Genomic DNA, 57,373 nt, shown 5'->3' with positions numbered 1-57,373 from the left:
GAGCTGTAGTGCGATAGGAGCGGCGGAATGCGACGAATGATGCGGAGCCGGAGGTTCGCGGGCCTCGCGGCAGGCATGTCGGCCGTGCTCGCCCTGAGTGCGTGCAGCGACGGCGGCGGTAGCGGCGCCGAGGGCGACGACGACACCATCACCGTCCGCGGGTGCAACCCGTCGTTCCCGCTGACGCCGGCGGCGACCAGCTCGAACTGCGGGCTGAACATCCTCAACAACGTGACGGCCCGGCTGGTGCACTACTCCAGCAACGGCGAGGCGCGCACGGACCTCGCGGAGTCGATCAGCACCGACGACGCCAAGACCTGGACGGTGCGCATCCGCGAGAACGCCGAGTTCTCCGACGGCACCCCGGTGACCGCCGCGAGCTTCGTCGACGCGTGGAACTACGCCGCGTACGGGCCGAACAACTCCCCCAACGCGAACCTGTTCTCGCCGATCGTCGGCTACGAGTCGGTCCACCCGCTCGACCCGGACGGCGAGGAGGGCCTCGGCCAGGCGCCGCCGCCCAGCTCGACGCAGCTGTCCGGCCTGACGATCGCCGACGACCGCACGTTCACGATCACGCTGCGCGATGCGGACGCCACGTTCCCGCAGCGTCTCGGCCTGGTCGCCTTCGCGCCGCTGCCCGCGTCGTTCTTCGAGGACAACGGCCAGGAGTTCTCCGAGGAGCCGATCGGCGCCGGCCCCTACGTGATCAAGGAGTGGGAGCCGGGCGAGCGGATCAAGCTCCAGGCCTGGGACGACTACAGCGGTCCGTCCCGCGCGAAGGTCAAGAACGTGATCTTCAAGATGTACGACAACGACGAGGCCGCCTACAACGACGTCGTCGCGAACAACCTCGACGTCACCGACGTCATCCCGGCCGGCGCCCGTGAGGACGAGCGCTACCAGGACGACCTCGACGACCGTTGGGTCGCGAGCCCGTACGGCCAGATCCAGGTGCTCCGCTTCCCGGACGAGGACGAGGACCGCACGTACCGCTCCGAGCGGCTCAAGCGCGCGATCTCGATGGCGATCGACCGCACCGAGCTCGTGAAGCTGGCTCCGGGTCGCGCGCTCGTCCCGGCCACCGGCTGGACCCCGCCCGGCGTCGCCGGCTACGAGGAGAACCGCTGCGGCCGGACGTGCCTCTACGACCGGGACGACGCCCGCGACGAGCGCAACCGTGCGGGTGGCTACAACGGCACGATCAAGATCACCTACGACGCCGAGACCCCGACCGTCTCGAACCCGTCGATGTGGACCGAGGTCTGCCGCCAGATCACCCGGGCGCTCAACGAGCCGTGCGAGGTCGTCCCGGCGTCGGCGAAGCGGTTCCAGGACCTCATGACCGACGAGGAGACCGAGGACCTGCTGGTCATCGACAAGACGATGGCCTACCCGTCGATCGACGACTTCCTGGTCCCGATGTACTCCCGCAACGGCGTGTCGAACTGGTCCGACTTCCGCTACACCCGGTTCAACGACGAGCTCAGCCGGGCGGCGTCGCGACCGAACCTGGACGAGGCCTTCGACACCTACGCGCGGGCCGAGGCCCTGCTGGTGAACGACATGCCGTCGGTCCCGCTCTGGTACACGAACTCGCTCGCCGGGTTCTCGGACCGGGTCACCGGGGTCAAGCTCGACATCTTCGGTCTCTACGACCTGACGTCGATCGGCGTGACGCGCTGACCAGCGGAAACTGATCGACCCCGAGGTGGGCTGCGCCGAGTGGCGCAGCCCACCTTGTCGTTCCCGGGGGCCTCGAGCAATTATTTGGGCGTCAAAATATTCACCCGGTGAGACCTACGCCCAGGGGTCATGCGCGGCAGCGTCGAAGTCGTTCCCCCGCTCGCGGATCCTGCGCAGCAGCGCAGTGAGCGCGACAGCGGTCTCTCGGTCGACCCCGGGCAACGCGAAGTCCGCGGCGTTCAGCGCCGCGGTCGCCTTCTCGACCAGATCACGTCCGTCCGGTGTGATGGAGGCGAGCACACGGCGCCGGTCCTCCGGCGCCGAGCGGCGGCGCACCATGCCGGCGCGTTCGAGCTTGTCGACGGTGTTGGTCACCGACGCCGGGTGCACCATGAGGCGTTCACCGATCTTCCCCATGGGCAGTTCACCCTCACGGGTGAACGCCAGCAGGCGGAGCGCCTCGAACGAGGCGAAGGTCAGCCCGAACGGCTTGAGCGTCCGGTCGATCTCCCCGAGCAACAACTGCTGAACCCGCATCACCGAGGTCACGGCCGCCATCTGGTCGGCGTGCTCCGGCCAGCGCATCTGCCACTGCCGATGCGCCTCGGCGATGGGGTCGAAGTCCAACGGCACGCGAACAACCTAATTGCCCCCCGTCTGAGCACCAGTCAGAGCACCAGTCAGGAGCGCCCCCGATGACGGAACTTCACGTCCCGGCCAACCCGGTCCGGTTCGTCACTGCGGCCAGCCTGTTCGACGGACACGACGCGTCGATCAACATCATGCGGCGGATCCTCCAGGCCCAGGGCGCCGAGGTGATCCACCTCGGGCACAACCGCTCCGTCGACGAGGTCGTGACCGCCGCGATCCAGGAGGACGTCCAGGGCGTCGCGGTCAGCTCGTACCAGGGCGGCCACATCGAGTACTTCAGCTACCTGAAGGAACTCCTCGCCGAGCGCGGTGCCGGCCACGTGCAGGTCTTCGGCGGCGGCGGAGGCGTCATCGTCGCCGAGGAGATCGCGTTGCTGCGCGAGCGAGGCGTCACGATCTTCTCCCCGGAGGACGGCCAGAAGCTCGGCCTCGCCGGGATGATCAACACGATGATCGCGACCTGCGACGTCGACCTGGCCGCCACTCCCCCGGCCAGCACGGACGCGCTGCTCGCGGGTGAGACCGCGACGCTGGCCCGGACGATCACCGCGATCGAGGCCGGCAAGCTGCCGGCGGACCTCGCCTCGGCGATCGAGTCCGCGGCGTCGGCCCGCAGCGTCCCGGTCCTCGGCATCACCGGCACCGGCGGCTCCGGCAAGTCCTCCCTCACCGACGAGCTCGTCCACCGACTGCGGCTCGACCAGCAGGACAAGCTGCGGATCGCCGTCATCGCCGTCGACCCGACGCGGCGCAAGGGCGGCGGTGCGCTGCTCGGTGACCGCATCCGCATGAACGGCCTGCACGGTTACAACCGGGACGGAGGCGCCGGCCAGGGCAACGTCTACTTCCGCTCCCTCGCCACCCGCGGCGGCGGTGCCGAGGTGCCGAGCTGCCTCACCGAGGTGATTCAGGCGTGCAAGGCCGCAGGCTACGACCTGGTCATCGTCGAGACCCCTGGCATCGGCCAGGGCGACGACGCGATCGTCCCCTACGTCGACCTCTCGCTGTACGTGATGACGCCGGAGTTCGGCGCCGCGTCACAGTTGGAGAAGATCGGCATGCTCGACTTCGCCGACGTCGTCGCGATCAACAAGTTCGAGCGCCGCGGCGCCGAGGACGCGCTGCGCGACGTCGCCCGGCAGATCGCGCGCAATCAGGGCCTCATGTCCTCGGACTGGCAGAACATGCCGGTGTTCGGCACGAGCGCCGCGCGCTTCAACGACGACGGCGTCACCGCGCTCTACCAGCACCTCAAGGGCCTGCTCGGTGAGCGCGGTCTGCCGCTGGAGCCGGGCACGCTGCCCACGGTCGAGGTCAAGGCGTCGAGCCACCTCAAGACGATCATCCCGCCGAACCGGGTGCGGTACCTGGCCGAGATCGCCGAGACCGTGCGCGGCTACCACGAGCAGACCCGCAAGGAGGTCGAGCTCGCGCGGCGGCGTCAGCAGCTGCGGTCGACCAAGGACCTGGTCGCGACGCGCAACGGTGACACCGGCGTGCTCGAGGTGCTCCTCGACGAGACCGAGGCGGAGCTCAGCGAGGACAGCAAGGCGCTGCTCGCGTCCTGGCCGGCGACGGTCGAGGCGTACAGCGGCGAGGAGCACGTCGTGAAGATCCGCGACAAGGAGATCAAGAACCGCCTGTTCCGCGAGTCCCTGTCGGGGACGAGAATCCCGCGTGTCGCGCTCCCCCGCTACGGCGACGAGGGCGAGCTGCTCCGCTTCCTGCGCAGCGAGAACCTGCCCGGCGAGTTCCCGTACACGGCCGGCGTCTTCCCCTTCAAGCGCGAGGGCGAGGACCCCGCGCGCATGTTCGCCGGTGAGGGCGACCCGTTCCGCACGAACCGCCGCTTCCACCTGCTGAGCAAGGGTCAGCCGGCCACCCGCCTGTCGACGGCGTTCGACTCGGTCACGCTCTACGGCCGCGACCCCGACCTCCGCCCCGACATCTACGGCAAGGTCGGCACGTCCGGCGTCTCGATCGCGACGCTCGACGACATGAAGGCGCTCTACGACGGCTTCGACCTGACCGCGCCGAACACGTCGGTGTCGATGACGATCAACGGCCCGGCGCCGACGATCCTCGCGTTCTTCCTCAACACCGCGATCGACCGTGAGCTGGAGAAGAAGGCCGCCGAGCTCGGTCGCGAGCTGACCGAGGACGAGGCCGCCGAGGTCCGCGCGTGGACGCTGTCGACCGTCCGCGGCACGGTGCAAGCCGACATCCTCAAGGAGGACCAGGGCCAGAACACCTGCCTGTTCTCCACGGAGTTCTCGCTCAAGATGATGGGCGACATCCAGGAGTACTTCATCCAGAACAAGGTCCGGAACTTCTACTCGGTCTCGATCTCCGGGTACCACATCGCCGAGGCCGGGGCGAACCCGATCAGCCAGCTCGCGTTCACGCTCTCCAACGGCTTCACCTACGTCGAAAGCTACCTCGCGCGCGGCATGGACGTCGACGACTTCGCGCCGAACCTGTCGTTCTTCTTCTCCAACGGCATGGACCCCGAGTACTCGGTGATCGGCCGGGTCGCCCGCCGCATCTGGGCGGTCGCGATGAAGGAGAAGTACGGCGCGAACGAGCGCTCGCAGAAGCTGAAGTACCACGTGCAGACCTCGGGCCGTTCCCTGCACGCGCAGGAGATGGACTTCAACGACATCCGCACGACGCTGCAGGCACTCATCGCCCTCTACGACAACTGCAACAGCCTGCACACCAACGCCTACGACGAGGCCGTCACGACCCCGTCGCCGGAGTCGGTGCGCCGGGCGCTGGCGATCCAGTTGATCATCAACCAGGAGTGGGGTCTGGCGAAGAACGAGAACCCGCTGCAGGGGTCGTTCATCATCGACGAGCTCACCGACCTGGTCGAGGAGGCCGTGCTCCGCGAGTTCGAGCGCATCTCCGAGCGGGGCGGCGTGCTGGGCGCGATGGAGACCGGCTACCAGCGTGGGCGGATCCAGGACGAGTCGATGCTCTACGAGCAGCGCAAGCACGACGGCTCGCTGCCGATCGTCGGCGTCAACACGTTCCTCCCGCCGGACGGGGAGCGGGCGCCGGTCAAGCTGGAGCTCGCCCGCGGGACCGAGGAGGAGAAGCAGTCCCAGCTTCACCGGGTCCGCGACTTCCAGGCCCGCAACGCCGAGGCGGCTCAGGTCGCCATTCGGCGACTGCAGGAAGCGGCGATCGCGGGGGAGAATGTCTTCGCCGTGCTCATGGATGCCGCTCGTGTTTGTTCTCTGGGCCAGATCACGGAAGCATTCTTCGAGGTCGGCGGCCAGTACCGGCGCAACGTCTGACGGCGCGCGCCTGAATCGAAGGAGTAGGGATGGCGGAGATCCAGCGGGTCGGCGTCGTGGGTTGCGGGCTGATGGGCTCCGGCATCGCGGAGGTCTGCGCTCGCGCGGGCCTGAACGTCACGGTCACCGAGGTCAGCGCCGAGGCGCTGGCGGCCGGGCGCAAGCGCGTCGAGTCGTCGCTGAGCCGCGCGCTGCAGCGCGGGAAGCTCGACGAGGCCACCCACGCGGCGACGCTGGAGAAGCTCTCGTTCACCACCGACATCGGTGAGTTCGCGGACGTGGACCTCTCCATCGAGGCCGTCGCGGAGAACGAGCAGATCAAGCTCGACATCTTCAAGACGCTCGACAAGGTGATCACCTCGCCGGACGCGATCCTCGCGTCGAACACGTCGTCGATCCCGATCATGAAGCTCGGGATGGCGACCTCGCGGCCCGACAAGGTCGTCGGCATCCACTTCTTCAACCCGGTGCCCGTGCTCAAGCTGGTCGAGCTGGTCACCTCGCTGCTCACCTCGCCGGAGACCGCGGAGCGCTCGTCCGCGTTCGCCTCCGGGGTGCTCGGCAAGCACGTCATCCGCTCACAGGACCGCGCCGGCTTCATCGTCAACGCCCTGCTGGTCCCGTACATCCTCTCGGCGATCCGGATGATGGACTCCGGTTTCGCCTCGGCCGACGACATCGACAACGGGATGGTGCTCGGCTGCGCCCACCCGATGGGCCCGCTCGCCTTGGCGGACCTGATCGGTCTCGACACGATCAAGGCGATCGCCGACTCCATGTACGAGGAGTTCAAGGAGCCGCTGTACTTCGCCCCGCCGCTGCTCCTGCGCATGGTGGACGCGGGCCTGCTCGGCAAGAAGAGCGGGCGCGGGTTCCACGACTACCACTGAGCACTGATCCCCCAGTTCTCACCGCACTGCCCATCAATTTCCGCCCCGACTACACACAAGGGACGTCCCCAGCATGGCCGGTTATCAAGGCAACTCCGACTTCGACGCCTGCACGCTGCCGAAGGACTACGAGGACCTGCGCCAGTCGGTGCGGTCGCTCGCCGAGGAGCAGATCGCTCCGCACGCGCACGACGTCGACGAGCAGGGTCGCTTCCCGAAGGAGGCCCTGGACGCCCTGCGCCAGGCCGGCTTCGACGCGCCGCACGTCCCCGAGGAGTACGGCGGCCAGGGCGCCGACGCGCTGGCGACGGTGATCATCGTCGAGGAGGTCGCGCGGGTCTGCATGTCCTCGTCGCTGATCCCCGGCGTGAACAAGCTCGGCTCGCTGCCGCTGATCCTCTCCGGCTCCGAGGAGCTGAAGAGCAAGTACCTGACGAAGCTCGCGAACGGCGAGGGGATGTTCTCCTACTGCCTGTCCGAGCCGGAGGCGGGCTCCGACGCCGGCGGCATGAAGACCCGCGCGGTCGCCGACGGCGACCACTGGGTCCTCAACGGCACCAAGTGCTGGATCACCAACGCCGGCGAGTCCGAGTTCTACACGGTCTTCGCGGTCACCGACCCGGAGAAGCGCACGCGCGGCGGCATCAGCGCCTTCGTCGTCGAGAAGAACGACTCCGGGGTCTCCTTCGGCGCCCCCGAGCGCAAGCTCGGCATCAAGGGCTCCCCGACCCGCACCGTCAACTTCGACAACGTGCGCATCCCCGCCGACCGGATGATCGGCGAGGTCGGCACCGGCTTCACCACCGCGATGCGGACGCTGGACCACACCCGCATCACGATCGGCGCCCAGGCCCTCGGTGTCGCGCAGGGTGCGCTCGACTTCGCCGTCGAGTACATGAAGGAGCGCAAGCAGTTCGGCAAGGCCATCGCCGAGTTCCAGGGCCTGCAGTTCATGGTCGCGGACATGGCGATGCAGATCGAGGCCGCGCGTCAGCTGGTCTACGCCGCCGCGGCGAAGTCCGAGCGCGAGGACAAGGACCTGACGTACTTCGGCGCCGCGGCCAAGGCCTACGCCTCCGACGTCGCCATGAAGGTCACGACCGACGCCGTCCAGCTGCTCGGCGGCTACGGCTACGTGAAGGACTACCCGGTCGAGCGGATGATGCGCGACGCCAAGATCACGCAGATCTACGAGGGCACCAACCAGGTCCAGCGCATCGTCATCGCGCGGTCCCTGCTCAAGTAGGTCCGCAGCGCTCAAGATCATTGAGGATCGACCCAGCGCAACCGCGAGGCCCCCACGGTCACGGACCGTGGGGGCTCGTGTGTTTTTCACGTGCCGTTCGCACGACCTTTGGGTTCCGCTTGGGGTTGGGCTTGCTCGGCGCGGGTTACACACATGGGGCGGAATGTTCCTCATGTTCCGTTTGCCCACCTGCCGACAACCACCATCGGAGACACCTCGATGGCGAACGGGTCGCCGGACCCCGACGCGGCCAGGTCCTCGGACGCCGACCTCGATCGGCTCCGGCACCTGGCCTATGTCGCGTTGCCCCCCGCCCTGGGGCGGACCCGCCGAGCCCGGGTCGCCGACGACCTCGCGCGGCGCAATCTCGCCGACGGGGCGCGCTGGTCCGTCGCGCGTGACCGTCTGATCCCCGAGGTCCTGCGGGTCAGTCCGCACCCGAGCGGAGTCGGTGCGCTCGCGGCCCGCGTGGGTCGCGGCGGGCCCGAGTCACCGGCCGAGGCCGCCCTCGCCGCGATGACGCCCGCGACGCGCGCCGCGTACGTGCTGACGCGACTGGAGGGCGTGGACGCCGAACGCGCGGAGGCGCTGCTGCGCCAGGCCGGCGTCGCCGACCCGCGGACGGCCGTCAGCATGGCCGAACGCGCGGACCTGACGCCGGCGGACGTGCGCGCCGTCGTCGTCCCCGTCGTGACGTCCTCGCGGCGGCCGCGCATCATCGCGGCCGCGGCGGCCGTGCTGGTCGTCGGCGTCGCCGCCCCGGTGATCGCGGTGACCACCGGCGGCGGCAGCACCGACACCCCCGAGCAGGTCTCGAACACCACGCCGGTGCAGCAGCAGCCCGACGCGGACGCGATCGCGAAGGCGGTCCAGCTGGACCGGGACCTGCGCCGCATCCTCGACCGGCTCGACGACGAACTGGCGCGCCCGGATCAGAACAAGGCGGAGATTCAACGGCTGCGCACCCTGCGCGCGGCCGTGATTGCGGAGCAGAAGCGACTGGGTGGGAGCACACCATGAGACGGCCGGTACCTCGACATCTGCGCGCCGCCCTCCCCGTGGCGGTCGCCGCCGCACTGCTGGTGTCCGCGTGCGGCGGAGGCGGGAAGTCGCAGGACGTCGCCGAGGCCGCCCCGGTCGGCGACACCCTCTCGAACCCGCAGGACTCCACCGACAGCACGGCCGCGCTGGTCAAGGCGGTCGCGGACTACCTCGACGCGCAGGCCGAGAAGCGTGGCAAGGGCAGCCCGGAGGACGCCGCGACCAAGGCGCTGGCCGAGGCCGTCGCGAAGGCTCAGGCCGACGACCCGCTGCCGGCCGCCCCGGTCGCGGCCGGAAAGGCACCGGTCAAGCAGTCCAAGCAGCAGGTCGAGTCGCTGCGCGCGGCGAACAGCTACGAGGGCGCGACGTCGGCGAAGGCGAACGCCCGGATCGCGGCGCAGAAGAACGGCGTCACCGACGTCGGCGTCACGCAGGACGCGATCAAGATGGGCACGGTGACCATGCACGGCATGGCCCTGGGCAACGTGCTCGCGACCCCGCTCGTCAACGGCGTCAAGGCGACGTTCGCGTCGATCAACGACCGCGGCGGCGTGCTCGGCCGGCGGCTCTCGCTCGTCGACTGCGACGACGGTCCCGGTGAGGTCTCACGCTCGAAGGCCTGCATCAAGAAGCTCGTGCAGCAGGACAAGGTCTTCGCGTTCCTCGGCTACTCGAGCTGGGCGTCCGCCTCCGTGCACTCGGACCTCTCGACCTACCGCATCCCGGCCATCGGCACCTGGGCGTACTCCCAGACCGAGTGGCAGGACTCGTACATGTTCCCCACGCACATGTCGATGATTCACGAGGCGATGGCGAACGCCCACTGGGTGAAGAACGTCATCAAGCCCAAGACGTACGGCCTCGTCTGCCTCGCGAGCCCGGAGATGCAGCTGGCCTGCCAGCAGGTGCAGAAGATCCTCGACGAGTCCGGGGCGAACCTGGTTCGCAAGCTGGACGTCGCGATCTCCGAGACGTCGATGTCAGCGCAGATCCTCTCGATGCGCGCGGCGAACCCGGACCACATCGTCCACTACGTCATCAACCCGGCCACGATGGTGAAGTTCATGGTCGAGGCCGCGCAGCAGGGTTACTACCCGTCGAAGGGCATCTCGGGGAACCACCTCGCGGCCGAGGTGCTCGGCTCGCTGTTCGGACAGCACCCGGTCGGCCGGTACTGGACGAACACGACCTACAAGCTGTGGGGCCCGGAGTTCATGGCGACCATGAACAAGTACGCCCGCGGCAACAAGGGCCTGAACCACCACATCGTGCAGTCCAGCTACGTCGGCGCGCTGGTGTTCGAGAAGGCGGCCAAGGCCGTCGGCCCCAACCTGACCCGCGAGCGGCTGATGGCTCAGCTCGGCAACGGCGACGTCTACGCCGCCGACGCGACGCTGGACCAGCGCTTCTCGTGGGCCCCGTCCGAGCGGTACGGCCAGAACTGGAACAACGAGTACGGCCAGGGCCGCGAGTACATGTACAAGTACACCTCCACCAACACCGTCTCGAACCCGGACGGCACCCCGTCCGGTTTCGAACCCGACCCCGACCAGTTCGTGATCTACACGAACAAGTAGGGGCGGCCCGTAGGCGTTGCCACTGTTCTGAGGACCCGTCAGCCAGACGGTCGCCGACGGCAGAGGCAGCGGGGTTGGTGGGTGAACACCGCGCGAAGGCCCGGTTCCGGCGGACCGGGCCTTCGTCGTGTCAGGCCGAAGCGCGTCGCCGGCGCGTGACCGTCATCGTCCCCGCTCCGAGGAGCACGAGCCCCGCTCCGAGTGCGAGCAGCTCCACCCCGACGCTCGCCCCGGTCCCGGGGAGGCCCACTCCCCCGACTTCACCGGGACCCCGCGGCCCCGCCGGGCCCGGCTCCGTCGGCCGGGGGTCCGATCCCCCCGAACCCGGCACCTCCACCGGCGGCCGGTCGACTCCCCCGACCTCCGCGGCCGTCGCCGTCCCCGCGTACCGCAGGGTCACCACCGCCCCCTGACAGCCGTCCTGGTTGTCGGTCGTGTTCAACATCGTGAACCGCGGCAGGTCGGCCGACGCGACGCCGAGATTGGAGAGCCTGGTCGACGAACCCGGCGCCAGCACAACGCCCGACACCGACGACAGCTGGACGATCTCGAAGTCCGCCGCCGAGCAGGGCCCGCTCGCACCACTCGCCGGGGTGACCGACTCGAGGGAGATCGTGAGGTCCTGCAGCGTCAGGTCGACGGCGTTCGGGTTGCTGAGCTCCAGGTCGATGACACCGGAGGCGCCCGGGTAGAACCCGTCGGCCGGAGAACCGGCGATGCCGAACGGCTGCAGGGCCACCGGGGCGTCGACGGCGGTCGCGGTGCCCGCGGAGGTGACGGCGAGCACCGCCCCGGCGGCCAACGTCGTCAGCGGACGGCGGACACTGCCGGCCATCACTGCTCCTCCGCCTCGGGCGAGGCCTCCGGCTCCGGCCCGTCGGCCGGGTCGGTCGGTTCGCTCGCCGGGGGCTCCGCCGGTGTGACGTCGTCCTCGACCTTGGCCCCGGGTGAGGTCGTCGGCGGCGTCTCGGCCGCGGGCTCCGGCGTCGGGACCGGCGTCGGGACCGGCACCGGGCTGGGCGCCGGGTCGGGCGTCGGCTCGGGTGTCCCCGGCGGTGCCGGGGACGGCGTCGGCGACGGGGTCGTAGCGGTGTCGTCGGCGGGCGTGGGCTCCGCGGCCGGCTGCGGGTCGGGCGAGGTCGGCTCGCCCTCGTCCGAGCCCTCCGCACGGTCCAGCTTGAGGGTGCGGACGGTCTCGTTGCCGGCGGCGTCGGTCTGGGTGACCTTCACCGTCGTCAGGCCCTTCCTCAGCGTGATGCGAGTGCGGAAGTTCCCGGCGGCGTCAACGGCCGGACTCTCGTCGTCGACCACCGCGTCGTTGTTCGCCTTGATGCGCACCCGCGGCTTGTCGCCGGCGGCTGTGCCGATGACCCCCCGCAACTCGCGTCGCTTGCCCGCCCCGGCCGAGGTCACCTGCAGGTCCGGACCGGTGCGGTCGACGACGACCGCGGTCGGCTTCGAGGTGAGGCTGCTGATGCCGTCGCGGACGGCGGCGGCCACGACCGAGTGGGTGCCCTCGTCGAGATCGACCGGCGCGAGGTACCTGCCCTTGGCGTCGACCTCGTCGCGCCCGATCTCGGCGCCGTCGGCGAAGAGGACGACGGTACTGCCCGGGTCGGCGGTACCGGCCATCCGCATCTCGTCGGCGTTGGTGACCGAGTCACCGTCGACGCCGGAGTCAGCGGCGAGGACCAGGACCGGGGCGCTCGGAACGCCGAGGCTGAGGATGGGGTTGACGGTCGGACCGCCGACCTCGGCGCCGACCCCGCCGAACTCCGGGAGCAGGCCGACGGACAGGCCCTCGCTGAAGATCGACTGCAGGACCGAGGTGTACGCGGGGTTCCGCGACACCCACTGGTGTCGGACCGCCACGACTCGATAGGCGCCCAGGATGTTGGGGATGAGACTCGTGGGCCCGTTGCAACTGGTGGCCGGCGGCAGGATCTCGCAGACGGTCGACCCGTCCGCCCGGGTCACCCGGTACTTCAGCGGCGCCGGGCCGGCAGTCGGTGCCTGGGCGGTGAAGTGCAGGTGACCGGAGACCGGGAGCCCGAAGAGCTTGACGGTCACGACCGCGGACACCGCTGCTCGCGGTGTGCCCATGGCAGCCGCCTTCGCCGAGACGGACGAACTGGTCGAGGTGGCGGTCCAGTAGGCCCACGCGGGGGCACCCGTTCCGAGCAGAGCGAGTCCGACCACGCCCGTGGACATCAGCGCCGAGCGGCGCGCGAGCGGCCGGCGCATCACTGCACCGCCGTCACGGTGACGGGAAACGTGAACGTTCCACCCTGGCAGGCGTTCTGCGCGTTCACGCCCATGACCACAGCGTTTGCGAGCACGACGGACGGCACGTCGGCGGCGAGCACGACCGGCAGCGCGGTGAAGTTGAAGGTGATGTCGGGGTGGGTGCAGCCCGGCGCGTTGGTCACCGTCGTCGAACCGGGACCAGGGGTGATGGCCTGGATCGTCAGTGCGCTGGTGTGAGGAACCGTCAGCAGGAGATCGAACGCCGCTCCTGGGTACACCCCTGTAGCGGTGCCGGTCGCGGTGAACGACGTCGCCGTCGCCAGGGTCGTGGATCCGGAGATCGTGCCCCCGGCGCTGAAGTACGCCCAGGCCGGCGCAGCCCCGACCGCGACGGAACCGGCCATCGCGACGACCGCGAGCCGTCGGGCGTTCCGGACCGGACGCGGCGCGTTGCGCCGCCCCCAGATCCCGGACCGCAGTCCGCTTGCCATGACATCCCCCTCGACGTGACGTGAAGCAACGGCGCCCGGTGGGGCGGAGCGCGCGCCCCGCCCCACCGGTGCGAATCAGGCCGTCCGGGCCGTCAGCTCGACGCTGACGATGATGTTCTTGCCCTGGCAGGCGTTCTGGTCGTCGGCGGAGTTGACCATCGTGAGGAACGTCCCGGTCGGACCCGAGATCGTGATCGTGTCGTTCGCCTGGACCAGGAAGGGCAGCATCCCGGTCGGCAGCGGGCTGAGGGTGAACCACGGCCCCGATCCACCGTCCATCGCGGCCTGGCAGGCCGCGTCGTCGGACGAGAACACCGGCGTACCGAAGCTCGTGACCTCCACGTCGAAGCCGTTGGTGTTCGCGACCGAGACACCGACGACCTCGACCGAGCCGCCCGGGTAGAGGCCGTTCTCGATGGTGAACGTGGCGGGGCCGAGGCCGGCCATCGTGGAGAGCTGGGTGCTGCCGGTGGCGGTCCCGCTGCTGCTCCAGTAACCGAACGCGGCCCCGGCGCCGAGGGCGACGACCGCGGCGGAAGCGGCGACGGCGGTGATCTTCTTCTTGGTGATGCGCATGTCAGGTTCCCCCCAGAGGGACGAGTGATGGGTGAGTGGCTCGTTCTGACGTGGGATCAGTTCGCTCGGCAGCCGGCCACGAGTCGAAAGCATGCGGCCGGGCCGAACGTGCTCGCAGGGAATTCCCACGGAATCGGTGACGCTGCGTCACCAATTGAGCGTTCCCCAAGATCGGGAACTGGTGAACGACGGGAACCAGAAGCGCGCGGCGCGCGTCTCACTTCGCCCTCCGCGCCGGGAGGCGGCGTGTCGACCCGCGAAACGCGGGCTTCACGACAGGGTCTTACAAAGACCGCTTCACGATCTTGTCGAGGAAAGCTGGCCGTCCGGTTCGAGCGTGTTGCGCGGAACGCGTCGACATCGTCCGGTATGTCCGCGTGAGAAACGCACGGCCCTGACGACCCATCAGGTGACGGGTGGTGAGGTTGTTATCGGGATCGAGCGTCTCAGCGCTCGTCGAGGAAGTTCTCGATCACCGGTGCGAGTTCGGCGGCCTCGGTCAGCAGCGCGAGGTGGCCGCCCCGGTAGATGTGCAGCCGGCCGTGCGGCAGGGCCGCGGACATCAGACGGGCGTTCGCCGTCGGGATGATCGGGTCGTCGTCGCCGGCCAGCACGAGCGTGGGCTGGCGCACCATACGCAGGGCGGGCAGGCTCGCCCAGCCGGTGCCGGCGCCGAGCTGGTACAGGTAGCTGCGCACCGGCGTCGCGCTCGGAGCACTGTGGAGCATGTCGACGGTGCCGGCCGGGTCCTGGCGGGCGGAGCCGCCGTAGAGCTCACCGGCGATGCGCTTCGCGTAGGCCGGGTTGCGGTGCCGGCGGGGCGTCGCCATGCGCGCGAGGGTGCGCGGGTTCGGTGGGACGCACATCCAGCCCGTCGCCGTGGCGACGAGGACGGCGCGGTGGCACCGGCGCGGGTTCTGGAACGCGAACTGCTGCGCGAGCGCGCCGCCCCAGGAGATGCCGAGGACGTCGGTGCGGTCGTACCCGAGGCGGTCGACGGCGAGCCGCAGGCAGCGCGCCATCGTGTGCATGATGTACGGCGCCTTCGGCGGCGGGGACGTCCCGAGGCCGGGCGGGTTGACCGCGATCAGCGGACGCTCCGGGTCGAGGTGCTCGACCAGCAGGTCGAACAGCGACGAGGACGTCCCGATCCCGGAGCACAGCAGCAGGGGCATGCGCCCCGGGGCCCCGGGCCAGTGGCTGACCTCGAGCGGCCGGCCGACGTCGAGGATCTCGGTCCGGGCCTTCCGGAGCGGCTCCCGCGGGGCGGGGCCGGCGGCGTCGAGCGGATGCGTGGCGGTCATGTGGCCAGCACGTAGGTGCCGGGCGCCGCGACGATCACGGGGTGGTCGGCGGAGCCGGGTGTCGACGGCGCGTCCACCATCTCACCTCCGTGTTCGTGCAACCACTGACTGAAGTCGGGCCACCAGGAGCCCTGAACCGTCTCGGCGGCCTTCAACCAATCATGCGCGTCGGAGGGGGTGCTGTCCGCGATTCGGAAGCTCGCCTTGGGATTGGTGGGCGGGTTCACGATCGAGGCGACGTGCCCGGCGCTGGACAGGACGAATCGACTGTTCCCGCCCAGAAGTTGCGTACTGGCGTAGCAGGACTCCCACGGGCACAGGTGGTCGTTGATCCCGCCGGTGATGTAGGTGTCGACGGTCACCGCGCCCAGGTCGACCGGCGATCCGAGCATGGTCGCCATCCCCGGGTGGACCAGCGAGTTCTGCTGCGCCATCTCGAGGAAGTCCTTGTGGAGCGAGGCCGCCATGCGGGTCGTGTCCGCGTTCCAGAACAGGACGTCGAACGGCCGCGGCGATTTGCCCATCAGGTAGCTGTCGACCCAGTAGTTCCAGATCAGGTCCCGGGGCCGGAGCCAGGCGAACACCTCGGCGAGCACCCGACCGTCGAGGTAACCGCGGGCGGCCGACGAGCGTGCCGCCGCCTCCGCCGCGGCCGGGGTCAGCAGCGCCCCGGCGACGCCGGCACGGGACTGATCGAGGACCGTCACCGACCAGGCGGCGGCGGACACGTTCGCCAGGCGCCGGGTGTCGGCGAGGTGGGCGAGCACCATCGCGCTCAGGATGCCGCCGGAGCAGAACGAGAGGAGCGAGACGCTCTCGCTGCCACAGATGCTCCGGGCGGTACCGATCGCATTCACGATCGCGTCGCCGTAGGTGTCGAGGTTCCAGGCGGAGTGCCGGACGTCCGGGTTGCGCCACGACATCACGAACACCTGGTGCCCCTGGCCCACCAGGTACTCGACCATGCTGCGCCCGGGCGCCATGTCGGCGACGTAGTACTTGTTGATCACCGGCGGCACCAGCAGCAGGGGGATCTTCCGGACGGTCGGGGTCGTCGCGTCGTACTGCAGCAGCTCGTAGACCGCCGTCCGCTCGACGACGGCGCCGGGAGTGGCGGCGACGTTGACGCCGACCTCGAAGGCGTCCGGCTCCACCATGCGCGGGACGCGGGGCGGGGCGGACAGGTCGCGGACCAGGTTGCGCGTCCCGCGCACCAGGCTCGCGCCCTTGGTCTCCTTGGCGGCGGCCAACGCCTTCGGGTTCAGGACCAGGTTGTTGCTGGGCGCGGTCGCGTCCAGGAGGTTGCTCACCGTGAGCGTCACGCGGTGACCGCTGTTCTCGTCGAGCCCGGCGTTCGCGACCAGCTCCTCCGCCGACGCCGAGACGGCCAGGTGGGCCTGGAGCGCCCGGCGCAGCACCGGGTTCTCCTGCCACGCGGGGTGTGCGTAGCGGGCGTCCTTGGGGTGCGGCGCCAGCTCGGACCGGCCGGCGGCGACCTTGGCCAGCTCGCCGGTCAGGGCCGCGCCCTTCGTGAGGACCGTCCGCGGCCGCCGCACGAGGGCCCCGGCCAGCTTCAGCGTCGAGGACGGGGTGGGGACGAGGTTCCGCCAGGAGCCCTCGGTGGCCCGGGACAGCAGCAGGTCGAACGGGACGCCGACCTCGACGGCTTCCTCGTTCCGGCCAGGATTTCTGGGCGCGCCGTTACGTGCGCTCATGCCGCGACCACCTCCGGGACAGGGGGTTTTCGGGTGGGACCGAGCGGGGAGCCAGGCCGGAACCGTCAGGTGATCCGACCGGGTGTGCCGAACACTAACGGGAAACGTGCAAATTTCACGGGTGAGGGCGAATCAGCTTTTGGCCGTCTTTGTGGGTTCCCTGACCTTCCCCTGCTTCCATGACCAGGAGGGGTTGTCGACAAACACGGGGTGAGGCATGTCCAGCGAAGTCCCGATCGACGGCGCGGCGCCGTCCGAGGGGCCGGAGCTGCTCGCTCTCCGTCGCCTCGCGTTCACAGCGCTGCCGCCGACGATCGCCCGGCGGCGCCGCGCGCGGCTGGCCGACGGGCTGGCGCGGATGGCGCTGGCCGACGCCGGGGACGACTACGCCGCCGCCCGGGCCCGGGTGATCCGGGACGTCCTGCACGCCGGTCCCGGGGGCGGCTGGCTGCCCGCGAGCCTGGTCCGGGTCGTCGACGGCGGCCCCGCGGTCTCCCGGCAGATCGAGCACGCCCTGGCCGGCATGGTCCCGGCCTCGCGCGCCGCGTTCGCCCTGATGCACCTGGAGAACCTGCCCGCGGCCAAGATCGAGGCGCTGCTGACCTCGGCGGGCGTCGCCGACCCGCGCACGGCCGTCTCGATCGCCACCCGCACCCCCTTGGACCCGACCGCACTCCGGTCGGTGGTCGTCCCGGTCGCGACCGCCTCCATGTCGCCGCGGCTCGTCGGGGCCGTGGCCATCGGCCTCGTCCTCGCCGTGGCGGCGCCGGTGATCGCCGTCAGCGCCTTCTCCGGCGAGGACACCAAGCCGGCCGTCCAGGTCTCGAACGAGCTGCGGACGGACTCCGAGCGGGAGTCCGCCATCCAGGCGGCCAAGGACGCGCTCAAGGACGCCCGTGAACGGGACGGGGCCAGCGCCGACCAGAGCCTGAAGCGGATCCTGAACCGCCTCGAGGACGCCCTGGACGAGCCCGGCCTCACCCGCAAGCAGAAGCAGCGGCTCAAGAAGCTCCGCGCGGACGTGATCGAGGAGCGGCAGCGCCTGCGGGACTGAGCTCTGCTCGTTGCGTGCTGCTTGCCTCCGGCGGGCGCGGGTAGCGCCCCCGCGTGAGCGGCACCGTGTTCGTCTTCGCACCCGACCCGTTGCTGACCGTGACGGTCGAGGCCGGGCCGGACGGCGACGAGATCCACCTGCACCCGGGCGGCCAGGGGTTCTGGGCGGCCCGGATGGCGCACGCGCTCGGGGCCGTCGTGACGCTCGGCGGCCCGTTCGGGGGCGAGTCCGGGGCGGTCGTGCGGGCGTTGATGGCCGACACCGGTCTCCAGATCGCGGCGGTGCCGGTGGGGGCGACGAACGGGACCTACGTCCACGACCGGCGGGACGGCGAGCGCCGGCCGGTCGCCGCCATGGCGCCCGAGCCGCTGACGCGGCACGACGTCGACGACTTCTACACGACCGCGCTGACCGGAGCCCTGCAGGCGGACGTCACCGTCCTCGCCGGGCCCGGCCCGTGGGACCCGCCGCTGCTGCCGGCCGCGATCTACCGCCGGCTCGCGGGTGACCTGCGCTCCCTGGGGCGCACGGTGGTCGCCGATCTGTCCGGCGACGTCCTGGCCGAGGCGCTGGCCGGTGGGCTGAGCCTGGTCAAGGTCAGCCACGAGGAACTCGAGCGGGACGGGCTCGCGACGACCGGCGACACCGCATCGCTGCTGAGCGCGATGACCGAGCTGACCAAGACGGGCGCCGACAACGTCGTCGTCAGCCGGGCGGGCGATCCCGCCTTCGCGCTGATCGACGGACGGCTGGTGTCGGTGACCGGGCCGGCGCTCGACGTCGTCGACCACCGCGGCGCCGGGGACTCCATGACGGCCGGCCTCGCCGCCGGGATGGCCGCGGGGCTCGCCCCCGCGGACGCGCTGCGGCTCGGCGCGGCGGCCGGCGCCCTGAACGTGACGCGGCACGGGCTCGCCAGCGGCGAGCGGTCCGCGATCGAACGACTGGCCGAGCAGTTCGAGTTGCACGATCTGAATCCGGAGGCGGCGACATGACGGAGCGTCAGGACACAGGTCCCTCGGTCCTGATCACCAACGACGACGGCATCGGGAGCGAAGGCCTGCGGCTGCTCGCCGTCGCGGCCCGTGAGGCCGGGATGCGGCCCGTCGTCGCGGCTCCGATGACGGACACCAGCGGGGCCAGTGCGTCGATCACGTCCACCGAGACCGACGGCCGGCTGCTGTTCGAGGCCCGCGAGCTGCCCGGGCTGGAGGGCTGCCCGACGTACGCGGTCGCGGCGCTGCCGGCGTACATCTCGCTCGTCGGCGTGCGGGGAGCGTTCGGCGGCCCGTTCGACTACGTCCTGTCCGGGATCAACAACGGCCCGAACACCGGTCACGCGATCCTGCACTCCGGCACGGTGGGCGCGGCCCTGACCGCGGCGGGCCAGGGCGTGACGTCGCTGGCGGTGTCGCTCGGCGTCGGGCCCGACCGCAACTTCGCGACTGCGGCCGCGCTCGCCGAACGGGTGCTGCCGTGCCTGACGGCGGCGCCGCGGGGGACGATCCTGAACCTCAACGTCCCGGACCTCGCCCCGGACGAGCTGCGCGGGGTCCGCGAGGCGCCGCTGGCCAGCTTCGGTGCGGTGCAGACGAACATCCTCGAGTCGGGGAAGGGCTACGTCGTCACCGGCTTCTCCGAGGTCGACACCAGCTCCGAGCCCGAGAGCGACGCCGCTCTCCTCGCCGCGGGTTGGGCGACCCTGACGGCTCTGCGTCCGGTCTGTCAGGCCGGGGACGTCGACCTGCGGTCGTTGGTCGGCGACTTCCTCACCCACCCGGTGCAGGCCTGACGCACCGTCAGGGGTAGGGCTTCCCCCCGGAGGCGATGAGGTTCACCAGGCGCTCGATCGCCTTCGCCCGGCCGGCGGGAGTCTTCGTCCGCTGGATCCGGTGCAGGACCGCGAAACGGTTCCGACTGTCGAGCGCGTCGAACGTCGCCCGCGCCTGGGCGGCCGTCAGCGCGGCGGCGAGGTCGGCGGGGACCGCCGCCGTCGAGGGCGGGTCGTAGGCGGCGTCCCAGCGGCCGTCGGCCTTCGCCCGCTCGACCTCCGCCAGTCCGCGTGGGCGCATCCGGCCCTCGGCGATCAGCTTCTCGACCTTGACGCGGTTCAGCTTCGCCCACGTGCTCTTCGGCCGGCGCGGCGTGAACCGCTGCAGGTGCCAGGAGTCGTCGACCCGCCGCACCTGCCCGTCGATCCACCCGAAGCACAACGCGACCTCGACCGCCCCCGCCCAGTCGAGCGAGGCAATCCCCGTCGCCTTCTTCGCGAACCGGATCCAGAGCTCGTCCGCGGTGTCCGCGTGCTCGCTCAGCCACGCCTCGAACTCCGCGGGTCCTGCGAAGAAGACCCCGTCCCCCGGCGCAGTCGGCACGGCACGCAATCTAGCCAATGCACAAGAGATGTCATCTCCAGTGCAGAGTGTGTGAAGAAAGGGTGACACCCCTTACTGCGGAGTAAGGGGTGTCACCCTTTCTTTTCCGCCGGGGCGGCGAGGGTGCACAGGACGGTGGCGGCGGCGACGGGGGCGCCGGGGGTGACGGTGAGGCCGGTGACGACGCCGGCGCGGTGGGCGCGGACGGGGTTCTCCATCTTCATCGCCTCGCAGACCGCGATCAGGTCGCCGGGCGCGACGAGGTCGCCGTCCTTCACCGCGACGGCGACGATCGTCCCCTGCATCGGGGCGAGGACGTCGGGGCCGTCGGCCACGGCGGCGCCAGCGGTGCGCAGCGCCGCGGCCTCGGAGCGGATCGCCGCGGCCCGGTCACCGAGGACCGCGAGGCCGGGAACGCGAACCGGCAGCACCCGCCGCCCGACGCGCACGCCCACGACGGCGGGGTCGGCCGGGGCGGCGTCGGCCTCGGCGCCGAGGTCCTGCTCGACCCAGCGGTTGTGGACGCGCAGGTCGGCGCCGGCGAAGTCCGGGTGCCGCACGATCCGCCGGTACACGGCGAGCGGCGTCGGGACGCCGGCGACCTCAGTCTCCGCCAGCACCCGCGCGGCCCGGCGCAGGACGGAGGCGCGGTCGGGGGCGCTCACGATCAGCTTCGCGAACATCGAGTCGAACGACGGGTCGACGGCGTCACCGTCCGCCACGCCCGCGTCGAGGCGGACGCCGGGCCCGGTCGGCACGGCCAGGCGGGTCACGGTCCCCGGCACCGGCAGGTAGCCCCGCGCCGGGTCCTCGGCGATCAGGCGGAACTCGACGGCGTGGCCGCGGGCCGGCACGTCGTCCTCGGACGCCAGGCGCCCGCCCGCGGCGAGCCGGAACTGCTCGGCGACGAGGTCGACGCCGGTGGTCTCCTCGGTCACGGGGTGCTCGACCTGCAGCCGCGTGTTCACCTCGAGGAACGCGACGGTCCCGTCCGCGCCGACGAGGTACTCCACCGTGCCCGCGTTCCGGTAGCCGGCGGCGCGGCACAGGGCGCGCGCGGACGCGGAGATCTGCGCCGCGACCCCCGCGGGCAACGCCGGCGCCGGCGCCTCCTCGACGAGCTTCTGGTTGCGCCGCTGGACGGAGCAGTCGCGCAGCCCGACCACGACGACCCGGCCGTCGTCGTCGGCGAGCACCTGGGCCTCGACGTGCCGGGCGGAGTCCAGGAAGCGCTCGACGAAGCACTCCCCGCGCCCGAACGCGGCAACGGCCTCCCGGGTGGCGGAGGCGAAGGCGTCCGGGATCTCCGCCGCCGTCCGCACGACCTTCAGCCCGCGGCCGCCACCGCCGAACGCCGCCTTGATCACCAGCGGCAGTCCGTGCTCCGCGGCGAAGGCCTCGACCGCCGCCGCGTCGGCGACCGGCGCCGTGGTGCCCGGCAGCAGCGGCACCCCGGCGTCCCGCGCGATCCGCCGGGCCGTGACCTTGTCGCCGAGGTCCCGGATCACCGCCGGCGGCGGGCCGATCCACACCAGCCCCGCCCCGCGGACCGCCTCCGCGAAGTCCGCGTTCTCGGCGAGGAACCCGTAACCCGGATGGACCGCGTCGACCCCGGCCCGCTGCGCGGCGGCGACGACGGACGCGATGTCGAGGTAGCTCTCGACCTCGTGCGCCTCGTCGGCCCGCCGCACGTGCAGCGCCCCGGCGTCCGCGGCCGTGTGAACCGCCACCGCCCGCATCCCGGCGTCCCGCGCGGCGCGCAGGACCCGGACCGCGATCTCGCCGCGGTTCGCGACCAGCACGGACCGCAGCGGCTCCGCGGGCTCTCCGGCCAGAACGGTGAGGACGCTCATGACGGCCCGTCAGACGTTGCGCAGGGCCGGGAGCACGTCGGAGGCGAGCAGGTCGAGAACCTCGTCGGCGTCGTCGGGCGGGCACGCGGTCGCGATGATGACGGTCTCCGCGCCCGCGGCCGCGTAGGCGGACAACCGCTCGACGACCTGGTCCGGCGACCCGAGCACCAGGTACCGGTCGGCGACCGGGCCCATGTCCTGGTTGTAGGCGCGGGAGAGCATCTCGATGCCGGCGCGCCGCGCGTGATCGCCGTCCCGGCCGACGTTGCACCAGGCGAAGTACGCCCCGGCGAGGTCGGCGGGCTTCCGGCCCGCGGCCTCGGCGTGCTCGCGGGCGGACGCGAGGCTCGACGCGACCTGCTCCGGCGTCATCAGGTACGGCATCCAGACGTCGGCGAAGCGGCCGGCCCGGCGCATCGCCGCGGGCTTGCGGCCACCGACCCAGATCGGCGGGCCCGGCCGCTGGACGGGCGGCGGCAGCAGTCGGTCGCCCTCGATCGTCACGAACCGGCCCGAGTGCTCCACCCGCTCGCCGGTGAACAGCTTCTGAATGACCTCGAGCGCCTCGTCGGTGTACGCGCCGCGATCCTTCGGGTCCAGTCCGCAGGCCCGCAGTTCTGACGGGTACTCACCGCCGACGCCGATGCCGAACTCGAAGCGGCCGTTCGTGACGCCGTCGAGCGTCGCGACCTGCTTGGCGGCGAGGGCAGCGGGGTACGTCGGCAGGAGCGTGAGCGCGGAGAGCAGACGGATCCGCTCGGTCGCGCCGCCGGCCGCGGCCAGGGCGATCAGGCCGTTGGGGACGGGAGCGTGGAAGAACACGTGCTCGCCGGAGGCGATCAGGTCGAAACCGGCCTCCTCCAGTCGCTTCGCCTGCGCGGGGATGTGCGTGAAGTCCGCACTCACCGTCAGCGTGACTCCGACCCTCATGCGTCCTCCCCCGCTCGTGCGAGCACCGTCTCCGCCATGCGGACGTGGACCGCGTCCACCATCGCGCCGTCCACGACGCCCACGCCGTCGGCCGCAGCGGCAATGACCGCGCGGGCGTGGGCGATCTCGGCCTCCGAGGGCGCGAACACCTCCGCCGCGATCGCCACCTGGTCCGGGTGGAGGCAGATCTTGCCGTCGTAACCGAGGTCGCGTCCCTCCTCGGCGTCGCGGCGGTAGGCCTTGACGTCCCGCACCGCGACCACGGCCTGGTCCAGCACCAGGACGCCGGCGAGCTTCGCGCAGAGCACGACGTGGCTGCGGGCGTAGAGCACCTCACGGCTGCCGGGGGTGCGCCGGGCCCCGATGTCGAGGGCGTAGTCCTCGGCCCCGAAGTAGGCGGCCTCGGGCCGGGCCGCGAGCAGGTCACGGGCGTCCGCGACGCCGAGCCCGGTCTCCAGCCCGGCCACCACGACCGCCCCGGGCGGCAGCGCGGCGCGCAGCGTCGCCAACTGGTCGACCGCGGAGTACTTGGGCAGGACCACGCCGTCGAGCGAGCCGGCGGCGATCAGGGACGCGCACGCGGCGACGTCGGCGGTGTGCCACGGCGCGTCGACGGGGTTGATCCGCACCAGGGTCGGGAGCTCCGGTCGCCCCGCGTCGAGCGCCTCGACGACCCGGGCCCGGGCGGTGTCCTTCTCCCCCGGCGGCACGGCGTCCTCGAGGTCGACGAAGACCGCGTCCGGGACGCTGCGCGCCACCTTCGCGAGCAGTTCCGGACGTCCGCCCGGCACGAACAAGGGATTCCGCAGACGCTTCACGCCGGCCTCCGGTGCATCAGGCCGGTACGCCGGCACACACAGACGAGCTCGTCGCGCTGGTTGTACGCGCGGTGCTCGAAGACGACGACGCCGTTGTCCGGGCGGGACTCCGAGAGCCGAGCCTCCACGATCTCGGTCTGGACGCGGAGGGTGTCGCCGTGAAACACCGGCGCCGGGAACTGGACCTCGTTCAGGCCGAGCTGGGCGACGATCGTGCCCTGCGTCAGCTCGGCCACCGAGAGCCCGACGACCAGCGCCAGCGTGAACATCGAGTTGACCAGCGGCCGGCCGAACTCGGTCCCGGCCGCGTAGTCGTGGTCGAGGTGCAGCGGGGCGGTGTTCATCGTCATCGTCGTGAACAGGACGTTGTCGGTCTCGGTGACCGTCCGCCTGGTCGCGTGCTCGACGACCATCCCCGCCTTGAGGTCCTCGAAGTACAACCCCGCCATCAGGCTCCGTTCCCGCTCGCCGAACCGTCCCGCGCGGCCCGGACGACCCCGGCCACCACGTCCAAGGCTGCCGGATCCTCCATCGCGGACGTGTCCCCGGTCGGCTTTCCGTGCACGACGAGGTCCCGGAGGAGCCGCCGCATGGTCTTGCCGGTGCGTGTCTTGGGCAGGGCCGGGGTGACGAAGATCGTCGCCGGCCGCGCGTATCCGCCCATCTCCCCGACCACGTGCGTGGCGAGTTGCTCGCGCGCCACGTCGGCGTCGACGCCGTTCGCGAGCGTCACGAACGCGACCGGCACCGTACCCTTCGTCGGGTCCGGGACGCCGACGACCGCGGCCTCCACGACCGCCGGGTGCGCGGTGAGCGCCCCCTCGATCTCCATCGTCGAGATCCGGTGCGCGGCGACGTTGATGACGTCGTCGACCCGGCCCAGCACCCACAGGTGGCCGTCGGGGTCGAGCACGGCCTCGTCGTTGGTCGCGTAGGCGCCGGGGAACCGCGAGAAGTAGGCGGACGTGTAGCGGCCGGCGTCGTCCCAGACCGTGCGGCACAGCGTCGGGAACGGTGCGGTGAGGACGAGGTTGCCCTTCGTCCCCGGCGGCACGGGCTCGCCGGCGTCGTCGAGGATCGCGAACTCGTGCCCGGGCACCGCGGTCCCGAGGGACCCGGCCTTGATCGGCTCGACGCCGTACACGGGGTAGGCCCACGTCGACCCGGTCTCGGTCTGGCCGTACGCGTTGACGACGGGGGCGTCGAAGGTCTCCGTCGTCCAGGTGAAGGTGTCGACGTCGAGGGGCTCGCCCTGCATGGTGATCAGCTTCAGGTGCAGCGGGTGCTCGGCCGCGAGGTCGTCACCGAACTTGCGCAGCATGCGCCACAACGTGGGCGCCGCGAGCACCTTCGTGACGTGGTGCCGTTCGCAGATCTCGTAGAACCGCGCCGGCGTCGGGGTGTCGAGCGCACCCTCGTAACAGGCGATCGTCATCCCGCAGGCGAGGCCGCCGACGACGGCCTGGATCGGGAACGTCAGCCACCCGACGTCCGCCGCGACCCAGTACTCGTCCCCGGGTTCGTAGCCGACCTGCCAGTGCGCGTTCGCCCAGGTGCCGAGCAGGAAGCCGCCGACGGAGTGCACCACGCCCTTCGGCCGCGACTCCGTGCCCGAGGTGAAGATCAGGAACGAGGGCGCGTTCGGGTCGAGCGGCACCGGCGCGAGCCCGCCGTGCCCGTTCGCGACGACCTCGGCGTAGGCGTGCTCGCCGTCCTCGAGCGGCCGGGAGTCACCGGTGCGGTCGACCACGACGGTGGCGAGCAGCGTCGGAATCCGCGGCCGCGCAGCCCGCAGGGTCTGCAGCAGCGGGATCGGCTTGCCGCGCCGGTAGACCGCGTCGGCGACGATCACGACCTTCGCGCGGGCGGTCTGCAGCCGCGACGCGACGGCCTCCTCGCCGAAGCCGGAGAACAGGACGGTGTAGATCGCGCCGAGTCGGTTGCAGGCGTGGATCGCGGTGAACGCCTCGACGAGGTTCGGCATGTAGATGCCGACGAGGTCGCCCTCCTGCACGCCGAGCTGCGCGAGCCCGGCGGCCAGAGCTGACACCTCGTCACGAAGTTCGCCGTAGGTCACGCTGCGCGTGTCCCCGGGCTCGCCCTCCCACACGATCGCGACACGGTCGGCAGTCGCCGGGTCCTCGGCCCAACGGTCGACGCAGTTGTCCGCGACGTTGATCCGGCCGCCGGAGAAGTAGCGGAAGTCCCCGAGCTCCCCGCTGCGCACCGTGCTCCACGGCGCCAGCCATCGCTGCTGCGCCGCGACCCACTCCCAGTACTCGTCGGTGCCGAGGTTGCGGAGCTCCGTCAATTGCTCGACGCGCTCCGGGACCGTCCAGTCCGCCCGCAGCGGGACGAGCGGGGAGGAGAGCAGGTGGTCGAGGGTCTCGCTGTCGGACATCGTCGTCCTCCCGAGAGGTTGGGAACGTCAGACCGGGCTGATCAGGTGGTGTCTTCGGCCGGTGCGCCGGGTCCAGCCGTCGGCGTCGGCGAGGCGGGCGACGAGTTCGGCCCGCAGCGCGGCCGGCGGCACGACGGCGTCGACGACGAGCTCGCCGGCCAGACGGAGCAGGTTCAGGTCGCGCTCCTGCTCGGCGGCGCGCGCGGCGACGAAGGCGGCCCGTTCGTCCGGGTCGGCGATCGCGGCGATCTTGTTCGCGTACACCGCGTTGGTGGACGCCTCCGGCGACATCGGGCCGATCGTCGCCGTCGGCAGCGCGAGGGTGGCGCGCGGTTCGAAACCGGGCGCGCACATCGCGTAGTTCCCGGCGGCGTAGGACTTGCGCAGGACGACGGAGATCTTCGGGACGTCCGCGCTCGACATCGCCGCGATCAGCTTCGCCCCGTGGCGGATGATGCCGGCCCGCTCCACCGCCGCGCCCACCATGAAGCCGGGCACGTCGTGCAGGAACAACAGCGGCACGTTGTAGGCGTCGCACATCGAGATGAAGCGCGTCGCCTTGTCCGCGGAGTCGACGAAGATCGCGCCGCTGCGCACGCTGGGCTGGTTCGCGACGAGCCCGACGACGCGGCCGTCGAGGCGGGCAAGACCGACGACCATCTCCTGCGCCCACCGGGCCTTGATCTCGAAGAACGACCCGGCGTCGACGACGCCCTCGATCACGTCCCGGACGTCGTAGGGGGTGTTCGGGTCGGCCGGCACGACGCCGTCGTGCAGCGCGCGCTCGGGCGGGACGCCGACCGTGCGGGCGGGCGCGCTGCGGTAGTCGTCGGGAAGGTAGGACAGCAGCAACCGGGCGGCCGCGATCGCCTCCCAGTCCGAGCCGAACCGCTCGTCGGCGCAGCCGGAGACCGACGTGTGCATCTCGGCGCCACCCATCTCCTCCAGGCTGGTGATCTCGCCGGTCACCTTTTCCGCGACGCGGGGGCTGGCGAGGTACATCGACGCGTTGCCCTCGACCATCCCGACCCAGTCGCAGAACGCGGGCATGTAGGCACCGCCCGCCGCCGAGGGCCCGAGCAGGACGCAGATCTGCGGCACCCGTCCCGACAGCGTGACCTGCTGGTGGAAGATCGCCGACGCCCCGCGGCGGCCGGGGAAGAAGCCCATCTGGTCGGTCAGCCGCCCGCCCGCCGCGTCGACGAGGTAGACGACCGGCAACAGGTCACGGTCGGCGCGCTCCAGGATGCGGATCTGCTTCTCGCACGTCAGCGCACCCCAGGACCCCGCCTTGACCGTGAAGTCCGAGGCGATCACCGCGACGCGGCGACCGTCGATCCGGCCGACGCCGGTGACGACGCCGTCCGCGGGGAGGACCTTCGCGGGATCCGGGTCGCCCGCACTGGCCAGCAGACCGTCCTCGACGAAGCTGTCCGGGTCGAGCAGGAGGGCGAGCCGCTCGCGGACCGGCAGCTTGTCCGGCCACCGCGCCGCGCGCTCGTCGGGCGGGACGCTCCCGCGCCGCGCGTGCTCCTGCGCCGCGAGGACGTCCGCCGCCGGGGAGCTCAAGGCACGAGCCCCTTGGTGAGGATCTCGAGCTGGATCTCGTCGGTGCCGCCGCCGATCCGCAGGATGCGCGCGTCCCGGTAGTGCATCGCGACCGGCGTCTCCTCGACGAAGCCCGCGCCGCCGAAGAGCTGAACGGCGTCGTCGACGATCCGGTTGGCCGCGACCGCGGCGAAGTACTTCGCCTGGGCCACGGTCTTGAGCGCGTCCGGGTGCCCGGCGTCCAGCCGCGCCGCGGACTGATGGGTCATCAGACGCGCGGCGTCGAGCTCGATCTCCATCGTCGCGAGGCGGTGGCGGATGGTCTGCAGCCCGATCAGCGGGGCGCCGAACGCCTCGCGGTCGCGGACGTAGGCGCGGGCGAGATCGAGGCACTCGGCGGCGTGGCCGAGCCCCATCCCGGCGAGCGCGACCCGCTCGAGCTGGAAGCCCTCCATGATCTGACCGAAGCCGCGGCCCTCGGTGCCGAGCACGGCGTCGGCGGCGACGGGCACGTCGTCGAGGATCACCTCGCGGGTGTCCGAGGAGTGCCAGCCCATCTTTACCAGCGGGTTGCCGAACGACAGTCCGGGTGAGCCGGCCTCGACCAGGAACAGCGTCACGCCGCCGTGCCGGTCGGCGCTGGTCCGCGCCCCGACGACGATCACGTCCGCCAGCGAGGCGTTGGTGATGAACATCTTGCGGCCGTTCAGCACCCAGCCCTGATCCGTGCGCCGCGCCGTCGAGGTCATCCCCGCGACGTCGGAGCCCGCCTGCGGTTCGGTGACCGCGATGGCGGCGATCGCCTCCCCGTCGCAGAGCGCGCGGACCCAGCGCTGCTGCTGCGCGGCGGTGCCGTGGCGGACCAGGTGCGGTCCGGCCATGTAGGCGCTGACGAGGGCGGTGACCGCGAGACCGCCACTGGCGCGGGCCAGTTCCTCGGACAGGATCGCGACCGCGAGCGAGTCCGTGCCCGAACCGCCGAACTCCTCCGGCGTCGTCAGGCCGAGCAGGCCGGCGGCGCCCAAGCGCTTCATCAGCTCGCGGGGGAAGGTCCTGCTCGCCTCCGCCTCGGCGACCAGCGGGCGGACCTCCCGGTCGACGAACGAGCGACAGGTCGCCCGGAAGGCCACGTGCTCGGCGCTCAGTTCCCAGCTCATCGGATCGCTCCCCGGGTTCTCGACCGACTGGTCGGTCGACGCTACCCTCCTGATCGTGACGACAACAAGCCCGACCCGGGCGGACGCCCAGCGCATCCGGGTGGTGTCGACCGCGGCGGAGATCTTCAGCCGGCAGGGCTTCCGCGCCACCTCCATGAACGAGATCGCCGCGGCCGTCGGACTCTCGAAGCCCACGCTGTACCACTACTTCCGCAGCAAGGAGGAGCTACTCGTCCGGATCTACTCCGAGGTCCGGGCCGAGAGCGTCGAGGAGGCCCGCGCCCTGGTGGCCGCGGCCCCCTCACCCCTGGAGGCGATCCGCGCGCTGATCGTCGCCCGCGTCGTCTACACCTGCGAGAAGCAGCAGCTGCTCAAGGTCTGCTTCGAGGAGGAGCACGAGCTCCCCGCCCGCCTCGCCGACGAGCTGCTGGCCCGGCGCAAGGAGTTCGAGGACCTGTTCCTCGACGCCGTCACCGCTCATCTCGCTGCCCACCGCGCCGCCCACCCGGACGCGGTCGCCGGCCCGCTGAACGACGTCGTCCCGCGCGTGTACGTGAACACCTGCCTCGGCGCGATCAACTGGTGCTACAAGTGGTACCGCCCGTCCGGCCCGGCCACCCCCGCCGACCTCGGCCGCCAGATCGCCGCGACCCTGACGGCCCCGCTGGTCCCGGCGGCCCTCTGACCGACGCCCCGGCCTGACTGTCAAAAAAGGGTGACACCCCTTACTGCGCAGTAAGGGGTGTCACCCTTTCATGTCCACAGCTGTCGTCCACAGCTTCCGGCGGCGCCAGAGGGGGGCGGCGCCAGAAAGGGTGTCACCCCTTCTGGCGGGCCGAACGGCGAGAGGTCAGCGCTCGAAGGCGAGGAGGCTGGCGAGGGACGGGAGCTTGACCTCGGCCTGCTTGATCGCGCCGACGAGGCCGAGGGTGCAGCCGACCGCGAGGGCGGCGAGGGCGTAGGAGGCGTTGACCGGGGCCAGGGCGACGGCGGCGCCGACGATCCAGCAGACCTGGAAGCCGACGGCGTAGCGGACGACGACGCGGCGGCGGCCGGCCGGGCACGTCAGCTGCTGGGTCAGGCCGTCGAAGGCGACCTTGCCGGCGGCCCAGGCGAACGCGGAGCTGAGCGCGACCGCGAACGACCACACCGCGCGCCCGTCCCACGCGGCGGAGGCGGCGGTGAAGGCGAGCACGGCGAGCAGGGCCGGGGGCAGCGCCCACATCGGCATGAACGGGCGGGCGGCGCCGGCGGTGAACGTGCCGAGCGCGCCGCCGATCACGGCCGCGGCGACCAGCGCGGAGAACAGCGCCGGGTTGCCCTTGGCCGAGAAGGCGAGCAGGAAGGTCAGGAAGCCGGTCGCGAACCGGATGACGGCCAGCGCGACGCCGGCGCCCACGGTGCGCGACGGCAGGCGGGCCGCGTCACCGTCGATCGCGAGGTCGCGGTCGACGGCGTCGACCGCACGCTCACCCGGCACCCGCGGCAGGACCACGAGCGCGGAGAGCGCGTAGGCACCGACGGCGACGACCAGCGCGCCCGACGAGGCGCCGGTCAGCGCGACGACGGCGGTGGCGATGCCGGCGCCGATCGCGCTGGCGATGTTCACCGTCGCGGACAGCCAGGTGTTCGCCCAGACCAGCGAGCGCTCCGACGGCAGGATCTCGGGGACGTACGCGGTGCGGGCGATGCCGTGCACCCGCGACGTCACCAGCAGCGCGAGGGCCAGCGGGTACAGCGCGGCGGTCTCGACGCCCCCGATCAACGCGGCGGCGAGGCCGACGCGGATCGCCGAGGCGAGGAAGAGCGTGTGCCGGAGTTGCTTGGCGTGCCGGGCGAGCAGCCCGTCGACGACCGGCGTGAGCAGCGCCACCGGCAGCATCGCCAGCGCCAGGTAGAGCACGACCTGCTGGCGCGCGGCGTCACTCGGCGCCGTGAAGAAGATGGTGTTCGCGAGCGCGATCGCCACCATCACGTCGCCCGCGGCGTGCATCGCGACCGCCGCGGTCAGACGATGAAAAGGGCGAACGAGCCTACGGTTCCCCCGAGCGGACACAGCGTCTGACACGCCGTCCGCAGCCGCCCCCGTATTGCTCATGTCAGTTGGGTACCACGCGCGATCGCTCTTACGCGGTCGTGTGACCAACTTGTAGGTGAACGCTGGGGACATTTCGCTTGGACGCGCGGAACGGTCTGTCCGTTCCTGGGCGGATTGATCCCCGACGCCCACGTCGACCGTCTCCCTCCCGTTCGGCGTAACCCCCGCCACCAGAGTTATCGGCCGCGATGTGCGCAACCTGTGGGCCAGGTCACCGGAAGATGAAAGGTGCGACTCACAGCCGCCGGTCAGGCTGGGAGAACGGTCAGGAACTAGGGCTCGATGAGGCCGGCGCGGATCGCGTACCGGGTCAGCTCGGTGCGGTCGCGCATCCCGAGTTTCGCGAGGATGTTGGCGCGGTGGCGCTCGACGGTCTTGACGCTGATCGTCAGCGCCTCGGCGATCTCCTTGTTGGAGTGGCCCTCGGCGATCAGCTTCACGACCTCGTCCTCGCGCGGGGTGAGGGCACCGCCGGGCAGAGGCTCGCCGCGCCGGTTGCGGTCGAGCACGTCGCGGACGAGGACGCTGAGCGCGCCGGCGTAGACGAACGGCTCGCCGCGCATCGCCGCGCGGCAGGCGGAGATCAGGTCCTGGTCCGCGACGGACTTGAGGACGTAGCCCGACGCACCGACCTTGAGCGCCTCGAAGAAGTACTGCTCGCTGTCGTACATGGACAGCAGGAGGATCCGCATCGTCGGGAAGCGCCGGTTGAGCTCCCGGGCAGCCTGGAGGCCGGTCATCCGGGGCATGGCGACGTCGAGCACGGCGAGGTCGATCTCGTGCTCCTTGGCCGCGGCGACCGCCTCCGCCCCGTCGTTCGCCTCGGCGACGACCGCGAGGTCGGGCTCGGCGTCGAGGATCAGCCGCACCCCGCGGCGGACGAGGACGTGGTCGTCCGCGAGCAGGATCCGCACCGGAGCTTCTGACGCCATGTCAGCCCACCTCGGCCCGGGGCCGGACCGGGACGACCATGCGCACCTCGGTGCCGCCGCCCGAGCGGGAGCCCACCCGCAGGTCGGCGCCGACCAGCAGCGCCCGCTCCCGCATGCCGCGGATCCCGGCGCCGTCCTCGGCCCCGCGCAGGCCGTGGCCGTCGTCGGCGACGCGCAGCACGACGGCGTCGCCCTGCCGGGACAGGGACAGCTCGACGCGGCTCGCCCCGGAGTGCCGGGCCGCGTTCGTCAGCCCCTCCTGCGCGACGCGGTACACGACCAGCTCGGCCTGCGGGTCGAGCGCGGGCAGGCCGGGAGCGAACCCCCGCCGGACCGGCAGGCCGGTGTTCTCGGTGAACTCCGAGGCGAGCGCGGCCAGAGCGGAGAGCAGGCCGAGGTCGTCGAGGACGCCGGGGCGCAGGCGGCGGGCGACGCGGCGGACCTCGTCGAGGCTCGCCCGTGCGGAGTCCTGTATCAGCTCGAGCTCCTCGGACAGCTGCGGCGGCGCCTGGTCGGCGACCCGCTTGAGCCCGAGCAGCACGACGGTGAGCGACTGACCGATCTCGTCGTGGAGCTCGCGCGCAATCCGGGCCCGTTCGGCCTCGGTCGCCGCGAGGGCGGCGGCCGCGCTCGCGCTGCGCTCGGCCTCCAACCGGTCGAGCATGGCGTTGTAGCTCGCGACCAGCGCCGCGACACCGCCGCTGCCCGCGTCGGCCGGGGACACGCGCTGCCCGGGCCGCAGCAGGTCGACGCTGCTCATCTGACGGCTGAGCCGGTCCAGCGGGGCCAACCGGTTGTGCAGCAGCAGTCCGTTGGTCACGAGCATCACGGTCAGCCCGACCGCCAGCACGATCGCCTCGGAGAACACGACCCGGGTCGACACCGTCGCCGGCGACAACGCCAGCGCGGCGGTGCCCACCACGAACACCGCTCCGTTGATCGCGATGACCCGCCAGAACAGGGGCAGGTCGAAGGACTTCCGCACGCCCCCATCCTGACGTGCGGACCGGTCAGAGCGTCGGCGCCGCGGCCTGGACGACGAGGACCGCGAGGTCGTCGCGGGGGGCACCGGAGGCACCGAAGTGCCGGCAGGCGGTCTCGACGACGCCGGCGAGCTCGGACGCCGTCGCGGTGTGGGCGGCGCGCAGGGTCGTCAGGAGGTTGTCCTCGCCGAAGAACTCGCCGGCCTCGCCGCGGCGCTCGGTGACGCCGTCGGTGTAGAGGACGAGCGACTCCCCCGGCGCGAGCTGAACCTCGTCGTCCGAGACGTCGATGTCGGACAGGACGCCGAGCAGCGACCCACTGGTGCCGACGAACCGCACGCGGCCGCCGCCGGCGGGGTCCCCGGCGACGTGGACGGGCGGCGGGTGGCCGGCGCTGGAGAACCGCACGGCGATGCCGTCGCCGCGGCGGCGGACCGTGCCCAGGACGACCGTGCAGAGACGGCCCCGGTCGCCGAGGCCGAGCAGGGTCTCGTTGAGACGGGACAGGGCGATCTGCGGGCTCGCGCCGTCGCGGACCAGCATCCGCAGGACCTCGCGCGCGATGCCGGTGATCGCGGCGGCCTCGGCGCCCTTGCCGCACACGTCACCGATCGCGATGCCGCACCCGCCGCCGGGCAGCGGGAAGACGTCGTAGAAGTCGCCGCCGACCTCGGTGCCCTCGCCGCCGGCGGCGTAGCGAGCGCCGAACTCACACCCCGTCACCTCGGGCAGGTCGCGGGGCAGGAGCCAGGACTGCAGGCCTTCCGCGATCGCCGTCTGCTCCTCGTAGAGCCGGGCGTTGTCGAGGGCGAGGGCGGCGGTGCGGGACAGGTCCGCGAGCAGCGCGAGGTCGTCGACGACGAAGTTCCGGCCGGCGTCGCCGCCGACGAGCAGCAGGCCGAGCATGCGCCCGCGGGCGGTGAGCGGAAGCACGAAGCACTCGCCGCCGATGCGGGGGTCAATGCCGCAGATCGCGGACAGGCTCTTCGGCGCCGGCGGCTGCGCGAGCACGCCCTGCCGGACCTGGGTCGCCAGCCACGCGCGAGTCTGCGGACCGGAGAGGTGGGACTGCATCGACTCGACGACCGACTCGTCGGCGTGCGCGACGGCCTCCAGCACCGGGTTGCGGCCGAACAGCGTCCACACCGCGGCCCAGGTGGCCAGGCGGGGCACCGTGAGGCGGGCGGCGAGGGTCGCCGTGAGCTGAACGTCCAGCGTCCCCGCGAACATCTCGCCGGCCTCGGCGAGCAGGGTCAGCGAGCCCCGGGTGCGCCGGGCGACGGCCTTCGCGTGCTCGTCGCGCAGGATCACCCCGACCCGCTCCGCGACCAGGCGGACGAGCGCGAAGTCGTCGGCGTCCGCGGGCAGGCGCCCGAGCACGAGGGCGCCGAGCACCGCGCCGTCGGCGCCGGGGAACGGCACCGTCGGCCAGTCCTCGGCCAGGCCGCGGCAGACCGCCTCCGGGTCGGGGCCGGGGGTGTCGTCGTAGGCGACGAGCACCGACCAGTCCGGGTCGGCCGGGCCGCGCGCGACCACCCAGCCCCGGTCCAGGTGCAGACCCTCGACGACGCGGGCGAGCAGTTCGGAGACCAGGCGCTCGGGGCCGAGTCGCTGCTCCAGGTCGGGGGCGAGACCGAGCAGGAACGCGAGGTCGCGCCGCGGCGGTGCGACGGACGCCGGGCGCGGGGTCGCGCCCTCCGGGCCGGGCTTGCCGAGTTCGAACCACACGGTCTTGCCCTCGGGGCCGTTCCGCGTCCCCCACGCCGAGGAGAGCGCGTCGACCAGCCAGATACCCCGGCCGCCCTCCCGGTCGTCCCCGGGCGTCGCGCCCATCAGCACCCGGCCGTCCCCGCGGTCGGAGACCTCGACACGCAGCCGGTCGTCGGCGACCTCGACGCGCAGGTCCACCGCGGTCCCGCCGTGGACGAGCGCGTTCGTCACGAGCTCAGTCGTGAGCAGCAGCGCCTCGTCGAGAAGGTGGTCGAGACCGGCGTCGGTCACGGCGCCGCGCACGATCTGACGCGCGGTGGCCGGGGACCGGTCCTCCGGCGCGAGCGTCGCGGAGACCGGCGTCACGCAGGCACCTGCGGCGTCGGCAGCGACGCCACCAGCGCGTCGACCGCCACCAGCGCGTTGCGGGCGGCCGCGACGGCCTTGTCCTCCCCCGTCGCCTCGGCGGCGGAGAGCGCGGCCCGGGCGGCGTCGAGGGCGGCGCGGGTCAGCTGGGGCAGCGACGTCGACCCGAGCACCGCCTCCGCGGCGGCCAGGCGCTCGGCCTGGGCGGCGAGTTCCTTGCGCCGCTGGTACAGCTCGATGAACACACCGACCTTGGCGCGCAGCACCCACGGGTCGAACGGCTTGAACAGGTAGTCGACCGCGCCGGCGGCGTAGCCGCGGAACGCCTGGTGCCGTTCCCCGTCGATCGCCGTGAGGAAGACGATCGGGATGTTCTGCGTCCGCTCGCGGGCCTTGATCTGCGCGGCGGTCTCGAAGCCGTCCATGCCCGGCATCTGGACGTCGAGCAGGATCAGCGCGATCTCCTTGCGCAGCAGGTGCTTCAGCGCCTCGGCGCCGGAGTTCGCGCGAACCAGCTCGTGTCCGAGGCCGGAGAGGATCGCCTCCAGCGCGAGCAGGTTCTCCGGCCGGTCGTCGACCAGCAGGATCGAGACCCCGGAGTCCGTCGGCGGGTGCCCCGTCACCGCGCCGACCCGTCCGTCGACGCCCCGGCCCGTTCCTCGGGCTTCTTGCCGACCAGCCACGAACGCATCACGGTCAACAGTTTGTCGAGGTCGACGGGTTTGGTGATGTAGTCACTCGCCCCGGCGAGCAAACTCTTGTCGCGGTCGCCCGGCATCGCCTTCGCCGTGAGGAACAGGATCGGCAGCTCCGCGAACGCCGACTTCTGCCGGATGCGTTCGGTCGTCTCGTTGCCGTCCATCTCCGGCATCATCACGTCCATCAGCACCAGGTCGACGCTCGATCCGTGCTCCTCCAGCAATTCGATGCCCGCGCGGCCGTTGTCCGCGTAGAGCACCGACATGCCGTGCATCTCCAGGGCGCTGGTGAGCGCGAAGACGTTGCGGACGTCGTCGTCGACGATCAGCACCGTCGAGCCGCGCAGCGGGTCGTCCACGCCGAGCTCGATCGGGGGCCGGACCGCCCGGGAGAGCATCGGCACCTTCGGCAGCCGGGCCGGGGTCGCGCTCCGCGACTCGGTCGCCTCGACGATCTCGAACGGGAAGTCCGCCGGGACGTAGATGGTGAACGTGCTCCCGACCCCCTCGGCGCTCTCGACGGCGATCGCCCCGCCGAGCAGGCGGGTGATGTTCCGGGAGATCGAGAGCCCGAGACCGGTGCCGCCGTACTTGCGGCTGGTCGTGCCGTCGCCCTGCTGGAACTCCTCGAAGATCAGGCCGAGCTTCTCGGCCGGGACGCCGACACCGGTGTCCGAGACCGAGAGCGCGACGACGGTCTCCGCGTTGTCGAGCGTCGGCACCGAGTGCCAGAGGTCCTTCGGCGCCGGGAACATCGAGAGCTGGACGCGACCGTGCTCGGTGAACTTGATCGCGTTGGAGATCAGGTTCTTCACGACCTGCTGGAGCCGCTGCTCGTCGGTGACGATCGTGGCGGGCAGGCCCTGCGCGATGTCGACGACGAACTCCAGGCCCTTCTGCTGCGCCTGCGGGGCGAACGTGCTCCGCACGAACGACCCCAGCTGCGTGAGCAGGATCGGAGCCGGGTGCAGCTCCATCTTCCCGGCCTCGACCTTGGACAGGTCGAGGATGTCGTTGATCAGGTCGAGCAGGTCGGAACCGGCGCTGTAGATCGTCCGCGCGAACTCGACCTCCTTCGCCGTCAGCGTCGAGGACGGGTTGTCGATCAGCAACTGAGCCAGGATCAGAAGACTGTTGAGCGGCGTCCGCAGTTCGTGGGACATGTTCGCGAGGAACTCGGACTTGTACTGCGACGCCCGTTCGAGCTGCTCGGCCTTCTCCTCCAGCTCCGCGTTGGTGCGCTGCAGCTCGACCGACTGGACCTGCAGCTCCTGCGCCAGGCCCTGCGACTGCTCGAGCAGCGCCTCGGTGCGGACGTTGGCGATGATCGTGTTGAGCACGACACCGATCGACTCGACGAGCTGCTCGAGGAAGTCGATGTGGACGTCGGAGAAGCGGCCGAAGCTCGCGAGCTCGATGACGCCGAGCACCTGCTCCTCGAACAGGACCGGGACGACGAAGACGTCCGCGGGCCGGGCCTCGCCGAGGCCGCCGCGCACCGGCAGGTAGTCGGCGGGGACGTCCCGGACCCGGCGCGAGCGCTTGTCCGCCGCGGCCTGCCCGATGAAGCCCTCCCCGAGCGCGAAGCGGGTGTCGGCGGCGGGGATCCCGTAGCCGGCCGCGAGGCGCAGGCCCTGCCCGTCCTCGCGCGAGTCCATCAGGTAGAACGCGCCGTGCACGGCCTCGACGACCGGGGTGACCTCACTCATGATCATCTGCGTGACGGCCTGCAGGTCGCGCTGACCCTGCATCCGACCGCCGATGCGGGCGAGGTTCGACTTGAGCCAGTCCTGCTGGGCGTTGATCTCCGTCGTCGACCGCAGATTCGCGATCATCTGGTTGATGTTGTCCTTGAGCTCGGCGACCTCGCCCGACGCCTCGACGGTGATGTTCCGCGTCAGGTCGCCCCGGGTGACGGCGGTGGAGACCTCGGCGATCGCGCGGACCTGGGTGGTCAGGTTCCCCGCGAGCTGGTTGACGTTCTCGGTCAGGTGCCGCCACGTGCCGGAGACGCCGGCGACCTCGGCCTGACCGCCGAGGCGGCCCTCGGTGCCGACCTCGCGCGCGACGCGGGTGACCTCGGCGGCGAAGGCGGAGAGCTGGTCGACCATCGTGTTCACGGTCGACTTCAGTTCGAGGATCTCGCCCTGCGCGTCGACGGTGATCTTCTGACTCAGGTCGCCCTGCGCCACCGCGGTGGTGACGAGGGCGATGTTGCGGACCTGCGCCGTCAGGTTCGACGCCATGTAGTTCACGGAGTCCGTCAGGTCGCGCCAGGTGCCCGAGATCCCCTTGACCTGGGCCTGACCGCCGAGGCGCCCTTCCGTGCCCACCTCACGGGCGACCCGGGTGACCTCGTCCGCGAACGAGGAGAGCTGGTCGACCATCGTGTTCACGGTCGACTTCAGCTCGAGGATCTCGCCCTGCGCGTCGACGGTGATCTTCTGGCTCAGGTCGCCCTTCGCGACCGCGGTCGCGACCTGCGCGATGTTGCGGACCTGGCCGGTCAGGTTCGCCGCCATGTAGTTCACGTTGTCGGTCAGGTCGCGCCAGGTGCCCGAGACACCCTTCACCTGGGCCTGGCCGCCGAGGCGTCCTTCTGTACCGACCTCACGGGCGACACGGGTGACCTCGTCGGCGAACGAGGACAGCTGATCGACCATCGTGTTGATGGTCTGGGCGAGGGCGGCGACCTCGCCCTTGGCGTCGACGGTGATCTTCTGGCTCAGGTCGCCCTGCGCGACGGCCGTGGTCACCTGGGCGATGTTGCGGACCTGGCTGGTCAGGTTCGCCGCCATGCCGTTGACGTTGTCGGTCAGGTCGCGCCAGGTGCCCGAGACGCCGGAGACCTGCGCCTGGCCACCGAGCTTGCCCTCGGTACCGACCTCACGGGCGACGCGGGTGACCTCGTCGGCGAACGAGGACAGCTGGTCGACCATCGTGTTGATGGTGTTCTTCAGCTCGAGGATCTCGCCCTGGGCGTCGACGGTGATCTTCTGGCTCAGGTCGCCCTTCGCGACCGCGGTGCCGACCTGCGCGATGTTGCGGACCTGGGCGGTCAGGTTCGCCGCCATGTAGTTGACGTTGTCGGTCAGGTCCTTCCAGGTGCCGGAGACGCCGCGCACCTGGGCCTGGCCGCCGAGCTTCCCCTCGGTGCCGACCTCACGGGCGACGCGCGTGACCTCGTCCGCGAACGAGGACAGCTGGTCGACCATCGTGTTGATCGTCGACTTCAGTTCGAGGGTCTCGCCCTTCGCGTCGACCGAGACCTTCTGGCTCAGGTCGCCCTGCGCAACCGCCGTCGTGACCGCGGCGATGTCGCGCACCTGGGCGGTCAGGTTCGCCGCCATGCCGTTGACGTTGTCGGTCAGGTCCTTCCACGTCCCGGCGACGCCGGGGACGACGGCCTGACCGCCGAGCTTGCCCTCGGTTCCGACCTCGCGGGCGACGGTGATGACCTGCTCGGCGAAGAGTTTCAGAGTGTCCGTCAGATCGTTGATCGTGTCGGCGAGGGCCGCGACCTCACCGGCCGCGTCGACGGTGATCTTCTGGTTCAGGTCACCGCGGGCGACCGCGGTGATGATCAGGGCGATGTTGCGGACCTGGCTGGTCAGGTTGCCCGCCATCGAGTTCACCGAGTCGGTGAGGTCCTTCCAGGTGCCGGCGACGCCGGGCACGTCGGCCTGGCCGCCGAGCTTGCCCTCGGTACCGACCTCACGCGCGACGCGGGTGACCTCGTCCGCGAACGACGAGAGCTGGTCGACCATCGTGTTCAGGGTCTCGGCCAGCGCCGCGACCTCGCCCTTGGCGTCGACGGTGATCTTCTGGCTGAGGTCGCCGCGCGCGACCGCGGTCGCGACCTGCGCGATGTTGCGGACCTGGTCGGTCAGGTTGGCCGCCATCGAGTTCACCGAGTCGGTGAGGTCGCGCCACGTGCCGGCGACGCCGCGGACCTCGGCCTGGCCGCCCAGCTTGCCCTCGGTCCCGACCTCGCGGGCGACGCGGGTGACCTCGTCGGCGAACGAGGACAGCTGGTCGACCATCGTGTTGACGGTGTTCTTCAGCTCGAGGATCTCGCCCTGGGCGTCGACGGTGATCTTCTGGCTCAGGTCGCCCTGGGCGACGGCCGTGGTCACCTGGGCGATGTTGCGGACCTGGCTGGTCAGGTTGCCGGCCATGGAGTTCACGGACTCCGTGAGGTCACGCCACACGCCGGAGACGCCCCGGACCTGGGCCTGACCGCCGAGCTTGCCCTCGGTACCGACCTCACGCGCGACGCGGGTGACCTCGTCGGCGAACGAGGAGAGCTGGTCGACCATCGTGTTCACGGTGGTGCCGATGCGGAGGAACTCGCCCTTGACCGGCTGGCCGGCGATCTCCAGCGCCATCTTCTGGCTCAGGTCGCCCTCGGCGACGGCGGCGATGACGCGGGCCACCTCGGTGGTGGGACGGACGAGGTCGTCGATCAGGGAGTTGATCGCCTCGGCGCCGACGCCCCAGTCGCCGTCCGCGCCGACCTCGTCGATGCGCTCGGTCATCCGGCCCTCGCGGCCGATGACGCGGCTGGCGCGGACGAGTTCGCGGGTGCGGCGCTCGTGGAGGACGGCGAGCTCGTTGAGCCGGGACATCACGGGGCCGAGCTGACCCTCGCGGGGTTCGAGGCGCACGGTGAAGTCACCGGCGCAGAGGGAGTCGAGAGCCTTGACCAGGTCCGCGATGTCGCGGGCGAGATCCGGGTCGAGCGAGCGTGTGGACCGCGCGGGCTGCACCGGGGTGTCCAACGCCATGGCAGTCTCCCTCCGCCGGGCACCGGCCCCGGCTTCTGGACTACCTCACCACGAACACAGCGGCCCCGCCGCCCGTGCGGGCGGCGGGGTTCTGCATGGTGAGACCGGCAGGACGACACGCGCCGTCGGCAGACGACACGTGAGCGTCGGCGCGACGCTTACCCCGCGCGGAAGTGGGTAAACCTGTCCCTTTTGCGGTTCACCCGATCGGGTCAGCGCCGGTGGCCGGCGGAGGCGGAAACCTGCTGGTCAGCGCCGTTGCGGGCGTCTTCCCCGTCGTCCGAGACATTCTCGGAATCGAGCACGGTCTGGCCGTCCTCGGTCGTGACGGTGGAGTCGATGTCCTGACCCTCGACCATCTGGCGCTCGTCGGCCATGTCCTCGAGCAGGCGGTGGTCCGCCTCGGTGGCGGGAGCGTCGATCAGGGCGCGCGGCCAGTAGTGCCGCTTGAGAACGACGTTGATCTGGGCGCCGAACAGCGTGAGCTGCGACTGCAGGTAGAACCACCACAGGATGGTGATGACGGTCGCGAACGTCCCGTACGTCTCGGACGCACTCGACAGGTGCCGGGTGATGATCACCGAGGACAGGGCGCCGAGGAGCCAGAAGCACACGCCGGCGAAGACCGCGCCCGGGACCACGTCGCGGGTGGTGATCTGGCGGTCGGTGAGCATGCGGAACGCCAGGACAAACAGGCCGATGTCCACGACGATCGCGGCGGCGTACCCGAGGAGCCGGCCGAGCGGACCGAGGTCGATCGTCGGGTCGTTGCCGGACACGAAGCCGAGCAGGAAGGTGCTGCCGACCAGGCCGACGCCGATCGTGCCCATCGCAAGCAGGCTGCGCTTGAGGGACTCGACGAGCTTGGGGCGCTCGACCTGCGGGACCTCCCAGACGGCGTTGAACGCGTCCTGGGTGATGCGCACGACCGCGGACCCGCTCCACAGCGCGGCGAGCAGACCGACGATCAGGGCGAGGGCGCTGCCGTTCAGGCCGCCGATCGAGGACGGGTCGAGCAGCGGGAGGTAGCCCGCGATCTGCTCCAGGACCCGTTTCTTGTCCTCCTCGGGCAGCACGTAGCCGAGGACGGTGATCGTGGCCAGCATCAGCGGGAAGATCGAGAAGAACGCCCAGAAGGCCATCATCGAGGCCAGGTTCGAGGACTTGTCCTCACCGAACTTCTTCACCGTCGCGATCGGGATCGCGAGCGCGGGCTTCTGCTGCTGCGCCTCGTCGAGGCGGCTCAGGCGGCCTTTGAGTCCCATGCGGACAGCCTGCCCCTCCCGGGCGGGGGAATGCACGGCGGCGGGGCGCAGACGAGGGGCGTGTGCGAGGCGTCCGCCACAGTCCGGGAGGATCGGACGTGTGCGTGGCCTGATCGTGGACTGGGGCGGAGTGCTGACCTCCGGGGTGTTCGACGCCTTCGACGCGTTCTGCGCGGCCGAGGGCCTGCCCCCGGGGCGCATCGCGGACGCCTTCCGCAACGAGCCCGCCGCGCGCGAACTCCTGGTCGAGTTCGAGTGCGGCCGGATCTCCCCCGCCCAGTTCGAGGCCGGACTCGCCGCCCACCACGGCGTGGACCCGGAGAACCTGCTCGACCGCCTTTTCGTCGGCGGCGCGGACTCGGTCGACGTCGCGATGCACGACGCGGTCGAGGCCTTCCGCCGCGCGGGCGTGCGCACCGCGGTGCTGTCGAACTCGTGGGGCACGGACCGCTACGACCGCTCCCGGTGGGACGCGATGTTCGACGCCGTCGTCCTGTCCTGCGAGCACGGCGTCCGCAAGCCGGACCCGGAGATCTACCCGATCGCGCTCGACGCGATCGGCCTGCCGGCCGCGGAGTGCGTCTTCGTCGACGACATCGGCGGCAACCTCAAACCGGCCCGCGCGCTGGGGATGACGACGATCCGGCACACCGACGCCGCGTCGACGATCGAGCAGCTGGAACGAATTTTCGGAATCGCCATTGCCGGCGATCGTGCTGTGAAGGAAGGGCAACGATGAGCGGACCTCTCACCGGGCTGCGGGTGCTGGAACTCGGCGGGATCGGACCCGGTCCGCACGCCGCGATGATGCTGGCGGACCTCGGCGCCGACGTCGTGCGCGTGGACCGCCCCTCGGGTGGCCTCAAGGTCGCGCCGGGCGCGCGGGACTGGATGCTGCGCAACCGCCGCCGCGTCGACGCGGACATGAAGACCGAGGACGGCATGGCGACGATGAAGGCGCTGCTCGACGCCGCCGACGTCGTCATCGAGGGCTTCCGCCCCGGCGTCGCCGAGCGCCTGGGCATCGGCCCGGCCGACGTGCACAAGACCAACCCGGGTCTGATCTACGCCCGCATGACCGGCTGGGGCCAGGACGGCCCGTGGGCCAAGGTCGCCGGCCACGACATCAACTACATCAGCGTCACCGGGATGCTGAAGGCGATCCAGAAGGGCGACAGCGGCCCCGTCCCGCCGCTGAACATGGTCGGCGACTTCGGTGGCGGCTCGATGTTCCTCGTCTTCGGCATCCTCGCCGCGCTGTACGAGCGCGAGAAGTCGGGCCAGGGCCAGGTCGTCGACGCCGGCATCGTCGACGGCACCATGACGCTGGCTCAGATGGTTTGGGGCCTGATGGCCGGCGGCGCCTGGACCGACCAGCCCGCGGCGAACCTGCTCGACACCGGGTGCCCGTTCTACGACACGTACCAGTGCTCCGACGGCGAGTGGATGGCCGTCGGCTCGCTCGAGCCGCAGTTCTACGCCGAGTTGCTTCGGGGCCTCGGCCTCGACGGCGAGGACCTGCCGAAGCAGGGCGACCGCTCCGGGTGGCCGACGCTGCGGGCGCGGTTCACCGAAGTCTTCGCCTCGCGGACCCGCGACGAGTGGACGAAGGTCTTCGAGGGCACCGACGCCTGCGTCACCCCCGTCCTGTCGTGGGGCGAGGCCGCGCAGCACCCGCACATTGTCGGCCGCGGTTCGCTGATCGAGGTCGACGGCGTGACGCAGGCCGCCCCGTCGCCGCGGTTCTCCCGCTCCGCCCCCGCGACCCCCACCCCTCCCCCGGACTCCTCCGTCCCCCTCGACGAGGTCCTCACCTCCTGGAAGCGCTGACCCCCTGCACAAGAGATGTCATCTCCAATGCAGATGACATCTCTTGTGCAGATGACATCTCTTGTCCAGGGCATCGCGGCGTACGCACCGGGTAGTCCTGCTCGCATGGACGCGACGACGGACCACACCTCCCCGCACCGGCCCCGTTCCCTGGTGAAGCGGCTGGTGCGCGTGATGCGCCGCAACACCGAGGCGCCGGCGACCGACAGCGCGAACGCGGTGCGGATCGACGACGTCGCCCCGGACTGGACCCCGCCCGTGCAGCCCGACGTGGACGGCCCGCAGACCTGGGCCGACCTGGACGCGGCGCGGGTGCCCAAGGCGCGCCACGCCGGCAACGACCCCGTCCAGCTGCCGGGGAGCCGCGCCGAGGCCGGAGGCCCGCCGGTCTACGCCGACCCGGAGATGGTCAACCCGGCCGCGGCGGAGAAGATGCGCCCGCTGTTCCGGCGCGAGCGCTGAGCCCCACGTCAGGAACGCCACAGTACGAATTCGTACCCTCGTCGCCCGCTCGCGCGCCCGACGTGGTGTCATGTGAACCATGAATAGTCCGGAGCGCATCGACCTGCCCGGGGCAGGGCTCCGGCTGGCCGCGGACGCCGCGGGGCCGGAGGACGGTCTGCCCGTTCTGCTGCTGCACGGCGGCGGCCAGACGCGCCGCTCGTGGGGCCGCGCACTGCCGGCGCTCGCCGAGGCCGGCGCTCGCGCGATCGCGGCGGACCTGCGGGGCCACGGCGACAGCGACTGGGCGCCCGACGCCACCGCGTACCGCCCGGAACATTTCGCGGCCGACGTCGTGGCCGCCGTCGAGTCGATCTCGGAGAACAGCGGCGGCCGCCCGGTGCTCGTCGTGGGCGCCAGCATGGGCGGCGTGGCCGCGCTGGTCGCGGCTCCGCAGCTCGGGGACCGGCTGACCGGCCTCGTGCTCGTCGACGTCGTCGCCAACATCCGGATGGACGGCGCCCGCCGCGTCCTGGATTTCATGAAGAGCGCGCCCGACGGCTTCGCGACGCTGGAGGAGGCGGCCGACGCCGTCGCCGCCTACCTGCCGCACCGGCCGCGCCCGTCGGACCACGAGGGCCTCAAGCGCAATCTGCGCCGGCGCCCCGACGGCCGCTGGGTCTGGCACTGGGACCCGCGCCTGGTCACCGCGGACGCCCTCGACCGCGTCGAGGAGGTCCACAACGGCCAGCTCGACGACGCGGCCGCGGCGGTCCGCGTCCCGACCTTGCTGGTGCGCGGGTTGCTCTCCGACATCGTCGACGAGGACGGCATCGCGCACCTCAAGGGCCTGATCCCGCAGCTGGAGGTCGTCGACATCGCGGATGCCGCCCACACCGCGGCCACCGACGACAACGACGCGTTCGTCGCCGCCGTCCTGGAGTTCACGCACCGCGTCGCGGCCGGCGCCCGCTAGGAGCTCTCGGCCCCGCGCATCCCGGCGACGTCGACGCGGTAGCCGGCGTTGCCCGGCCACTCCGCGGAGAGGCTGAAGCGGTCGCCGCGGATCAGGCTCTCGCGGAACTCCAGCGGCCGGCCGTCGAGGCAGCCGATGCGGGTGACGGCGAGGACGGCGACGTCGGCCTTGATGCCGAGCAGGCGCCGGGTCGGGGCGTCGGCGACGAGAGCCGTGATGCTCTCGCGGCCGCCGTTGAGGCGGATGCCCGTCAACCGGGCCATCTCGCCGTAGAGGCTGGTGTGCTCGAACGTCCCGCCGAGCAGGGGTTCGCCGACCTCGCGCGGGAGCCAGCTGCGGTCGAGCGCCAGCGGTTCGCCGTCGGCGAGACGGAGGCGCTCGAGGAGGACGAGGTCGGACTCGGGGTCGACCCCGAGGGTCTGCGCGACCTCGGCGTTCCGGCGCAGTTCGAGGACCCGCACCTTGCTCCGCTGCTCGACCCCGGTGGCCTCGACCGAGCGGAACAGCGAGTACAGCGCGCCGAGCGGCTGCTCGATGGCCGCGTGCCGGACGGAGCTGCCGCGGCCCCGCGTCGAGTCGACGACGCCGGAGGCCCGCATCCGGCGCAGGGCCTCCCGGACGGTGTGCCGACTGACGCCGTACTGCTCGGCGAGCTCGTGCTCGCCGGGGAACGCGGTGTCGAACGCCCCGTCCGCCAGGCGCCGCTGCAGGTCCTCCTCCAGCTGCGCCCACAGCGGACGCGAGGAGGAACGGTCCAGCTCGCGCGGCGCCGCGGGGCTGGACATGAGTGGCACACCTCCGCGGCGGGGACCGAACGCCCCAGGGTACTGCGCGGGGACGCCTCCCGAGCGGGGTTGCGCGCCCGTCGGACCTCGGTCAGAAGTGGTTGCAGACGTACGCGTCGCCGCTGCGGAAGCCGCGGTCGAACCACGCCGACCGCTCGTTCGCCGTGCCGTGGTGCAGCTTCGAGGAGGTCTCGGTGTCCCCGAGGGCCCGCAGCGCGCGCCGGGCGTCGGCAACGTCCTTGGAGTTCAGGGAGCCGTTGGCGACGGCGGCGCGGACCCAGATCCCGGCGAGGCAGTCGGCCTGCAGTTCCTGCTTGCTGACCTTGGGGTCGGCGATGCCGATCGTGTGCTGGATGTGGTGGCCGAACTCGTGGGCGATGATCGCCGCGACGCCGCCCTTGTTGTAACGGGCGTAGATCGCGCCGTGCATCCAGCCCGACGCCAGGTACACCGTCTTGTCGCCGCGGCAGTAGAACGCGGGGTAGGCCTTCTTGGAGTCGGCCGGGTTCGCGACCGCGCGGCCGCACTTCGACATCGCCGACTTCCCCGGGGCCGCGACGACCAGGCGCGGGCCGCTGTAGCGGACGCCCGCGCGCGAGAGCGCCGAGACCCACCAGTTGTCGATCGTGTTGATGATCCCGCGCTGGTAGCTCGCGTACTCGACGAGGCTGATCCCCGCCGTGGCCGGCTTCGCGGGCGCGGTCGAGACGGTGGGCTTCGCGTTGCTCGTCGTCGGCGCGACCGCCTTCGCGGGCTGCGCGGCCGCCGCCTCCGGGGCCGCCGCGGCGGCGGGGGCCGGGGCCTGGGGCTGCCCGATCGCCCCGTCGGACTCCGCGATCGCGGCCGAGTGCATCGGCTGGTCGGACCGGAACTGGCCCTCCGCCGCGAGCACCACCCCGCCGACGAGACCCAGCACGGCCACGGGCACGGCGATAGCCGTCACCACACCCGGAATCCGCATGCCGGAGCCCCCTTCTTGACGAGGTGATTCTCCGCGAGCGGGGCCCCGAAACCGACCGAGGTTGTCCGGGTTTGACCGCGTCCTTACTCCCGGACCCTCACCGAACCCCGGCCTTGAAGATCGCTAACGGCCCCCGTTGCGTCCGAAGATGTGGTCGCAATAGCAGCCACATCGTCGGACGTCCGCTATGTCTCGACGCGGAAGGCGCGGCGGCGGGGCTTCACCGGGCGCATCAAAAACTCGGGGCGGCGCTGGCCGCCGGGGCCGAGGGTGGCTCGGGTCTTGGCGAGCCACTCGCGGTACATCTCCATCGACTTCGCGGTGTCGACGTAGACGTCGCCGTACTGGTCGGTCGCCTCGGCGGGGGTCATCCGGACCTTCTGGAGCCAGCACTGCTGACCCGACCACGGGTCGGCCTGGACGGCGAAGGCGAGGTTCTGGTGCACGCCGGGGTCGGTCCACCAGATGCGCTCGGAGTCGGGGTCGTCACTCGTGAAGGGCTGGATCCCGCCGCGGTAGCGGAGGAAGAACGAGTCCGGTCCGTCCGGGTGGGAGATGTCGACCAGGCCCTGCGCCCAGCGGCTGCCCTCGGTGTCGTGCAGGCGCCAGCGGCCCATGTGGTGGCTGAGCGCGCAGACGCCCGGGCGGATCGCCTCGGTCACCCACACGCGGGGGACGAAGTAGCCGATCGACGTCCGCAGCCGGACCAGGTCGCCCGTCTTCACCCCGTGCCGCGCGGCGTCGACGGAGTTCAGCCACAGCGGATGGCTGTTCGAGATCTCGTTGAGGTACTTCGCGTTGCCGGACCGGGTGTGGATCAGCGTCGGCAGCCGGAACGTCGGGACGAGGACGAGGTCGCCGGCAGTCAGGTCGATCTGGTCGGCCGCGACGTGGGAGCGGATGTACCCGGGGGTCGCGTGCTCGGGCCAGCCCCAGTCACGCATCGCCTCGGAGTACAGCTCCAGCTTCCGGCTCGGGGACAGCCAGCCGGCGGTGACAGTGCCGTCCTCGTGCTGGACACCGACCGCGCCGGCCTCGCCGATCAGCGGCGGGACTGAGTCCCCGTCAGTCGGCTTGCGGAGCACGCCCCGCTCGTCGGGGACGGCGTTCTCGAGCTCGGCCTCGGTCAGCGGGCGCTCGTCCTGCCGGTAGAGCTGGTCCGCGACCTCGACGACGCCGTAACGGCGCATGTACTCCAGCGGGGTCAGGCCCTCCCGCTCGGCCTTCTCGGGCAGGTTCGGGACGCGGTTCTCGAAGATCCACCGGTAGTACTCGTCGACCGTGACTTTCTCGCCCGGGCGGTACTTGGATTCGAAGTGCTGCCGGATCCCCATCGACCCGTCGGGGTCGATGCGCCACGACAGCTCGAACCAGAGCTCGTTCTCCTCCCACACCTCGCCCGGGTTGGCGTCGCGGGTGTCGGCGTAGGGCATCCCGAGCTTCTCCATCGCGACGCGCTTCACCGGCTGGCGGAAGCCGAGCCACCGGCTCGAGTGCGTCTCGTAGGAGTGGGTGTCGTGGCGCTCGGGCGCGTGACCCATCGGGAGGATGTAGTCCGCGAACTCGGCGGTCTCCGACCACGTCGGCGTCAGCGCGACGTGGCAGCGGACCTTGCTCTCGTCCGTCAGCGCCTTCATCCAGGTGAACCCGTCGGGGTAGGTCCAGATCGGGTTGAAGACGCGGCTGAAGTACACGTCCATCACGCCGCGGCCCTCGGCGAGGAAGTGCGGCAGCAGGATCGACATCTCGTTGCAGGCCAACGGGTACTCCGGCGGCCAGTGCAGCTCGTTCCAGTGGTCGTGCGCCGGGACGTCGGGGCCGTGCGGGATGAACTTGTTCCACCCGTTGGGCGCGGTGCCGCCGACGGTGCCGATGGACCCGGTCAGCGCGAGCACGAACCACAGCGCGCGGCTGACCGCCCAGCCGCCGTAGTTCCCGGCCGCGGCGCTGCGCCAGATGTGCGCGGAGAGCCGGTGGTCGCAGTCGGCGACGATCTCCGCGATCTCCCGGATCTTCTCCGCCGGCAGCTGCGACTCCGCCGCCGCGAACTCGAAGGTGTAGTCGGCGTAGTCCGCCTCGAGGCAGTCGAGGAACTCCTCGAACGTCGACTTCTCGGGGTGCAGGTTCTGCAGGTAGACGTCCCAGTTGAACCAGCGTCGCAGATAGGCCTCGTCGATCTGACGGGTCTTCAGGAGGTGGCTCGCGATCGCGAGCAGGATCGCGGCCTCGCTGCCGGGCCACGGGGCGAGCCAGACGTCAGCATGGGAGGCCGTGTTCGACATCCGCGGGTCGACGACGATCAGTTTCGCCCCGGACTGCTTGCCCTCCATGATCCGCTGCGCGTGGGGGTTGAAGTAATGCCCGGTCTCCAGGTGACTGGAGAACAGCAGGATCACCTTGGCGTTGGCGTGATCCGGGCTCGGCCGGTCGTAGCCGCCCCACAGGGTCTGGCCCAGACGCGCGCCGGACGAGCAGACCTGCGTGTGGGAGTTGTGCCCGTCGATGCCCCAGGCCTGAAGCACCCGCTCGGCGAAGCCGTCCTCACCGGGACGCCCGACGTGGTACGCGACCTCCTCGTGGCGGTTCTCCGAAATCGCCTTGCGGATCCGGCCGGCGATGTCGTCGAGGGCTTCGTCCCAGCTGACCTGCTGCCACTGGCCGCCGCCACGCTCCCCCACCCGCTTGAGCGGGTGCAGGATCCGCTCCGGGTCGTGAACCTGGTTGACCGTCGCCGGGCCCTTGGCGCAGTTGCGGCCCCGGGAGCCCGGGTGCGCCGGGTTGCCCTCGAGCTTCTTGATCGACAGGTCGTTCTTGTCGACGTAGGCGAGCAGCCCGCACGCGGACTCGCAGTTGAAGCACGTCGTCGGGATCAGCATGTACTCCCGCGGCACCTTCCGCGGGTGGGCCTTCGCGTCGTACTCGACGTGGTTGTCCCAGTTCTCGACCGGCGGGAAGTTCCGCAGGTGCTCGTGGGTCCGGTGGCCGGGCAGTTCGGTGGTCATGAGAGCGGCACGTCCTGTCCCGCGCGGACGAACACGGACTCGTACATCAGCAGGGCGACCTGGACGCCGATCCCGCCGGCGAGCGCGGCGCCGAGGTTGTCCCCGTCCCAGGCGAACATCGCGACCGCCGCCGAGACGAACGCGAGGGCGAGAGAGCCGAGGAACATCGGCCGGTACTGACCGTGCGTCACCAGGTGGGCCGCGGCGCTCGCCTGCTTCGTCTCGTGGGAGGCGTAGAACTCCACGATCGCGAACGCGATGTGCAGGACGGTCGCGACCACGAGGCAGCGGACGACGACCTGCTCGAACCCGGGGCCCTCGGGCGTGAGGGTCGGCACGCGGTCGTGCCACCCGTCGCGGCTGCTCGGGTCCGCACCGAAGGCACCGAGCAGGATCGCGAGCACGCCCGCACCGACCATCACGGCCTGCGCGAGCAGGTGCGGGAACAGCAGCTTGGACTGCCACAGGTCACGGCCCTCGGCCTGGGCGAAGAGGAAGGCGGTGTACCCGGCGGCCATCACCGCGGCGGGGATCGAGACGTAGACCAGTACATCGACCAGCTCGTACGGATAGCCGACGTTGCCGGATTCGGCGAACAGCCCGACCGCCAGCCACGCGCTCGCGACCGCGCCGAAGGCGACCAGGGCGAGGGATCCCTTGAACAGCCAGGACGTCCAGTTGCCCTTGGTGAAGATGTAGAGGAACCGCTCAGGGCGCTTGAGGTCGGCGATCAGGAGCACACCGGTGACGGCGACGCCGACCAGACCGATGAGCGGGGCCCAGACGGTCTGGTAGCGGCCGAGGTTCTCGTCGAGCAGGACCGCGAGCGCGACGACCAGCAGGGCGCCGGCCGCGATGCCCTTCGTCCAGAGGTAGGTCGTGACCCGCCAACCCCACGGCCGGGGGTGGGCGGTGTTCAGCGTCGTGACGGCGGGGCCGTCGAGGCTCGGCGCGGGCGGGGGGAGGTGCTGCGCGACCTCGGCCCGGTGAGGGTCGGGCTGGGAGTAGATGTACGCCTGATCCGCCGGGGCCTGGAGTGGGTCGAGGACCGGGATCGAGGCGCCGATGTAGAAGACGTTCGGGCCGGTCTTCTGCTCGGGGGCGCGGACGCGCGTCGGGTTCTCGGCGATCAGTTGCGAGATGCCGGAGTTCTCGTCCTCCAGGTCACCGACCCAGATCGAGTGGGTCGGGCACACGACGACGCAGGCGGGCTCGAGGCCCTCGTCGACCCGGTGCGCGCAGAAGTTGCACTTCGCCGCGGTGTGGGTGTTCTCGTCGATGTAGATCGCGTCGTACGGGCAGGCCTGCATGCAGGACTTGCAGCCGATGCAGTTCTCGCTGTCGAAGTCGACGATCCCGTCCGAGCGCGTGAACAGCGCATGCGTCGGGCAGATCTTCACGCACGGGGCATCCGTGCAGTGGTTGCAGCGCATGACGCCGAAGTCGCGGGTGTTCTCGGGGAAGGTGCCCGAGTCGACGTACTTGACCCAGGTCCGGAACTGCCCGACCGGGATCTCGTGCTCGGTCTTGCACGCGACCGTGCAGGCGTGGCACCCGATACAGGTGCGCTGGTCGATCGCGAATCCGTAGCGCATGAGTGCGGTCTCCCGGGCGGTCGGGGTGCGCTGATTTGTACGTACAATATGCTGGCTGGAGCCGTGGCGCCATTCGATCGGGCGTGCGGAACCGATTGAACCCCCGCCCGGGGAGGTCACATGGACCAACACGCCCCCGACCCACGACCGGCCCAGGACGACTACGACCTGGACTACCGGTTCACGCTCGCGAACGAGCGGACCTACCTCGCCTGGCTGCGCACGGCCCTGGGGCTGCTGGCCGGCGCGGTCGCGCTCGTCCACCTCGTCCCGCAGGCCGGGGACGAGGCCGACAACGCCGAGCGCGGGATCGGGTTCGCCCTCGCACTGCTCGGCATCGCCGTCACGCTCGGCAGCATGCGACGCTGGCAGACCGTCCAACGGGCGATGCAGCGGCACGAGAACCTGCCGGCGTCACGGGCGCCGATCTACCTCGGGCTGGCCGTCGTGGCGGTCGGGATCGCCGTCGTCGTGCTCCTCGCGCGCTGATGCGCCTGACCCCGGTCTCCGGTCCGCGCGGACGGCTCCCCGGCCTGCCCGCGCAGCGGACGATGCTGGCCTGGGACCGGACCGCGCTGGCCCTGATCGCCCACGGCGCGTTCGTTCTCGTCCGCAACCCCACCGACGGCAGCCCGGCCCGGATCGTCAGTGCGGCGCTGTCCCTCGCGCTCGCGCTGCTGGTCGCCGGCCTCGGCCGCCTCCGCGCCCGCGAGATCGGCGACAGCGACCGGACCCGCTACGCCCGCGTGCCCACCCGACCGCTGATGATCCTCACCGCCGGGGTCCTGCTCCTCGGCGTCGCCGACCTCGTCGCGATCCTCCACTGACGCCCGCCGGCGGAGAACGCCGCCTGTGGAAAAGAAAGGGTGACACCCCTTACTGCGCAGTAAGGGGTGTCACCCTTTTTTGACAGCGACGACGCGTTCCTGACCGCGGCTACGCGGCGGAGGACTCGGCGGCCCAGGCGGAGTAGCCGCCGAGGAGGTCGGAGACGTCGGAGAAGCCGTTGGCCTCGAGCAGGCTCGCGGCGGCGATGGAGCGGTAGCCGCCGGCGCAGTGGACGAGGACCGGGCGGGAGCGGTCGAGCTGGTCCAGCGCCGTCCGCAACCGGGTGACGCAGAGGTTGACCGCCCCCGGGAGGGCGCCGCCCTTGTGCTCGCCGGGGCCGCGGACGTCGACGACCTGCAGGTCGGGGTTCGCCGCGATCGCCTCGGCAGCCTGATGCACCGTCAGCCTTGAGGAGGAGACGACCAGCTCGGGGTTGTTCGTCAGCTCCTCGAGGTCGGTCAGCTGACAGGCGACGAGGTCGAGACCGACGCGGGCCAGCCGCAGCCGCGCCTCGGCGCACTGCTCGGGCGAGCCGACGAGGATCACCGGCTGGTCGGCGGCGATCAGGGCCGCGGCGTACTCGGCGAACCGGCCCGAGAGGCCGACGTTGATCGCGCCCCGCAGGTGGGAGGCGGCGAAGGCCTGGTCGTCGCGGACGTCGAGCAGCAGGTAGCCCAGGCGCTCCTGGTGGCTGATCGCGGTGGCCGCGTCGACCTCCTGCACCGGGAGCTCCGGGTCGAACGGGAGGTGCCCGGACTTGTTCACCGCGACCTCGTCGACGAAGTACACCGGCGGCGCCCCGAGACCCTCGGTGACGACGGCGACGAACTCGTCCTCGCTCATCGGCGCGAGCGCGTAGTTGCCGCGGCGCTGCTCGCCCAGGGTGGAGACGGTGTCGGTCGAGAGCGCCTTGCCGCACGCGCTGCCGGCGCCGTGACCCGGGTAGACGAGGACCTCGTCGGGCAGCGGCAGCAGCTTCGTGTGCAGCGAGCGGTACAGCAGGCGCGCCATCTCGTCGGCGGTGCGGCCGGCCGAGCCGAGCAGGTCGGGCCGGCCGACGTCACCGAGGAAGAGCGTGTCGCCGGTGAGGATCGCGTGCGGCGTGGGGTCGCTCCCCCGCTCGTACACGACGAGGGTGATCGACTCGGGCGTGTGGCCCGGGGTGGCCAGCACCTCCAGGACGACGCCGGTCTCCGGGTCGCCCAGCGGGATGCGCTCGCCGTCGGCGAGGCGACGGATCGGGAACTCGACCGGCGAGACCTCACCCATCGCGATCTCCGCGCCGGTCCGCTCGGACAGCTCGGTGTGACCCGGAATGAAGTCGGCGTGGACGTGGGTGAGCACGACCAGTTCGATCGTCAGGTCCTGCGCCTTCGCGTCCTGCAGGTACTGCTCGACGTCGCGGCGGGGGTCGACGACGACCGCCCGGCGGCTGACGGGGTCCGCCACCAGGTAGGACGCCTGCGACAGACACTGCAGGTAGTACTGGTCGAGGATCATGAGCGCTCCTCCGACGGGGCGGGTCGTTCCCGGGGAACCAATTGTACGGACAATAACGCGCTTCCGGCGTCCGTACCAGGCTTCAACCCAAGCTACCCGCTCGACATTCCTGTCGCGGTCGTCACTGCGGCTTGCGGAGCTCCGCTCCGTAGACCGCGGCCTGGGTCCGGCGCTCCATGCCGAGCTTGGCGAGGAGGGCGGAGACGTAGTTCTTGACGGTCTTCTCGGCGAGGAACAGGCGCTCGCCGATCTGGCGGTTGGTCAGGCCGTCGGCGATCAGGCCGAGGATCTCGCGCTCCCGCTCGGACAGCGAGGCCATCCGCGGGTCGGCCGGGGCCCCGTCGCGCAGCCGGGCGAGCAGCCGCTCGGTCACCGACGGGTCGAGCAGCGACTTGCCCTCCGCGACCTGACGGATCGCGTCGAGCAGGCTCGTCCCACGGATCTCCTTGAGCAGGTAGCCGGCCGCGCCGGCCATGACGGCGGCGAAGATCGCGTCGTTGTCGTCGTAGCTGGTGAGGATCAGGCACCGCACCTCGGGCATCGCCGAGCGGATGTCACGGCAGACGTCGATGCCGCTGCCGTCGGGCAGCCGGGCGTCGAGGACGGCGACCTGGGGCTTGAGCGCGGGGATCCGCGCCAGCGCCTGGGCGGCCGTGCCGGCGTCCCCGATGACCGTGATGTCGGGGGCGGAGTTCAACAGGTCCGCCACCCCCCGCCGGACGATCTCGTGGTCGTCCAGGAGGAAGACGGTGATGGGCTCGCCAGTGCCCGTGGTGTCCATGCTGCCTGCTTCCCGTTCGGCTGAGCTTCCCCGTGAGAGCTGAGCCTTCCGATGCGTAACGGTTCCCGAGCACCCGAACTTTAGGCCCCCGGCCGACGGTATTCGGTGGACGCCACATTGTGGATTGCCGCAGCCGTGACACACCGCCAGATTTCGCGCCGAATCCCCCAGGACAGCCGTGAGGGCCCGGATCGACCGCAACGATCCAGGCCCTCACGTCACCCCGAGTCTTCTCACCCGCCAGAGTGAGTCGCCGGCCGGGAGTTCGACGGCCGCCTGACCAGCATGAAACCGGGCCCGGCGCCGACGACCCAGGGTCGAAAGTCCCGTCCTTGCGGCCCGGCGGTCCCGCTGCGCCCCGGCAACAATCCGTGACGAGAGTCGGCTCCGACTCCTCAACTCCCCGTCCGACCGGCCGACAAGAACCGGCGAGCCAGGACGGCCACCCCCTCAAGCGCCACGGACCGGCGCTGCCCCACCAGCAGTTTCGATCCCCCGCATCGGAGCGGTCCGTGTTCGACGCCATCGGCCTCACATCCGGCAATGTCGCGATGTACGCGATCACCAGTGCCCTGGACGGTCTTGCCGCCCGCCAGCGCGCGATCGCGGACAACGTCGCGAACATCAACACGCCCGGCTTCCTCGCCGGCAAGGTGCAGTTCGAGGACGCGCTCGCGAGCGCCGTCGCCACCGGCGACACCTCCGGCGGTCCCACCTGGTCGATCGCCCGCTCGCTCGAGCCGACCCGCACCGACGGCAACAACGTCAACCTCGACCGGGAGACGCTGCTCAACGTCGACACCGGTCTGCGCTACTCCCTGATGCTGCGGGCCGCCGACCACGAGTTCGGCATCCTGCGCGCCTCGATGCGGGCGGTGTGACGATGAGCCTGTTCTCCGTCTTCGGCATCGCCGGCTCCGGCGTCACCGTCCACCGCAAGTGGCTCGACGCGGTCGCCGACAACATCGCCAACGTCAACACCGTCCGGTCGACGAACGAGGAGGCGTTCCGCGCGCGCTACGTGCTCGCGCAGGCCGTCGACTACGGCAACGGGACCGGCGGCGTCGCGGTCGCCGGCGCCGTGCTCGGCAACGCCGAGGGCCGGATCGTCTACGACCCGCAGCACCCGCTGGCGGACGAGAACGGCAACGTGCGCCTGCCGGACATCGACCTCGCCGCCCAGATGACCCAGCTGATCGTCGCGCAGCGCGGCTACCAGGCCTCGCTCGCGGTCGTGGACCGCGCCCGTGACGCCTACTCGGCCGCCATTCAGATCGGACGCGCATGAGCATCTCGCCCGTCGGCTTCACGCCGATCGCCCCGATCGCCCCGCCCGTCGCCACCGGCGCCACCGCCGCGGTCCCGTCCGGCGACTCGTTCGCGACCGCGCTCGGCAACGGCCTCGAGGCCCTGGCCGGCACCCAGGCCAAGGCCGAGGGGCTCGCGGTCCAGGCCGCGACCGGTCAGCTGACCGACGTCCACCAGTACACGATCGCCGCCACCCAGGCCCAGCTCGCGACCGAGCTGACCGTGGCCGTCCGGAACAAGGCGGTCGAGGCGTTCAACGAGATCCTGCGGATGCCGCTGTGACGGCGCGCTCCTCGGCGAATGTCCCGGCGAAAGTGACGGAGATCCACTGATGCCACCCGTCGTCTCCGGCCTGCTCGGCAAGGGCGGCCGGATGTTCTCCTCGTTCACCGTCGGCCAGAAGGTCGTCTCGGTGGTCGGGGTCCTCGGGCTGCTGTTCGGCGCCTACTTCTTCATGTCCTGGGCGACCAAGCCGACCTACGCGCCGCTGTTCACCAACGTCGCGCCGGCGGACGCGTCCGCGATCGTCGACCAGCTCAACGCGGCGGGCACGCCGTACCAGCTGGCCAACGGCGGGACGACGATCCTGGTCCCCCAGTCGATGGTCTACGACACCCGCATCGCGATGAGCGGCAAGGGCATCGCCCCGAGCTCCAGCAGCAGCGGTTGGGGCATCCTCGACAAGCAGGGCATCACGACCTCGAAGTTCCAGCAGGACGTCGGTTACCGGCGCGCGCTGGAGGGCGAGCTCGCCCGCACCGTCCAAGGCATCGACGGCGTCACCACCGCGGTCGTGCACCTGGCGCTGCCGGAGAAGACGGTCTTCACCAAGCAGTCCGACTCGGCCAAGGCGTCCGTGCTCGTCGACACCGCGCCCGGGACGTCACTGACGTCGGGTCAGGTCCAGGCGATCGTCAACCTGGTCTCCTCCGCGGTGGAGAACCTCAAGCCCGACCAGGTCACCGTCGCCGACTCCAGCGGCAAGACGCTCTCGGCCTCCGCCGAGTCGTCGGCCGGCACCGCGGCGGACAACCGCGCGCAGCAGACCCGCGAGTACGAGACCCGCGTCGCCTCCGACCTGCAGGCGATGATCGATCGCGTCGTCGGCCCCGGCCACTCCGAGGTCCGGCTCTCCGCCGACCTGGACTTCGACGCGACGAAGACCACCAGCGAGACCTTCACCGACCCCGGCACCAAGCCGTCGGCCACGACGACCACCACCGAGAAGTTCACCGGCAACGGTGCGGCGGTCGGCGGCGTGCTCGGCCCGGACAACCAGGCCGTGCCGAACAACGGCACCAACGGGACCGGCAACTACGAGAAGACGACCGGGACGCAGAACAATCCGCTCAACCGCGTCGTCGAGGAGCGGACCTCCGCCCCCGGTGCCGTCCGCAAGTTGAACGTCGCGGTCCTGCTCGACGCCAAGACGGCGACCGCGGTGAACACCGCGCAGATCGAGGCGCTGGTCTCCTCCGCGGTCGGCCTGAACACCGAGCGTGGTGACACCGTCGTCGTCGACGCCCTGCCGTTCGACGAGACCGCGGCCAACGCGGCCGCCGAGGAGCTCGCCGCCGCGAAGAAGGCCGAGGCCGCCGCGAAGCGCAACAGCATGATCTTCACCGGCGCCAAGTACCTCGGTGGTGCGTTGCTCCTGCTGATGCT

The 57,373-nt window shown here is 71.4% G+C and carries 48 protein-coding genes (1 of these 48 running past the window's edge); 20 read left to right on the top strand and 28 right to left on the bottom strand.

The annotated features are described in order from the left end of the window. Positions 1-27 precede the first annotated feature (27 nt). Positions 28-1,686: a peptide ABC transporter substrate-binding protein gene (locus ABD401_RS05065; RefSeq protein ID WP_344602261.1), complete on the top strand. Its 1,659-nt coding sequence runs from the start codon at positions 28-30 to the stop codon at positions 1,684-1,686. 114 nt (positions 1,687-1,800) lie between these two features. Here ABD401_RS05065 and ABD401_RS05060 read toward each other — a convergent pair whose 3' ends face one another. After that, entirely contained in the window at positions 1,801-2,271 is a 471-nt protein-coding gene (locus ABD401_RS05060) for a MarR family winged helix-turn-helix transcriptional regulator (protein ID WP_344602321.1), read from the bottom strand. 110 nt (positions 2,272-2,381) lie between these two features. Here ABD401_RS05060 and icmF point away from each other — a divergent pair, with 110 nt between their 5' ends. From icmF to ABD401_RS05035, 5 genes are all read left to right on the top strand, one after another. Further along, positions 2,382-5,639, top strand: coding sequence for a fused isobutyryl-CoA mutase/GTPase IcmF (gene icmF, locus ABD401_RS05055; RefSeq protein ID WP_344602259.1), 3,258 nt, complete (start codon positions 2,382-2,384; stop codon positions 5,637-5,639). 29 nt (positions 5,640-5,668) lie between these two features. After that, a complete protein-coding gene (locus ABD401_RS05050) occupies positions 5,669-6,529 on the top strand; it encodes a 3-hydroxybutyryl-CoA dehydrogenase (protein ID WP_344602257.1) in 861 nt (286 codons plus the stop codon). Positions 6,530-6,602: 73 nt separating this feature from the next. After that, positions 6,603-7,775, top strand: coding sequence for an acyl-CoA dehydrogenase family protein (locus ABD401_RS05045; protein ID WP_344602255.1), 1,173 nt, complete (start codon positions 6,603-6,605; stop codon positions 7,773-7,775). 219 nt (positions 7,776-7,994) lie between these two features. Next, positions 7,995-8,795, top strand: coding sequence for a hypothetical protein (locus ABD401_RS05040; RefSeq protein WP_344602253.1), 801 nt, complete (start codon positions 7,995-7,997; stop codon positions 8,793-8,795). Continuing rightward, positions 8,792-10,393, top strand: coding sequence for an ABC transporter substrate-binding protein (locus tag ABD401_RS05035; protein WP_344602251.1), 1,602 nt, complete (start codon positions 8,792-8,794; stop codon positions 10,391-10,393). Before ABD401_RS05040 ends, ABD401_RS05035 begins: the two co-directional genes overlap by 4 nt. Before the next feature lie 130 nt (positions 10,394-10,523). Here ABD401_RS05035 and ABD401_RS05030 read toward each other — a convergent pair whose 3' ends face one another. The 6 genes from ABD401_RS05030 to ABD401_RS05005 form a co-directional block, all read right to left on the bottom strand. Beyond that, positions 10,524-11,228 (bottom strand): hypothetical protein, encoded by a 705-nt coding sequence (locus ABD401_RS05030; protein WP_344602249.1) that lies wholly within the window; start codon positions 11,226-11,228, stop codon positions 10,524-10,526. After that, positions 11,228-12,637, bottom strand: a complete 1,410-nt coding sequence (locus ABD401_RS05025) for an Ig-like domain-containing protein (protein WP_344602247.1) — start codon at positions 12,635-12,637, stop codon at positions 11,228-11,230. The genes ABD401_RS05030 and ABD401_RS05025 overlap by 1 nt, the downstream gene beginning before the upstream one ends. Further along, the gene (locus tag ABD401_RS05020) at positions 12,637-13,131 is read right to left on the bottom strand and encodes a hypothetical protein (RefSeq protein ID WP_344602245.1); all 495 of its coding nucleotides are present in this window, start codon (positions 13,129-13,131) and stop codon (positions 12,637-12,639) included. The genes ABD401_RS05025 and ABD401_RS05020 overlap by 1 nt, the downstream gene beginning before the upstream one ends. Before the next feature lie 75 nt (positions 13,132-13,206). Then, positions 13,207-13,707, bottom strand: coding sequence for a hypothetical protein (locus ABD401_RS05015; protein WP_344602243.1), 501 nt, complete (start codon positions 13,705-13,707; stop codon positions 13,207-13,209). Positions 13,708-14,153: 446 nt separating this feature from the next. Then, positions 14,154-15,011 carry an alpha/beta fold hydrolase gene (locus tag ABD401_RS05010; RefSeq protein ID WP_344602241.1) on the bottom strand — a complete coding sequence of 286 codons (858 nt, stop codon included), beginning with the start codon at positions 15,009-15,011 and terminating at the stop codon, positions 14,154-14,156. Further along, positions 15,008-16,726 (bottom strand): PHA/PHB synthase family protein, encoded by a 1,719-nt coding sequence (locus ABD401_RS05005; protein WP_344602239.1) that lies wholly within the window; start codon positions 16,724-16,726, stop codon positions 15,008-15,010. The genes ABD401_RS05010 and ABD401_RS05005 overlap by 4 nt, the downstream gene beginning before the upstream one ends. 217 nt (positions 16,727-16,943) lie before the next feature. On the opposite strand from ABD401_RS05005, the gene ABD401_RS05000 reads away from it, so the two are divergent. Genes ABD401_RS05000 through surE form a run of 3 tightly spaced genes read left to right on the top strand, consistent with a single transcriptional unit; the run spans position 16,944 to position 19,572 of the window. After that, positions 16,944-17,780: a hypothetical protein gene (locus tag ABD401_RS05000; RefSeq protein WP_344602237.1), complete on the top strand. Its 837-nt coding sequence runs from the start codon at positions 16,944-16,946 to the stop codon at positions 17,778-17,780. A 53-nt stretch (positions 17,781-17,833) separates the two neighbouring features. After that, a complete protein-coding gene (locus ABD401_RS04995; protein WP_344602235.1) occupies positions 17,834-18,775 on the top strand; it encodes a PfkB family carbohydrate kinase in 942 nt (313 codons plus the stop codon). Continuing rightward, positions 18,772-19,572, top strand: coding sequence for a 5'/3'-nucleotidase SurE (surE, locus tag ABD401_RS04990; RefSeq protein ID WP_344602233.1), 801 nt, complete (start codon positions 18,772-18,774; stop codon positions 19,570-19,572). Before ABD401_RS04995 ends, surE begins: the two co-directional genes overlap by 4 nt. A 7-nt stretch (positions 19,573-19,579) precedes the next feature. Here the strand turns inward: surE and ABD401_RS04985 are convergent, their stop codons facing one another. From ABD401_RS04985 to ABD401_RS04950, 8 genes are all read right to left on the bottom strand, one after another. Beyond that, a complete protein-coding gene (locus ABD401_RS04985; protein ID WP_344602231.1) occupies positions 19,580-20,155 on the bottom strand; it encodes a YdeI/OmpD-associated family protein in 576 nt (191 codons plus the stop codon). Between the two features lie 92 nt (positions 20,156-20,247). Then, on the bottom strand, positions 20,248-21,966 hold the full coding sequence (locus tag ABD401_RS04980; RefSeq protein ID WP_344602319.1) for an acetyl/propionyl/methylcrotonyl-CoA carboxylase subunit alpha: 1,719 nt from the start codon (positions 21,964-21,966) through the stop codon (positions 20,248-20,250). A gap of 51 nt (positions 21,967-22,017) precedes the next feature. Next, a complete protein-coding gene (locus tag ABD401_RS04975; RefSeq protein ID WP_344602229.1) occupies positions 22,018-22,938 on the bottom strand; it encodes an LLM class flavin-dependent oxidoreductase in 921 nt (306 codons plus the stop codon). Beyond that, positions 22,935-23,756: an HpcH/HpaI aldolase/citrate lyase family protein gene (locus tag ABD401_RS04970; RefSeq protein WP_344602227.1), complete on the bottom strand. Its 822-nt coding sequence runs from the start codon at positions 23,754-23,756 to the stop codon at positions 22,935-22,937. Before ABD401_RS04970 ends, ABD401_RS04975 begins: the two co-directional genes overlap by 4 nt. Then, on the bottom strand, positions 23,753-24,205 hold the full coding sequence (locus ABD401_RS04965; protein WP_344602225.1) for a MaoC family dehydratase: 453 nt from the start codon (positions 24,203-24,205) through the stop codon (positions 23,753-23,755). The genes ABD401_RS04970 and ABD401_RS04965 overlap by 4 nt, the downstream gene beginning before the upstream one ends. After that, on the bottom strand, positions 24,205-26,157 hold the full coding sequence (locus ABD401_RS04960; protein WP_344602223.1) for an AMP-binding protein: 1,953 nt from the start codon (positions 26,155-26,157) through the stop codon (positions 24,205-24,207). The genes ABD401_RS04965 and ABD401_RS04960 overlap by 1 nt, the downstream gene beginning before the upstream one ends. 27 nt (positions 26,158-26,184) lie before the next feature. Continuing rightward, positions 26,185-27,726, bottom strand: a complete 1,542-nt coding sequence (locus ABD401_RS04955; RefSeq protein WP_344602221.1) for an acyl-CoA carboxylase subunit beta — start codon at positions 27,724-27,726, stop codon at positions 26,185-26,187. Beyond that, complete coding sequence (locus ABD401_RS04950) at positions 27,723-28,862, bottom strand: acyl-CoA dehydrogenase family protein (RefSeq protein ID WP_344602219.1); 1,140 nt, start codon at positions 28,860-28,862, stop codon at positions 27,723-27,725. The genes ABD401_RS04955 and ABD401_RS04950 overlap by 4 nt, the downstream gene beginning before the upstream one ends. A 55-nt stretch (positions 28,863-28,917) precedes the next feature. Here ABD401_RS04950 and ABD401_RS04945 point away from each other — a divergent pair, with 55 nt between their 5' ends. Beyond that, positions 28,918-29,547 carry a TetR/AcrR family transcriptional regulator gene (locus ABD401_RS04945; protein ID WP_344602217.1) on the top strand — a complete coding sequence of 210 codons (630 nt, stop codon included), beginning with the start codon at positions 28,918-28,920 and terminating at the stop codon, positions 29,545-29,547. Between the two features lie 165 nt (positions 29,548-29,712). On the opposite strand, the gene ABD401_RS04940 is transcribed toward ABD401_RS04945, so the two are convergent. The 7 genes from ABD401_RS04940 to ABD401_RS04910 all read right to left on the bottom strand — a co-directional run bounded on the left by ABD401_RS04940 (position 29,713) and on the right by ABD401_RS04910 (position 41,701). Further along, positions 29,713-30,855, bottom strand: coding sequence for an MFS transporter (locus tag ABD401_RS04940; RefSeq protein WP_344602215.1), 1,143 nt, complete (start codon positions 30,853-30,855; stop codon positions 29,713-29,715). A gap of 377 nt (positions 30,856-31,232) precedes the next feature. Then, positions 31,233-31,892 (bottom strand): response regulator, encoded by a 660-nt coding sequence (locus tag ABD401_RS04935; protein WP_344602213.1) that lies wholly within the window; start codon positions 31,890-31,892, stop codon positions 31,233-31,235. A gap of 1 nt (position 31,893) precedes the next feature. After that, the gene (locus tag ABD401_RS04930; RefSeq protein ID WP_344602317.1) at positions 31,894-32,859 is read right to left on the bottom strand and encodes a sensor histidine kinase; all 966 of its coding nucleotides are present in this window, start codon (positions 32,857-32,859) and stop codon (positions 31,894-31,896) included. Positions 32,860-32,902: 43 nt separating this feature from the next. Beyond that, positions 32,903-34,951, bottom strand: a complete 2,049-nt coding sequence (locus ABD401_RS04925; protein ID WP_344602211.1) for a SpoIIE family protein phosphatase — start codon at positions 34,949-34,951, stop codon at positions 32,903-32,905. Continuing rightward, complete coding sequence (locus ABD401_RS04920; RefSeq protein WP_344602209.1) at positions 34,948-35,574, bottom strand: response regulator; 627 nt, start codon at positions 35,572-35,574, stop codon at positions 34,948-34,950. The genes ABD401_RS04925 and ABD401_RS04920 overlap by 4 nt, the downstream gene beginning before the upstream one ends. After that, positions 35,571-40,436 carry a HAMP domain-containing protein gene (locus ABD401_RS04915; protein WP_344602207.1) on the bottom strand — a complete coding sequence of 1,622 codons (4,866 nt, stop codon included), beginning with the start codon at positions 40,434-40,436 and terminating at the stop codon, positions 35,571-35,573. The genes ABD401_RS04920 and ABD401_RS04915 overlap by 4 nt, the downstream gene beginning before the upstream one ends. Before the next feature lie 212 nt (positions 40,437-40,648). Beyond that, the gene (locus ABD401_RS04910; protein ID WP_344602205.1) at positions 40,649-41,701 is read right to left on the bottom strand and encodes a YihY/virulence factor BrkB family protein; all 1,053 of its coding nucleotides are present in this window, start codon (positions 41,699-41,701) and stop codon (positions 40,649-40,651) included. Between the two features lie 100 nt (positions 41,702-41,801). Between ABD401_RS04910 and ABD401_RS04905 the strand changes: the two genes are divergently transcribed. The 4 genes from ABD401_RS04905 to ABD401_RS04890 all read left to right on the top strand — a co-directional run bounded on the left by ABD401_RS04905 (position 41,802) and on the right by ABD401_RS04890 (position 44,948). Then, positions 41,802-42,440 (top strand): HAD family hydrolase, encoded by a 639-nt coding sequence (locus ABD401_RS04905; protein WP_344602203.1) that lies wholly within the window; start codon positions 41,802-41,804, stop codon positions 42,438-42,440. Next, a complete protein-coding gene (locus ABD401_RS04900) occupies positions 42,437-43,531 on the top strand; it encodes a CaiB/BaiF CoA transferase family protein (RefSeq protein ID WP_344602201.1) in 1,095 nt (364 codons plus the stop codon). The genes ABD401_RS04905 and ABD401_RS04900 overlap by 4 nt, the downstream gene beginning before the upstream one ends. Before the next feature lie 105 nt (positions 43,532-43,636). Further along, positions 43,637-43,993 carry a hypothetical protein gene (locus ABD401_RS04895; RefSeq protein ID WP_344602199.1) on the top strand — a complete coding sequence of 119 codons (357 nt, stop codon included), beginning with the start codon at positions 43,637-43,639 and terminating at the stop codon, positions 43,991-43,993. A 79-nt stretch (positions 43,994-44,072) separates the two neighbouring features. Further along, a complete protein-coding gene (locus ABD401_RS04890; RefSeq protein WP_344602197.1) occupies positions 44,073-44,948 on the top strand; it encodes an alpha/beta fold hydrolase in 876 nt (291 codons plus the stop codon). Here ABD401_RS04890 and ABD401_RS04885 read toward each other — a convergent pair. From ABD401_RS04885 to ABD401_RS04870, 4 genes are all read right to left on the bottom strand, one after another. Beyond that, positions 44,945-45,733 carry a GntR family transcriptional regulator gene (locus tag ABD401_RS04885; protein ID WP_344602195.1) on the bottom strand — a complete coding sequence of 263 codons (789 nt, stop codon included), beginning with the start codon at positions 45,731-45,733 and terminating at the stop codon, positions 44,945-44,947. The two genes, ABD401_RS04890 and ABD401_RS04885, sit on opposite strands and share 4 nt — an antisense overlap. A 91-nt stretch (positions 45,734-45,824) precedes the next feature. Then, positions 45,825-46,694: a neutral zinc metallopeptidase gene (locus ABD401_RS04880; protein ID WP_344602193.1), complete on the bottom strand. Its 870-nt coding sequence runs from the start codon at positions 46,692-46,694 to the stop codon at positions 45,825-45,827. Between the two features lie 185 nt (positions 46,695-46,879). Continuing rightward, positions 46,880-49,696, bottom strand: a complete 2,817-nt coding sequence (locus tag ABD401_RS04875) for a molybdopterin-dependent oxidoreductase (RefSeq protein ID WP_344602191.1) — start codon at positions 49,694-49,696, stop codon at positions 46,880-46,882. After that, positions 49,693-51,291, bottom strand: coding sequence for a 4Fe-4S dicluster domain-containing protein (locus ABD401_RS04870; protein ID WP_344602189.1), 1,599 nt, complete (start codon positions 51,289-51,291; stop codon positions 49,693-49,695). Before ABD401_RS04870 ends, ABD401_RS04875 begins: the two co-directional genes overlap by 4 nt. 120 nt (positions 51,292-51,411) lie before the next feature. Between ABD401_RS04870 and ABD401_RS04865 the strand changes: the two genes are divergently transcribed. Then, positions 51,412-51,780, top strand: coding sequence for a YidH family protein (locus ABD401_RS04865; RefSeq protein ID WP_344602187.1), 369 nt, complete (start codon positions 51,412-51,414; stop codon positions 51,778-51,780). Then, positions 51,780-52,118, top strand: a complete 339-nt coding sequence (locus ABD401_RS04860; RefSeq protein ID WP_344602185.1) for a DUF202 domain-containing protein — start codon at positions 51,780-51,782, stop codon at positions 52,116-52,118. Before ABD401_RS04865 ends, ABD401_RS04860 begins: the two co-directional genes overlap by 1 nt. 109 nt (positions 52,119-52,227) lie before the next feature. Here the strand turns inward: ABD401_RS04860 and ABD401_RS04855 are convergent, their stop codons facing one another. Continuing rightward, entirely contained in the window at positions 52,228-53,619 is a 1,392-nt protein-coding gene (locus ABD401_RS04855; RefSeq protein ID WP_344602183.1) for an MBL fold metallo-hydrolase, read from the bottom strand. Positions 53,620-53,740: 121 nt separating this feature from the next. Next, complete coding sequence (locus ABD401_RS04850; RefSeq protein ID WP_344602181.1) at positions 53,741-54,400, bottom strand: response regulator; 660 nt, start codon at positions 54,398-54,400, stop codon at positions 53,741-53,743. 512 nt (positions 54,401-54,912) lie between these two features. On the opposite strand from ABD401_RS04850, the gene ABD401_RS04845 reads away from it, so the two are divergent. The 4 genes in view from ABD401_RS04845 to fliF are tightly spaced (at most 49 nt apart) and all read left to right on the top strand, a layout consistent with a single transcriptional unit that may run on beyond the window. Continuing rightward, on the top strand, positions 54,913-55,281 hold the full coding sequence (locus ABD401_RS04845) for a flagellar basal body rod protein FlgB (RefSeq protein ID WP_344602179.1): 369 nt from the start codon (positions 54,913-54,915) through the stop codon (positions 55,279-55,281). 2 nt (positions 55,282-55,283) lie between these two features. Next, entirely contained in the window at positions 55,284-55,688 is a 405-nt protein-coding gene (locus ABD401_RS04840; protein WP_344602177.1) for a flagellar basal body rod protein FlgC, read from the top strand. Then, the gene (gene fliE / locus ABD401_RS04835) at positions 55,685-55,990 is read left to right on the top strand and encodes a flagellar hook-basal body complex protein FliE (RefSeq protein ID WP_344602175.1); all 306 of its coding nucleotides are present in this window, start codon (positions 55,685-55,687) and stop codon (positions 55,988-55,990) included. The genes ABD401_RS04840 and fliE overlap by 4 nt, the downstream gene beginning before the upstream one ends. A gap of 49 nt (positions 55,991-56,039) precedes the next feature. Further along, on the top strand, positions 56,040-57,373 hold the 5' portion of the coding sequence (gene fliF / locus ABD401_RS04830) for a flagellar basal-body MS-ring/collar protein FliF (protein WP_344602173.1). 268 nt of this gene lie beyond the right edge of the window; the window shows 1,334 of its 1,602 coding nt (coding positions 1-1,334); the start codon lies at positions 56,040-56,042; the stop codon falls past the right edge of the window.

Origin of the sequence: Sporichthya brevicatena, from assembly GCF_039525035.1 — a bacterium.
Lineage (GTDB): Bacteria > Actinomycetota > Actinomycetes > Sporichthyales > Sporichthyaceae > Sporichthya > Sporichthya brevicatena.
Note: the sequence above shows the minus strand (reverse complement) of the source record. Positions and strands in the feature narration are given on the sequence as shown.

What these genes read in the sequence shown, in the direction of transcription:
- ABD401_RS05065 (WP_344602261.1), top strand. Translation starts at nt 28, where the DNA reads ATGCGACGAATGATGCGGAGCCGGAGGTTCGCGGGCCTCGCGGCAGGC.
- ABD401_RS05060 (WP_344602321.1), bottom strand. Translation starts at nt 2,271, where the DNA reads ATGCGCTGGCCGGAGCACGCCGACCAGATGGCGGCCGTGACCTCGGTG.
- icmF (WP_344602259.1), top strand. Translation starts at nt 2,382, where the DNA reads ATGACGGAACTTCACGTCCCGGCCAACCCGGTCCGGTTCGTCACTGCG.
- ABD401_RS05050 (WP_344602257.1), top strand. Translation starts at nt 5,669, where the DNA reads ATGGCGGAGATCCAGCGGGTCGGCGTCGTGGGTTGCGGGCTGATGGGC.
- ABD401_RS05045 (WP_344602255.1), top strand. Translation starts at nt 6,603, where the DNA reads ATGGCCGGTTATCAAGGCAACTCCGACTTCGACGCCTGCACGCTGCCG.
- ABD401_RS05040 (WP_344602253.1), top strand. Translation starts at nt 7,995, where the DNA reads ATGGCGAACGGGTCGCCGGACCCCGACGCGGCCAGGTCCTCGGACGCC.
- ABD401_RS05035 (WP_344602251.1), top strand. Translation starts at nt 8,792, where the DNA reads ATGAGACGGCCGGTACCTCGACATCTGCGCGCCGCCCTCCCCGTGGCG.
- ABD401_RS05030 (WP_344602249.1), bottom strand. Translation starts at nt 11,228, where the DNA reads ATGGCCGGCAGTGTCCGCCGTCCGCTGACGACGTTGGCCGCCGGGGCG.
- ABD401_RS05025 (WP_344602247.1), bottom strand. Translation starts at nt 12,637, where the DNA reads ATGCGCCGGCCGCTCGCGCGCCGCTCGGCGCTGATGTCCACGGGCGTG.
- ABD401_RS05020 (WP_344602245.1), bottom strand. Translation starts at nt 13,131, where the DNA reads ATGGCAAGCGGACTGCGGTCCGGGATCTGGGGGCGGCGCAACGCGCCG.
- ABD401_RS05015 (WP_344602243.1), bottom strand. Translation starts at nt 13,707, where the DNA reads ATGCGCATCACCAAGAAGAAGATCACCGCCGTCGCCGCTTCCGCCGCG.
- ABD401_RS05010 (WP_344602241.1), bottom strand. Translation starts at nt 15,011, where the DNA reads ATGACCGCCACGCATCCGCTCGACGCCGCCGGCCCCGCCCCGCGGGAG.
- ABD401_RS05005 (WP_344602239.1), bottom strand. Translation starts at nt 16,726, where the DNA reads ATGAGCGCACGTAACGGCGCGCCCAGAAATCCTGGCCGGAACGAGGAA.
- ABD401_RS05000 (WP_344602237.1), top strand. Translation starts at nt 16,944, where the DNA reads ATGTCCAGCGAAGTCCCGATCGACGGCGCGGCGCCGTCCGAGGGGCCG.
- surE (WP_344602233.1), top strand. Translation starts at nt 18,772, where the DNA reads ATGACGGAGCGTCAGGACACAGGTCCCTCGGTCCTGATCACCAACGAC.
- ABD401_RS04975 (WP_344602229.1), bottom strand. Translation starts at nt 22,938, where the DNA reads ATGAGGGTCGGAGTCACGCTGACGGTGAGTGCGGACTTCACGCACATC.
- ABD401_RS04965 (WP_344602225.1), bottom strand. Translation starts at nt 24,205, where the DNA reads ATGGCGGGGTTGTACTTCGAGGACCTCAAGGCGGGGATGGTCGTCGAG.
- ABD401_RS04960 (WP_344602223.1), bottom strand. Translation starts at nt 26,157, where the DNA reads ATGTCCGACAGCGAGACCCTCGACCACCTGCTCTCCTCCCCGCTCGTC.
- ABD401_RS04950 (WP_344602219.1), bottom strand. Translation starts at nt 28,862, where the DNA reads ATGAGCTGGGAACTGAGCGCCGAGCACGTGGCCTTCCGGGCGACCTGT.
- ABD401_RS04940 (WP_344602215.1), bottom strand. Translation starts at nt 30,855, where the DNA reads ATGCACGCCGCGGGCGACGTGATGGTGGCGATCGCGCTCGCGAACACC.
- ABD401_RS04935 (WP_344602213.1), bottom strand. Translation starts at nt 31,892, where the DNA reads ATGGCGTCAGAAGCTCCGGTGCGGATCCTGCTCGCGGACGACCACGTC.
- ABD401_RS04915 (WP_344602207.1), bottom strand. Translation starts at nt 40,436, where the DNA reads ATGGCGTTGGACACCCCGGTGCAGCCCGCGCGGTCCACACGCTCGCTC.
- ABD401_RS04910 (WP_344602205.1), bottom strand. Translation starts at nt 41,701, where the DNA reads ATGGGACTCAAAGGCCGCCTGAGCCGCCTCGACGAGGCGCAGCAGCAG.
- ABD401_RS04900 (WP_344602201.1), top strand. Translation starts at nt 42,437, where the DNA reads ATGAGCGGACCTCTCACCGGGCTGCGGGTGCTGGAACTCGGCGGGATC.
- ABD401_RS04895 (WP_344602199.1), top strand. Translation starts at nt 43,637, where the DNA reads ATGGACGCGACGACGGACCACACCTCCCCGCACCGGCCCCGTTCCCTG.
- ABD401_RS04890 (WP_344602197.1), top strand. Translation starts at nt 44,073, where the DNA reads ATGAATAGTCCGGAGCGCATCGACCTGCCCGGGGCAGGGCTCCGGCTG.
- ABD401_RS04885 (WP_344602195.1), bottom strand. Translation starts at nt 45,733, where the DNA reads ATGTCCAGCCCCGCGGCGCCGCGCGAGCTGGACCGTTCCTCCTCGCGT.
- ABD401_RS04880 (WP_344602193.1), bottom strand. Translation starts at nt 46,694, where the DNA reads ATGCGGATTCCGGGTGTGGTGACGGCTATCGCCGTGCCCGTGGCCGTG.
- ABD401_RS04875 (WP_344602191.1), bottom strand. Translation starts at nt 49,696, where the DNA reads ATGACCACCGAACTGCCCGGCCACCGGACCCACGAGCACCTGCGGAAC.
- ABD401_RS04870 (WP_344602189.1), bottom strand. Translation starts at nt 51,291, where the DNA reads ATGCGCTACGGATTCGCGATCGACCAGCGCACCTGTATCGGGTGCCAC.
- ABD401_RS04865 (WP_344602187.1), top strand. Translation starts at nt 51,412, where the DNA reads ATGGACCAACACGCCCCCGACCCACGACCGGCCCAGGACGACTACGAC.
- ABD401_RS04860 (WP_344602185.1), top strand. Translation starts at nt 51,780, where the DNA reads ATGCGCCTGACCCCGGTCTCCGGTCCGCGCGGACGGCTCCCCGGCCTG.
- ABD401_RS04855 (WP_344602183.1), bottom strand. Translation starts at nt 53,619, where the DNA reads ATGATCCTCGACCAGTACTACCTGCAGTGTCTGTCGCAGGCGTCCTAC.
- ABD401_RS04850 (WP_344602181.1), bottom strand. Translation starts at nt 54,400, where the DNA reads ATGGACACCACGGGCACTGGCGAGCCCATCACCGTCTTCCTCCTGGAC.
- ABD401_RS04840 (WP_344602177.1), top strand. Translation starts at nt 55,284, where the DNA reads ATGAGCCTGTTCTCCGTCTTCGGCATCGCCGGCTCCGGCGTCACCGTC.
- fliE (WP_344602175.1), top strand. Translation starts at nt 55,685, where the DNA reads ATGAGCATCTCGCCCGTCGGCTTCACGCCGATCGCCCCGATCGCCCCG.